Below are 54,603 nucleotides of genomic sequence, written 5' to 3'. Positions count from 1 at the left end.
CGTGCACCACCTCGTCGTGCGAAAGCGGCAGCACGAAGCGCTCGGAATATGCGTACACCATGCCGAACGTCATGTTGTGGTGGTGAAACTGGCGATACACCGGGTCTTCGTGCATGTAGTGCAGCGTGTCGTGCATCCAGCCCATGTTCCACTTGAAGTCGAAGCCGAGGCCGCCGTCCGCGAGGGGCGCGGTCACGCCCGGCCATGCGGTCGATTCCTCGGCGACCGTGATCGCGCCGGGGGCGCCCGGCACATAGCGGACCTCGTGATTCAAGCGCTTCAGGAACGCGATCGATTCGAGATTCTCGCGGCCGCCATAGATGTTCGGCACCCACTCGCCGGCCGCGCGGGAGTAGTCGCGATACAGCATCGACGCGACCGCATCGACGCGCAGGCCGTCGACGTGATAGCGCTTCAACCACGCGAGCCCCGACGCGATCAGGAACGCGCTGACCTCGTTGCGGCCGAGGTTGTAGATCATCGTGTTCCAGTCCTGGTGATAGCCTTCGCGCGGATCGGCATGCTCGTAGAGCGGCGTGCCGTCGAAATCGATCAGGCCATGCGCGTCGTTCGGGAAATGCGCGGGCACCCAGTCGAGAATCACGCCGAGCCCTGCTTCGTGCGCGCGATCGACGAAACGCGCGAACTGCTCGGGCTTGCCGAAGCGCGCGGACGGCGCGAACTGCCCGAGCGGCTGATAGCCCCACGAACCGCCGAACGGATGCTCGGCGATCGGCAGAAATTCGATGTGCGTGAAGCCCATGCTCTTCACGTAGGGAATCAGCCGCTCGGCGAGCTCTTCCCAGACGAGACCACGCTGGCCTTCCTCGGCGACGCGCAGCCACGACTCCGCGTGCACTTCGTAGATCGTGACCGGCGTGCGCGCGGTCTGCTTGTCGGCGCGCGACTGGATCCACTCGTGATCGGTCCACGGAAACTGCTCGATCTCGTCGACGTGTGCGACGATCGATGCGGTGCCCGGCGGCTTTTCCGTCTGCATCGCGCACGGGTCGGCCTTCAGCGGCAGCGGATGGCCGTCGCGCGACAGCAGCTCGTACTTGTAGCGCGTGCCGGCGCCGACGCGCGGCACGAACAGCTCCCACACGCCCGCCTGGTGACGCAGCCGCATCGGATGGCGGCGGCCGTCCCACGCATTGAAGTCGCCGACCACCGACACGCGCCGCGCATTCGGCGCCCACACCGCAAAGCGCACGCCCGGCACTCCGTCGATGTCGAGCGGCCGCGCGCCCAGACATTCGAGCACCGCGTACGGATCGCCGCGCGCGAGACGTTCGAGCGGCTCGTCGCCGAGCACCGGAGCAAACGAATAGGTATCCTCCACTTCCTGCACCACACCATGCCAGTCGATGCGCAAGCGATACGGCATCGCCGACGTGATGCGGCCCGCGAACAGGCCAGGGCGCAGCTGTTCGAGTTCGCCGAGCGTCGCGCCATCAGCGCGCGAAATCACGGTGACGTGCGCGGCGTTCGGCAGCAGCGCGCGCACGATCGGCCCCGCGTCCGTCTGATGCAGCCCGAGCTGCGAAAACGGATCGGGGTGACGCGCTTCGACGAGCGCGTCGATATCGACGGGTTGAAGGCCTGCGGCCGGATCATGCTCACTCATAGTCGCCCTCGGCCGGGTTAGGCGGTGTGGCGGCGCCAGGCGCCTGGGTTGATGGATCGTGGTGCGGCGGCCTGCCGGTGTCGCCGAGCAGCCGGCTCACGAGCGCCGCGAGGCCGCGCACCGGCAAGCCGAGCCACGCCGGTCGGTTGGCCGCTTCGTAGCGGATTTCGTAGGCGGCCTTCTCGATCAGGAACAGATCGAGCAGCGCCTCCTCGGATTCGGGCGCGACGAGCGGCGTCGGCGACTGCGCGGCGGCCGCGCGATATTCCGCAAGGAACGCGCCAGTCGCGTGCGCGCGGAAGCGCTCGAACAGCGCGCGCTTGCGATCGGCGGTCTGTTGCGGCGCGCTTTCGGTGGTCGATTGCGCGGCCGCGCTCGCATACGAGAGCGAGCGCATCAGACCGGCCACGTCACGCAATGGGCTCGATTTCTGGCGACGCTCGTCGAGCGAACGCGCGGGCTCGCCCTCGAAGTCGATCAGGTACGCGTCGCCGTGCGCGACCAGCACCTGGCCCAGGTGGAAGTCGCCGTGGATGCGGATGCGCAACGCGCCCGCGTTCCCCGGCACGAGATTGTCGACGACCTCGACGAGCGCGGCGCGGCGATCGATCAGACTTTGCGCGAGCCCCTTCGTGTCCGCGTCGCTCATGTCCGCGATGCGCGGCGCGAGCAGATCGAGCGCGGCCGCGAGCATCGTCTGCGTCGCGTCGACCCACGCCTTCACCTGGTCGGCGTTGGCCGGTTCCGGCGCGAACGCGGGGTCGTCGCTCGGCGTGGCGAGCGCGACGTGCAACTCACCGAGCCGGCGGCCGATGATGCCCGCGAGTTCGCCGTAACCGTCCAGCAGAATCGACTCGTTCGTGCGATCGGGCGCGGTCTGCGTTTCGGTGTCGATCGCGATCGCGAGTTCGTCGACCGAGCGGCGCAGATAGTCGAGCGACCAGTTCCACGCATCGCCCTGATTGTCGATAAAGCCCTGCAGGATCGCGAGCGTATGCGGCACGCCCTCGGGATCGACGCGCACCACTTCGCCATACAGCGGCGCGGTGTTCGCATAGCCGAGCTGCGTCAGATAGCGGCTGATTTCCGCTTCCGGATGGATGCCGCTGACCAGCCGCCGCACGAGCTTCAACACCGCGGCATCGGCGACGATCAGCGAGCTGTTGCTCTGTTCGGCCGCGAGCCAGCGAATCTCGGGCCGCTCGCCGAGAGCGTCGAGTTCGGCGAAGCGTTCGGTTGGCAGGAACTTGATCTCGCTCTTCTGCACGGTCGGCACGACCGCGCGCTCGCGCATCTTGCGCAGCACGTTGTGCGCGAAGATCGGCAGCGAGAACGCGTCGGTAAGATGGCCGACGTTGCGGCCCCGCCGCACGCGTGCAAGCGCCAGTTGCAGAAACAGCGGCGTGGTGGTTTCGCCGCCCCATGTGATCGCGATCGGCACCACGTAGCGCTCGGTGTGGTCGCCGACGTCCGCTTCGATTTCAGTGAAGGCAAAGCCGCCGTTCGGGATCGTGGTCAGCGCGGCGAGCCGCACCGCGTGCATCTTCTGATCTTTCGACGCGAACCAGCGGCGCCGGCTCAGCCACGACGGCAGCACCTCTGATTCCAGCAGCCGCACGTTTTCGGGTGTCGGCCCGGATTGTCCTTCGCGGATCACGATCGTGACGAACTCCGGCAGCGGCTCGGAATGCGCCTGCGCCCATGTCGGACGCCCGCCGCCTTCGCACAGCATGAACCACAGGAAGCCGTAGGGCGGGAACGTCAGCAGATAGGTCAACTGGCCGATCGCGGGGAACACCGAATCGGCGGTCATCTCGATCGGCACGAAGCCGTTGAATTCTGACAGTTCGAGCTCGACCGCCTGCGGCGCGCGCGACAGATTCGCGACGCACAGGATCGGTGCCTCGCCGGGCATCTCGCGCAGATACGCGAGAATTTTGCGGTTTTCCGGCTTCAGAAAGCGGATCGTGCCGCGTCCGAAGGTCTGCTTCGCGCGCCGCGTCGCAAGCATGCGGCGGGTCCAGTTCAGCAGCGAATGCGGGTCGCGGCTCTGCGCTTCGACGTTGACCGCGTCGAAGCCGTACAGCGTACCCATCACGGGCGGCAGCACCAGTTGCTCAGGGTCGGCGCGCGAGAAGCCGCCGTTGCGATCCGACGACCACTGCATCGGGGTGCGCACGCCGTCGCGGTCGCCGAGGTGGATGTTGTCGCCCATGCCGAGTTCGTCGCCGTAGTAGATGACCGGCGTGCCGGGCATCGACAGCAGCAGCGAGTTGATCAGCTCGATGCGGCGGCGGTCGCGCTCCATCAGCGGCGCGAGACGGCGGCGAATGCCGAGATTCAAACGTGCGCGCCGATCGCTCGCATAGGTGTTCCACAAATAGTCACGCTCGGAATCGGTGACCATTTCGAGCGTCAGCTCGTCGTGATTGCGCAGGAAGATCGCCCACTGGTTCGATTCGGGGAGTTCCGGTGTCTGCTTCATGATGTCGGTGATCGGGAAGCGATCTTCGCTCGCGATCGACATGTAGATGCGCGGCATCAGCGGGAAGTGGAATGCCATATGGCATTCGTCTTCGTTGCCGAAATACTCCTTCACGTCCTCGGGCCACTGGTTCGCCTCGGCGAGCAGCATCCGGTTCGGGTACTCGGCGTCGATGGTCGCGCGAATCCGCTTCAGGACCTCGTGCGTCTCAGGCAGGTTCTCGTTGTTGGTGCCTTCACGTTCGACGAGGTATGGCACCGCATCGAGCCGTAGCCCGTCGATGCCCATGTCGAGCCAGAAACGCATCACCTGCAGCACCTCTCTCATTACCGCCGGATTGTCGAAGTTCAGATCGGGCTGGTGCGAGTAGAAGCGGTGCCAGTAGTACGCGCCCGCAACCGGATCGTGCGTCCAGTTCGACGGCTCCGAGTCGATGAAGATGATGCGAGTCTCCGGGTACTTCTGATCGGTATCGGACCACACATAGTAGTTGCGATAGTTCGAGCCGGGCTTCGCGCGGCGCGCGCGCTGGAACCACGGGTGCTGATCCGACGTGTGGTTGATGACGAGCTCGGTGATCACGCGAATGCCGCGCGCGTGCGCTTCCTGGATGAAGCGCCGCACGTCCGCGAGCTGACCATAGTCGGGATGTACATTGCGGTAGTCGGCGATGTCGTAGCCGTCGTCGCGGCGTGGCGACGGATAGAACGGCAGCAGCCAGATCGCGTTGACGCCGAGCTCGGCGATGTAGTCGAGCTTGGCCATCAGACCGGGGAAATCGCCGACGCCGTCGTTGTTCCCATCGAAGAACGACTTGATGTGCACCTGATAGATGATCGCGTCCTTGTACCACAGCGGATCGTCGCTGAGGGCCGCGGGTTTGCCGCGGCGGCGCGTGCGTACCTTCGCCGCGGTGCCGACGGCCACGGCCGTTTGCGCCTCGTGCGCGGTTTGGGCTGGATCGTCGCGCTTCATGTTCCACCTTCCATCCAGGTTGGGTTGACAGCGTCTGCATGAGAAGCGCTGTCGAGATCGTGGTCGCTGTCCTCGGGGCGATCGGCGGGCAGGCCGCCTAGCGGCGCGATGCGCCAGATCGAGAAGGGTTGACCCGAGCCGAGCCGCACGTGTTGCCAGCGTCCGTGCCATTCGAAGCGTGCGCCGGTCATCTGGTCGATCACTTCGAGAGTGGCGTGATCGTGTAGATGCCAGCGCTGGAACGTGTCCCACGACAACTCGATGTCCGCGCCCTGCTCGTTGAACGGATCGAGATTGATCGCGACGACGATCACGTTGTCGCGCGATTCGGTCGCTTTCTCGAAGCACAGGATGTGGTCGTTGTGCGCGGCGAGGAACGTGAGACCGAGATGCGTTTGCAGCGCCGGATTCGCGCGACGGATGCGGTTCAGTGCGGTGATCTCGCCGACGATATTGCCGGGCCGGTGCCAGTCCCACGCCCGCAACTGATACTTTTCGGAGTCCAGATACTCTTCGCTGTTCGGCAGCGCGGTGGCCTCGCACAGTTCGAAGCCGCTATACACGCCCCACAGGCCGGCCAGTGTCGCGGCCAGCGCCGCGCGGATCAGAAAGCCCGTGCGCCCCTGCGATTGCAGATGGCGCGGGTTGATGTCCGGCGTATTGACGAAGAAGTTCGGCCGATAGAAATCGCGCGCGCCGGTCTGCGTGAGTTCGCCCATGTACTCGGTGAAATCGCGCTTCGACTCGCGCCACGTGAAGTACGTGTACGACTGCGAAAAGCCGATTTTGCCGAGCCGGTTCATCATGCGCGGACGCGTGAACGCTTCGGCGAGGAAGATCGCGTCGGGATGGCGCGCGCGCACGTCGGCGATCATCCATTCCCAGAACGGCAGCGGCTTGGTGTGCGGATTGTCGACGCGGAAGATGCGCACGCCCGCGTCGACCCAGAACAGGATCACGTCGCGCAACCCGAGCCACAGGCCGGGCTTGGCGTCGTGCGCGTAGAAGTCCGGGTTGACGATGTCCTGATACTTCTTCGGCGGATTTTCGGCGTAGCGCAGCGTGCCGTCGGGGCGCCACGCGAACCACGTCGGATGCTCCTTCAGCCACGGGTGATCGGGCGAGCACTGGATCGCGAAGTCGAGCGCGATCTCGAGGCCATGCGCATGCGCGGCGGCGAGCATCGCCTTGAAATCTTCGAGCGTGCCGAGCTGCGGATGGACGGCGGTGTGACCGCCCTCGGCGCCGCCGATCGCATAGGGACTGCCCACATCGCCCGGCTGCGTGGTCAGCGTGTTGTTGCGGCCCTTGCGGTTCGCGAGGCCGATCGGGTGGATCGGCGGGAAGTACAGCACGTCGAAGCCCATGTCGCGGATGCGCGGCAGCTTCGCGGTCACGTCCGCGAACGTGCCGTGGCGCGACTCGTCGTCGCTCATCGAGCGCGGGAAGATCTCGTACCAGCTCGCGAAATAGGCGGCCGTGCGTTCCGCGTCGATCTTGTAGATCACGGAGTCGCGGCTCAGAAACGGGCGATGGCGCGCGGCGGTCATCGCCTTCGCTGTGGCGGGCGCGAGAATCACTGCAAGCTTCTGTTCGGCGTCGGCCTTCTGGAAGTCGAGCACGATGTGTTCGAGCGGCTCCTTGTCGGCGCCTTCGGTCGTCTCGACTTCAGCGAGCACGAGCGCGAACAGATGCGCGGCTTCGTCGAGTTCTATCTCGACGGTCTGGTTCGCATTCAGCTTCTTCTGGATGTGCTCGACGAGCGACGCGAAGTCGTCGCGCCACGCGATCACGGTGAACTCGTAGCGGCCGATCCGCTCGAGCGGAATGCGCGCGCTCCACAAGTCGAGCCCGGCCGGCGGCGCGGGCGCCATCAATTCTTCGTGCCACGCGGTTTCGTCGGCCGCGCGCCACAGCACGGCAGCCGCGATCTTGTCGTGACCTTCGGCGAAGATCGCCGCGCGAATTTCCGCGCGCTCGCCGACGCTGCGCTTGGCCGCGAAGCGACCGTTCTCCACCGACGGCGACACGCTCTCGATCGCGACGCGCGGCGCTTCGATCGCGTCGAGCACAGTCTTGCGGCCGCTGCGCTTGCTGTTCGCCTTGTCGATGGGCGGCGCGAGGCAGATCGGCTGCTCCGCGAACGCGCGCAGCAGCCGCACCGCACCGGGCGCGAGCGCGAACGGCACGAGTGCCGCGGGTTCGGTTCGGCCGCGCGCATCGAGCGGCGCGAAGCGCGTAAAGCTGCCCGGCACGCCCGCGAGGAAGCGCGCGGGATCGACACGCACTGGCGCGCCGAGTTCGGGATTCACGACGATCAGGACTGCTTCGCTGGCGTCGCGCAGATCGGCTGCGTCGCCGCGCAGCAGAACCGCGGCCGATGCGCCGGGGCCGCTCAATGGGCGCAATTCACCGTTCGCGTGCAGCGTCGGCGTGTTGCGCGCGAAGTCGTTGGCCTGGGTGACGGCGGCGCTCAGATCGAAGCGGCGCGACTGCGCGGCGCGGGCGAACTGCGCGGCGTCGCCGCGCGTTTGCGACATCGGTTCGGCGATGCCGTATTCGAAGCCCATCGGCATCATCCAGCCGCTGCCCAATGCAACCGACGTGAACAGCGCGCGTCGATACGCCCGCTCGACGATCGCCGCATCATGCACGTCGCTCAGCTCGGCGGCGAGGCGGCTACCGTACGGCGCTTCGGGAAAGGCGATCGGCGCACCGACGCGCGCGAGCGCCGCATGCTCCTCGGCCATCCAGCTCGAACGGAAATCCCACCAGCGCACCGACGAAAACGCGCTGTCGAAGCCGGCTGCTTCGAGACCGGGCAGATCGCCGCGCGACAGGCCCGGGGTTGCCGCGAGAAAGCGCACGTGCGGATGCTTCGCGCGCACTTCATCGCCGAGGTGCCGCCATACGGCAGCCGGCGCGCGATGCGGCGAATCGAAACGGAAGCCGCCGACACCCGCCTCGGCGAGCGCGAGCAGTTGCTGGGTCCACCAGACGCTCAGCGAGGCACTCGTCGCGGGGTCGTCGAAATTCGCGTAGGCAACGTTGTCTTCGCGATGCACGTGGCGCGGATCGAGCCGTGCAAGTTCGGACTCACGCGCATGAAACCAGTCCGAATGCTCGCTGTACAGCACGCCGTCGGCGGCCATGCGGTCGATCACGAGATCGACCAGCAGCGTCAGGTTGTTGCGGCGCGCGGCATCGGCGAGCATGCGCACGGCGTTGTGCACCGAATGCTGCGCCTCGAACACCGGATGCAGCCGAGCGTGATTGCCGACCACCTGGCCATGGCCGGCCTGGCCGGGCTCGAACAGCCCGCCGATCAACGCATGATCGAAGCCGAGCCCGGCCGCGTGAGCGAACTGCGCGGGCCAGGCATCGAGGGGCCCGACGAGAAGAGAATGAAAAAAGTAAATCCGCGGCGCGTACCCGTTTGGAGATTCCATCGGTCGTTTCCAGAGTTGTCCTGCTGCGGTGTGGATGCACTTGGCATGCGATCACAGCGCTCATTGGGCTTCCCGAGCCGGATACCGCGCGATGCGTCAGCGGGGGCACGTACTGGTCAATGTAGTGCAAAGATCGTCGCGCCGCTGGCCAGTCGCGGGTGCTTTGACGCCAGACGCCGGTCTCGCGGGACTGGTCGTCACTCGTCCCGGAGAGGAGCAAACCGTGTGCCAACGCGGCGGGCAGCCGGACCCCGCGCTAGCGCGGAAACGGGGAGGTTACGGTGAGATGGCGAGTGCCGAAGGTGCGCGCGCGCACGGAGCGCGCGCAATAATGCGGGCATTGTTACGCATGCCGCGGGTGGCCGGCATGTAAAACGGGATGGCGTGGGGCCGGTTTTACACGAGCGGCCCCGCGTTGCACGGAATGCGGTTCAAGCGGACGCGTGAAGCCGGGGCGCCGCTCACGTGGCAGCCATGTGGCACGCGCGTGGCATTCGCATGAAATTCATCCGAACGCCGCGCAACGGGCGTGTTACGAACCCAGCAGCCCCGCCGCGATGTTCACGCACAGGCCGAGCACTGCGACGTTGAAGTAGAACGACAGGACCGATTGGGCGAGCGTCGCGCGGCGAATTTCGCGTGAGCGCAACACGACATCGGAGGTCTGCGACGCGACCGCGATCGTGAACGAGTAGTACAGGAAGTCCCAGTAGTTCGGCAGCAAATGGTGATCGGGAAACTTCAACGCGGTCTCTTGCGCGTCCGCGTCGTAGTAGAGGCGCGCGTAGTGCAGCGTGAAGATCGTCGGAATCAGAAACCATGCGCCGATCAGCGTCAGACCGGTCAGCAGGTAGTGCCAGACGGTCGTTGCGCCGCCCGCGCCCTTGGCCGACGCGAGTTCGAGCACGATCGCGGCGACGCTCGCGATCGTCGCGACGCAGATGACGATCAGCACGACGCCCGCGTTTTCGTCGTCGCGCATCGCGTATTCGCGCACGCGGTGCTCGTCGGCAAGAGCCATATGCACCCAGATCATCAGCAGGTAGCTCCAGATGGCCGCGTCCCAGCCGATCAGTGTGCGGGCGATCGGACTCGTATGACCGGGCACGAGGAACGCGACGACGATCCCGATCACGAGGCCGATCACCGTGCGGGGCCGATTGCGAAGAAGCTGCGGATAGTAGTTGATGGACATGGACTCGATGAACGACGAAGTGTAGGGCAGCCGGTGTCGCGGATTCTACGCGTGCAACGCGGACCGATTGTCGAATAGTGGGTCACAGGCTATAGTCTTCCGCAGCGGCCTTGCGCGCCGCTTTCAGTCGAAAGGCGATTGGTAGAAAACACCACACATGCGGCGCGCCGTGAATCACGCGCACGGATACGAGACCGCTGAAGCGGCGTAAGACCAGGTTTGGGGAAGAGCAAACGAAGCGGCACGCGAACGGCATCATGCCCTCGCCGGGCTGCTCGTCGAGAACGACTCATCATCTGGAGCCCCCATGACAGATGTTCCTGAGGATAACGATGCGCATCCCCACGTGACGCATCGGCAAGGAGCGAAGTCTTATCGCAATGCCACACGGTTCACCGGCTTGCCGCCGTCGTTTTCCGCTTCGCGCAGGGCCTGGGTGCTCGGCTCGTGCGCGACGGCCGCGGCGCTCGCGTTCGCCGGCGCGAGCCGTTCGCCGTCGTGGATCGCGCCCGCCTTCGCCGAAACGCGGCCAGCCGGGGGCGGACTCGATGCCTTCCTCGCGCTTTCGCAACACCTCACCGGTCGTAACAGTTTCGATACCGTGCTTGGCCAACGTGTCTACGATGCGCTGTCGCGTGCCGATAACCAGTTCGCGCAGAACGTCGCGGCGCTGAACACGTGGCTGCAAGGCCACGGCGGCGTGCCGTCCGATATGGTCAAGCAGGCGCTGCAGACCGACCAGCCCGCCCTCGCCAAAACGGTCGGCGCGATCATGCGCGCGTGGTATCTGGGCCTCGTCGGCGACATGCCGCACGTCCAGGTGATCGCGTATGAAAAGGCGCTGATGTTCGAGCCCGTCCAAGACGTGCTCACGATTCCCTCCTATTGCCGCGACGTGCCGTTCTACTGGACGCAGAAGCCGACGCCCGCGTGAGCCGCGCGAGCCCGCGAGCGGGCCGCGCCAGCGGCGCAACCAGCACGCCGGAGCTGCAAGCGTCGCACGAACAGAGCCCGCAACAGGCAGGGCATCGAAGAGAGAAACGATGGCAAACACACAATCCGCCGATCTCGTCGTGGTCGGCTCCGGCGTCGCCGGCAGTCTGGTTGCGCATCAGCTGGCGCTGGCGGGCGCGTCGGTGATCCTGCTCGAAGCGGGGCCGCGCATTCCGCGCTGGCAGATCGTCGAGAACTTTCGCAACTCGCCGGCCAAGTCCGACTTCGCGACGCCGTATCCGTCGACGCTTTACGCGCCGCATCCCGAGTACGCGCCCGCGAACAACTACCTGATCCAGAAGGGCGATTATCCGTACAACTCACAATACGTGCGGCTCGTCGGCGGCACGACCTGGCACTGGGCGGCCGCCGCGTGGCGGCTGCTGCCGTCGGATTTCCAGTTGCGCAAGCTATATGGTGTCGGGCGCGACTGGCCGTATCCGTACGAAACGCTCGAGCCGTGGTACGTAGCCGCCGAAGTGCAGCTCGGCGTGTCCGGTCCGGATAGTTCGATCGATCTCGGTTCGCCGCGCTCGAAGCCCTATCCGATGCAGCAGCTGCCGCTGTCGTACATGGATCAGCGTTTCAGCGACGTGCTCAACGCGCAGGGCTTCAAGGTCGTGCCCGAACCGGTCGCGCGCAACAGCCGTCCGTACGATGCGCGGCCCACCTGCTGCGGCAACAACAACTGCATGCCGATCTGCCCGATCGCCGCGATGTACAACGGTGTGATCCACGCGGAGAAGGCCGAGCAGGCCGGCGCGAAACTGATTCCCGAAGCGGTCGTGTATCGCATCGAAGCGGACGACAAAGGGCTCATCACCGCGGTCCACTACAAGGACCCGAACGGCAATAGCACACGCGTCACCGGCAAGCTGTTCGTGCTCGCGGCGAACGGCATCGAAACGCCGAAGCTGATGTTGATGTCGACCTCCGACAAATTTCCGCACGGCGTCGGCAACAGCTCCGATCAGGTGGGCCGCAACCTGATGGACCATCCCGGCACCGGCGTCACGTTTCTCGCCAACGAACCGCTGTGGCCCGGCCGTGGCCCGATGGAGATGACCTCGGTCGTCAACTTCCGCGACGGCGCGTTTCGCTCCGATTACGCGGCGAAGAAGCTGCATTTGTCGAACGGCGTGCCGACGATGGGCGTCACCGCCGACCTGCTGAAAAAAGGCCTGACCGGCGCCGAGCTCGACCGGCAGATTCGCGACCGCGCGGCGCGCACGCTGAACATCAACAGCTTTCACGAACATCTGCCGGAGCCGCAGAACCGCATCGTGCCGTCGGCAGATCACAAGGACGCGCTCGGGATTCCTCAGCCCGAGATCTACTACTCGATCAACGACTACGTGAAGAGGAGCGCCGCCAATACGCGCGAACTGTATGCGCAGATCGCGACGCTATTCGGCGGCACCGAGGTCTCGTTCGACGACAGCTTCGCGCCCAACAATCACATCATGGGTACGACGATCATGGGCAGCGATGCGGCGAGTTCGGTCGTCGACGCGGACTGTCGCACACACGATCATTCGAACCTGTTCATCGCGAGCAGCGGCGTGATGCCCACCGCCGCGTCGGTGAACTGCACGCTGACGATCGCTGCACTGTCGCTGAAACTGGGCGACAAGCTGAAGCGCGAAATCTGAGCGCCGACCGGAGAGCCACAATGACGAAGAACACCTCTCGCGTGCAGCCGGACCCTGCGCTGATGCACGTCAACCAGCGCCGCCGCTTCGGTGGCGCGGCGTTCGCGGCGGCGTTTTCGCTGTTCGCGCTGTCGATTGCGTGGCACGAGTCGCACGGCCCGGACGCACGCTCGACCGATGAGATGCCGATCACCCACGCGCACGCCGACGCCGCCGCGCAAGCGTCGGATGCTCAAGCCACGCTTGCCGGACCGGCCGCGAATGGCGACCTCGTCAAGCGCGGCCAATACCTGACCCGTGCTGCCGATTGCGCGGCCTGCCATACGGCGGACAAGTCGCGCCCATTCGCGGGCGGCCTGCCGATCAGCACACCGTTCGGCACGATCGTGACGCCGAACATCACGCCCGATCCCGACACCGGCATCGGCCAATGGAGCGACGCCGATTTCATGCGCGCGATGCACGAAGGCATCGGCAAAGGCGGCCAGCGGCTCTATCCGGCGTTCCCGTACACCGCCTATACACGCGTGACCGAACAGGACGTGCTCGCGATTCGCGCGTATCTGAACACGCTCGCGCCGATTCACTACACGCCGCCCTCGAACAGCCTCAAGTTCCCGTTCAATCAGCGCTGGCTAATGGTGTTCTGGAACATGTTCAACTTCACCGAGGGGCGCTTCGTGCCGGACCCGAAACAGAGCCCCGAATGGAACCGGGGCGCGTATCTGGTCGAAGGGCTCGCGCATTGCGAGGAATGCCATACACCACGCAATTTCATGCAGGGGCTGAAGTCGAGCGCGCGTTTCTCCGGTGCGGTGCAGGCCGGCTGGCATGCGTTCAATATCACGCCGGACAAGCTGAGCGGCGTTGGCGACTGGCGCGACGACGAACTCACGTCGTATCTGTCGACCGGCGCGGCGCCGAGCCGCGCAAACGCGGCCGGCCCGATGGGCGAAGTGGTCGCGAACAGCACGCAGTATCTGACGCCGGTGGATTTGCGCTCGATCGTCGTGTTCTTGCGCTCGGTGCCGGCCGTGAGCGGCGGCGACGCGCGTCCCCGTCATCAATGGGGCAAGCCGGCCAGCGACGTCACCGCCATGCGCGGCACCGCGATCACCGGCGTAAACGGCGCGCAACTGTTCGTCGCCAATTGCGCGACCTGTCATAGCTGGACCGGGCAGGGCGTGGGCGCGAGCGCGCCGGGCGCGTATCCGTCGCTGATCCACAATTCGACGGTCGGCGCGAACGACGCGAACAATCTCGCGTTGGTCATTCTGCACGGCGTGAATCGCACGACCGCGCACGCGGACGTGCTGATGCCCGCGTTCGGCGGCCATCTCGACGACGAGCAGATCGCGGCGATCACCAACTACGTGACGAAACAGTTCGGCAATCCGCAGGCGACGATCGCGGCCGACCAGGTGGCGAAGCTGCGCACGCTGCAATAGCGCTCGGGACGACTCGGGCGCGCGCCAGGAGTGACTCGCGCAAACGCGCATTTCCGGTAACGCATACCGCAAATGTGCCGTTTCAGCGTCATTTCTGCGTCGTGCGAGGTCTTTCTTGCTCGATGAAGCGTGCGGATACGATAGGCACCCCGCATACGCGCGCGCGTCGGCCGCATTATCATGGTGGGATGAATTCCACCCCTGCCAACTTCGTTCAGCATCACGACGCCAACGAGGCCGGCCGCGATTTCGTGGTCGGCGATCTGCACGGCTGCGTCGACGCGTTGCGCTACCTGCTGCGTCAGATCGCGTTCGATCCGACGTGCGACCGGCTGTTTTCGGTCGGCGATCTGGTCGATCGGGGCGAGCACTCGGAGCAGGCGCTCGCGCTGCTCGCGAAGCCGTGGTTCCATGCGGTGCTCGGCAATCACGAGGACGCGCTGTGCGCGGTCGCCGACGGCCGCTTGCGGCGGCAGTGGTGGTACGGCATCGGCGGCGCGTGGGCGGTCGACGTGCCCGACGAGCGTCTGCGCTATTACGCCGAGCATCTGCGCACGCTGCCGCTCGTGCGCGTGATCGGCAGCGGCAAGGCGCGCTTCAACGTTCTGCACGCCGAATTTTTCGGCTCCGACGCCGAGCTCGACGCAGGCAATTATTCGGCCGAAACGCGCCAGCAATTGCTGTGGGGTCGCGAACTCGCGCTGGGCAACGGCGATCCGCTGCGGCAGCGCGGGCTGTCGCTGACTTATTGCGGCCATACGCCGGTGCGCGACATCACGCAGATCGGCTCGCAAGTGTTCATCGATACGGGCGCGTTCGGGCCGGACGGCACGTTGACGATCGTGCAGCCGCAGGCGTTGCGTCGTTGGTCGATCTCGGTCGAGGCCGCGCGCGCGGAAGGGGCGGCGGAATTGGCCTTGCCTTGAACGGCTGAAGTCCCCGCGCTGCTTCGCCGCTCTTCTGTCACCCGACCTGATTCAACTCGAACACCATATCGACGCTCGTGCCGTTCCAGTTGTATTCGAGGTATGCCGCGTGATGGCAGTCGCGCAGCAGCATCGTGCGGAACGCCGCGAGGCATTCGCCAGCGCTGTCGCGCACCGACGGATACACGATGCCCGGCGCGCCCGCCGCGCGTACCGCGCGCCCGAGCGCCTGTCCGGGAAGGTAGTCGTCGGGCGACAGCACGGCGGGATCGAACTCGGGGTCGCGACGCAAGTCGACCACGCTGCCTTGTGCGACTACCGTGTAGAGACGCATCTGTTGACGCATCGGCGGCTCGGCGGTCGCCCGGAGAAACTGACCCGTGTGATAGCGTGTTTCGGCAATCGCAGTCGCGCGTGAACGCGCGCAATAGAACACGCCGTAGGTGCCGTCGGAAAAGCGGCTGCCGAGCGGATTCAGATGCGTGAGCGCGGCCATGATCGGCCCGTAGCCGGGCCCGAAACGGCGCTCCTCGCGCGGCACCAGATCGAGTTCGCCGATTTCGGTGCGCAGACGGTCGTTGGTCATCGCTTCGAGCGCGTACAGCGCGTCGAAATCCTCCGGCGATGCGACCCGATCGAACAGGTTGATGGCCGGAAAGCGCGTCGGAATCACGCGATACGCGGGCGACCAATCGAGCGCTGCGCTGGTCCAGCGGTCCTGCCATTGCGGTTGTGTCACGCCCAGCCGCCTCGCATTGCGTCGAGATACTGGCGCACGGCCACGAGATCACTGATGTTGCCTGCCAGCATACGGTCCAGCGCGCGTTTGCCGCCGAACGGCGGCGCGCTGTTGGGGCGTTTGACCCAGGTGTCGGCGGCGCTCGGCTGCGGAAGCAGAATCTGCAGCGCCTTGTAGATACCGAGCAGCAGCGACAGTCGCTCCAGCGTGTCGTGGCTGAGGCGCGCGGTCTCGGGCGTCGCCCTCCACTTGAAGAACGTCGAGCGCCCCGGCTTGCCGAGCAGCACGATCTGCTCGTCGGCGCTCAGGTCCCAGTCGCGCGCGATGTTGAAGAACGCACGCAGACCGGCCGCGGACATCTGCGTCAGCGTGGGTTCCGAAAGCGATTGTCGCGGCGATGCCTCGGGCGAGGAAATTCGGGCAGCGTGAGTCATTGCGGGTAAGTCCCTATGTGTACTTTTTAATGATATTAGTCCAAAAGTGGATTTTTGCAAGAGAATATAATCCCGGCTCGTTTTGGCAGTCGTCGATCAGGAGAAGCAGCAGATGCGGGTTCGAGTAGTAGCAGCGGCGCTGGCCGTATGGTGTGTGTCGGAGGTGGCGTTGGCTGCTGGTTATGCGGAAGTGTGGAATCCGCCGGAGGCGAGCGGGCATATCGCGAGCGGACACGTTACCCGGCAGGCGCACGCGCGGAAGAAACCCGAGGCGGTGAAAGTGAAGGCGGGCGCCAAGGGCGGAGTCAAGACCCAAACTGGTGCGCATGCGCGGCAGACGGCGGGCGCCCGGCACGCGGCAACCCATGTCGCGTCGGCCGGCGCGGCCCACGGCGGCAAACTCGCAGCGCATGGGAACGGCGTGAAACATCTCGTGGCGGGCGGGAACGTGAAGGACGGCGTGAAAGTCGCCGCGTCGGGCCAGAACCGCTCGCACGCCATCGTTGACGCGCAGGCCGCGAAGCCGGCTCAGGGCAAGGTGGTGCACGCCGATTTCGCGGCGGCTCACACCGCGCGTCCGCACGTGGACAAGGTCGCGGCGAAGCCCGCGATTTCCCGTGCGAATCCGATCAAACCGTCCGTGCGGACTTCGCCGGACGCGTCCGCAAACGTTAGCGACATCGCGCCGATGGGCGCCGTGCCCAATCCGGCGACCGCCAGCAGCGGTTCGCTGCCGCCAATCATCCACTGAGGCTGCTTCGAGCGGCGCGGTGTGGCATCGGTCGTGGCGTCACGCCGTGGCGAGGCCGTTTGCAAGCAGCCGCAGCGTTTCCGCCGAGCGGGCCTCGCGCACGCGCGAATGCAGCGTCACACGCGATTCCGGCAGCGCCGGCAGGCTGAGCCGCGCGCCGACGTCGATCAGACCGCGCGGCGCAACCCGACGCGCGAGCGGTGACACGGCGAGCCCAGCGGCCACAGCCGCGCCCACTGCCGCGACGCCACCACCCACAAACACCTCCTGCCAGGCGATCCCCGCCGCCGTCAGCGTGCGCAACGCGACGTCACGCACATTGCACGGCGGGCTCAATAGCGCGAGCGCCAGCGGCTCACCGACTCGCGGCAGCCATGTCGGCGTCGCGAGCCAACCGAGCGGTTCGCTGAACAGCGTCTGCGCGTCATCGCGCGGCGGTTCGTCGGCGCCGTAGCGGACGATCGCCGCATCGAGCCGGCGTTCGTCGAACTGCGCGAGCAACGCCGCCGACGTGCCCATATGCAACTCGACCACGAGGCCCGGATCGTGCGCGTTGAGCCGGCCGAGCAGGTGCGGCAGATCGGAGCCCACGACGTGCTCGCTGAGCCCGAGCACGAGCCGCCGCCGCTCCACCGACAGCGCGCCGAGCGCGCGCTCGTGCGCGTTCAGCAACTCGCGCGCGGCGTTGAGAAACGCGTGGCCGTCGGCGGACAGACGCACGACGCGCGGCGTGCGCTCCAGCAGCTGCTTGCCCAGGTGCGCCTCCAGTCGCTTCAGCTTCAGGCTGACGGCCGATTGCGTGGTGTCGAGCGCGTCCGCGGCGCGCGTGAAGCTGCGCAGATCGGCGACCAGAACAAAGGCCCGCACCGCATCGAGATCGAGGACTTTCATTTCGGATGAAAATGGATGAAATAGGCATGGATATCTGTTTATTATGATGGAGCGCGCCTAAGCTGTGTTCAACCCAACACCGCAACAAGGAGCCCATCATGCCGCTCACCCGAATCTCACTGCGCGCCGGCAAGCCGGCCGATTACCGCCAGGCGCTGACCGCCGGCATCCAGCGCTCGCTGGTTGACACGTTCAACGTGCCGAAGGACGACATGTTCATGCTGATCACCGAGCACACGCCCGACAACATGATCTATGACCGGCAGTACCAGAATATCGAGCGCGGCGACGATCTCGTCATGATCCAATTGACCGTCAGCAACACGCGCCCGGTCGAGCAGAAGAAGGCGCTGTATCGGCGCATCGTCGATGAACTCGGGAAGTCGCCGGGCGTGCGGCCCGAGGATGTGTTCATCAACCTCGTCGAGGTCGAGAAGGAGAACTGGTCGTTTGGGAATGGTCTTTGCCAGTACTGCTCTCGGTTGTAGCGACGCGGGCGGTTGTAGACGACCCGTCTCGGACGCCCAGACTCGCCGACAGCGGTCGTTCGTTTGCCAAGCGCCAAGCCCACCTGCTCGACTACTTGTCGCCATTGACAAGCGTCCCTTCGATCCATCCCAGAACCGCAGACACCCGCGCGAGGCGTCGCACGTCCGGATGGGTCAACGTCCAGATCTCACGCTCGAGAGTCGCCGGGACCGCTTGGTCGACGCGCACGATTCCGGCCGTGTGATCAGCGACGATACATGGCAACACCGATCGGCCGAGTCCGGCCTGGACGCATTGCAGAAGGGACTCGGCATCGTTGACTGCCACGGCAGCCAGGCCACCACCGCGTGTGGCTGCCTCATTTACCCATCGTGCTTGGGGCAGCGACGCCATCTCGTCTTCGTACGTCACCCACGGGAGATTCCGCGCATCATCTTTGCAGGCTTGCGATGCATATACGGCAAAACGGAGCATGCCGATTCGCCGGGCGAAAACACGGTTTCCAACTGCGTCGCCGGGTCTCGCGAGGCGTACTGCGATGTCCGCATCACGGCGACTCAGATTCAGGTCGCGCGCATCAGCTATTAGTTCAATTCGCAGGTCGGGGTATCGACCAAGCAAAGTAGGCAGTGCAGGAACCAGGGCGCGATTGACGAGCACCGGCACAGAGGTCACGCGCACCGAGCCGGTTACGGCGGCATCAATGCCTTTAACGACTTCGGTCAAACCACCGATCTGCGCCTCGACAATTTCCGCGCGCGCGATTACTGCTTCGCCAGCTTCGGTCGGACGCATCTGGCCATCCGTCGCACGTTCGAACAATGTCGCTCCAAGTGCGGACTCGATGGCACGCACCCGCCGCGCGACGGTTGTCGGATCGGCGCTTAGGCGTCGCCCGGCCGACGCGTAGCCCCCATCGCGGGCGACAGCGAGGGCGTACTGAAGATTGTTCCAGTCGAAGGCGCGCATTTTTGCAGTGATGGTCGGCATTTTTCGGTGTTGAGGCCGCAATGATGCCGCACTAAGCTAGGCGCATCCACCTCTACAGGAGATGCAGCCATGCTGTTTGCGGTTCTATTCGAGGACAACGAGAATTGCGCGGCCGATGTGCGCGGCCGGCACATGTCAGAACACCTAGACTTTTTGAGCAGGCATGCGTCAATGATCCGGGCTGCGGGACCGCTTCACCAGAACGAAGATTCAGGCGCGGGCGGGCTCTGGTTAGTGGAGGCCGATACGCCGGAGGTGGTTGATCGCCTGGTGCAGACCGACCCGTTCTGGTCCACAGGTTTGCGTCGATCGGTTCGTGTATTGGTCTGGAAGCAGGTCTTCGCAGACGGCACACGTCTTTGAACCAGGTTGTCGCTCCCACCCCATTCGACGTCGAATGACTTTTAGCGCACCGGGCCGAAGTGTTGAATGCAACAGGACGCCGGTCACGCTGCGAGCAGCCTCGCCCAGTTTATGCCCCTTGACTATCGACGATCTGGGCGACTGTGTCGGACGTCTCCAACTGGCCGTGTCCAGACGCACGCCTTTCGACGGTGCGTCGCCGCCTGTCGCGCGACTCAAGAATCTTGCCAAAGCGTTGTTTGGCTTGCCTTTGAGCAGTTTTCGCCGAATGTTATTTTTTGTATCCTTCGGCAATGGGATTGCGCAGTACGCCAGCCGTCCCGACTAGCAAAATGCGTCATCAAAGAGCGAACCACCGACCAGATTGGACCAGATTGCGACATTTCAACAAAAATTGAAATATAACGGTGAAGTGGATATAGTGTCTTTATGGACACGATCAATGCCGTACGCGCGCTGGGCGCGCTCGCTCACGAATCCCGTCTCGCGATCTTTCGCCAGCTCGTCGTTGCCGGCCCCAAAGGCATGGCGGCTGGCGAAATAGCGCAGCAGTTAGGCATTTCGCCTTCCGGCCTTTCATTCCACCTGAAAGACCTGACACACGCCGGACTGGTGAATCCGCGACAGGAAGGGCGCTTCGTCATCTACACCGCAAACTTCGACGCGATGACGTCGCTGATCGGCTTCCTCACAGAGAACTGCTGCTCCGGTGCATCGTGCGCCGCGAGCGACCTTTCCACCTGCTGCCGAGACGAAACATGAAACGCATGCACATTCACGTGGCCGTGGACAATCTTGCCGACAGCATCCGCTTCTACAGCGCGATGTTTGGCAACGTCGAGCCGACAGTCATCAAGAGCGATTACTGCAAGTGGGAGTTGAGCGACCCCGTCGTGAACTTCGCGATCTCGCAACGCGGCGCGAAACCTGGCGTCGATCACATTGGCATCCAGGTCGAAACCGATGAGGAACTGGCAGAGATGAACGCGCGCTTCGCCGCCGCTGAAGTTCCCGTGCAGCACCAGAGCGGCACGACATGCTGTTACGCGAAGTCGGACAAGGCGTGGACCGTCGATCCGCAAGGCGTGGCCTGGGAAACCTTCCTGACGCTCGAATCGGCTCCCATCTATGGGCAATCTCATACCCAGGCATTGGCAGCAAACGAATCCGCGGCAGCCTGCTGCGCTCCGTCCCCGACAGGCATTTCATTTCGGAACCGCACATGAGCGGCAAACCGTATTCCGTACTGATTCTCTGCACCGGCAACAGCGCACGCAGCATCATGGCCGAGGCGCTGTTCAACGTGCTCGGCAAAGGACAGTTTCGCGCGTACAGCGCGGGCAGCCATCCATCCGGCGCAGTCAATCCGTTCGCGATCGAGAAATGCGCGGCACTGGGCTACGACACCGCGAAGATGCGCAGTAAGAGCTGGGACGAGTTCGCAACGCCCGACGCGCCGCAGATGGACTTCGTCATTACCGTATGCGATCAGGCTGCGGGCGAGGTCTGCCCGATCTGGCCCGGCAAGCCGATCAGCGCACACTGGGGCTTTGAAGATCCCGCCGCCTGCCAGGGAACCGACGGCGAGAAGCGCGAAGTTTTCGACAAGGTCTATCGACAGATCATGAATCGCGTGAGCCAGTTCGTGAACCTGCCGCTGCACGCGCTCAACCACGACGCAATCCAGCGCGAAATGCGTGCCATTGGCGAGCGTCCGGCAGAGGAAACCAATGAGTCGCGCTGAGGCTCGCGCAGCCGCGCGCCCGGCTATCGGCTTCTTCGAGCGCTACCTGACGGTGTGGGTCGCGCTGTGCATCGTGGCAGGCGTGATACTCGGCCAGTTGTTGCCGGGCGCATTTCAGGCGCTCGGGCGCATGGAAGTCGCGCACGTCAACCTGCCCGTCGGCGTGCTGATCTGGGTGATGATCATCCCGATGCTCATCAAGATCGACTTCTCGGCGATGAAGCAGGTCGGCAGCCAATGGCGCGGCATCGGCGTGACGCTCGCGGTCAACTGGCTCGTCAAACCGTTCTCGATGGCCGTGTTGGGCTGGGTGTTCATTCGTCACGTGTTCAGGCCGTGGCTGCCCGTCGAGCAACTCGACAGCTACGTCGCGGGTCTCATCCTGCTCGCCGCCGCGCCGTGCACGGCAATGGTCTTCGTGTGGTCGCAGCTGTGCAAGGGCGACCCGTATTTCACTCTGTCGCAGGTCGCGCTGAACGACTCGATCATGGTCGTGGCGTTCGCGCCACTCGTCGCGTTGCTGCTCGGGCTGTCCGCGATCACAGTGCCTTGGGACACACTGATCGCTTCGGTTGGCCTTTACATAGTGATCCCGGTCATCCTCGCGCAACTGCTGCGCCAACGCTTTCTTCGAAAGGGCGAAGAGCATTTCCGTAGCGTCGTTGCCCGTCTCGGTCCCTGGTCCATCTGCGCCTTGCTCGTGACGCTGGTCCTGCTGTTTGCGTTTCAGGGTCAGCAGATCGTTGAGCAGCCGCTGGTGATCGCGATGCTCGCCGTGCCAATCCTCATTCAGGTGTTTCTGAACTCGGGACTGGCCTACCTGCTCAACCGCCAGTTGGGCGTCGCACATTGCGTCGCTGGCCCGTCGAGTCTGATTGGCGCAAGCAACTTCTTCGAACTCGCCGTGGCCACGGCAATCAGCCTGTTCGGCTTTCATTCGGGTGCCGCACTGGCGACGGTGGTTGGGGTTCTGATCGAGGTCCCCGTGATGCTGCTCGTCGTGGGGGTCGTGAACCGTTCGCAAGCATGGTACGAATCAGGGCAGCGGAAAGTCGCGCCCAACTTGGGGAGAAACGGATCGTGATGAGTGATCTGCCGAACGTCAGCCCTATTCACTTCGATATACCGGACGTGGACAAGCTGACACCCGTAACCACGTCAACGCATCCGCCACGCATCCTGCTGCTTTACGGGTCGCTGCGAGCAACGTCGTACAGCCGGCTGCTGACGCTCGAAGCCGAGCGCATCCTCCGGCATTTCGGAGCGCAAACGCGGGTATTCGACCCGCACGGCCTGCCGCTCGCCGATAGCGTCTCGGCAGATCATCAGAAGGTCGTCGAACTGCGCAAGCTGTCCGAGTGGTCGGAGGGGCAGGTTTGGTGCAGCCCGGAGCGCCACGGCAATCTCACGGCCGTATTCAAGAATCAGATCGACTGGCTGCCGCTCGAGAGCGCGGGAATACGGCCGACCCAAGGGCGCACGCTGGCTGTGATGCAGGTGTGCGGAGGCTCGCAATCGTTCAATGCGGTAAACGCGCTGCGCGTGCTTGGCCGCTGGATGCGGATGGTGACCATCCCCAATCAGTCGTCGGTCGCGAAGGCATACCAGGAATTCGATTCCGATGGCCGTATGAAGCCCTCGTCCTACTATGATCGCGTGGTCGACGTGATGGAAGAACTGATCAAGTTCACGCTGCTCGTGCGGGACCGTTCGGACTATCTGACCGATCGATACAGCGAGCGCAAGGAGGCCGCGCCCCTGCAAGCGAGCGTACTTGCAGGCTCGGCGATGCGACACGAAATCAACTCCAATGCGGACACCGACGACAGCGAAACCGAATGAACCCGACCACCTGCATGCCCGGCTAGAGACGTGGGTGCTGGCGTGGCTGAGCGGACTTGCTAGTCCTTACCCCACCGCCAGCGCGGCGGCTCGCCCTTCAGCCAGCACACGAGCACGAGAGCCACTGTTAATAGCGCGACCAGCAAGGCGAACGTGAGCGGATGACCCGCGGGTCGAAACCGGAAAACGACCACCCCGAGTGACACGAAATACGCGAGCAGCGTCACCCATCCTTGCCAGCGCACGGGAAGGCCCCAACCCCAGCCATAGCGTTTGGCTGGGAACCAGTATTCACGAGAGGGTGACATCGCGCGGTCTCCTGAGTCGTGCGCTTGCTCATTGTCGACGATTCACGGTCGGTAAGTGCAAGCATTGCATCTTCCGCCCTGTATCACGAGCGACTATATTTCCTGGACTGGTTTCAACCCGAGTCCATCGACAGGAAACGTTCCATGCAACCCGCAAACCAGCAAAAAACCGTGCTTCTGATCGGCGCCTCGCGCGGCCTCGGCTTCGCGATGGTCGAGGAGTATCTGAAGCGCGGCTGGCGAGTCATCGCGACCGGCAGACAAAATTCCACGACCAGGCTCCTTCAGCTTGCAAAAGCGTCACATGAAGCACTCGAAGTCGAAACGGTCGACATCACGATGCCCGAACAGGTCGCCGCGTTGCGGGGCCGCCTCGAAGGACGTCCGATCGACCTGCTGTTCGTCAACGCCGGCGTCAAGAACGACGATAGTGAAACGATCGCGGATGTATCGACCGACGAATTCGTGCGCGTGATGGTGACGAACGCGTTGAGTCCGATGCGGGTCGTCGAGGCGCTGCAGGATCTCGTTCGGCCGACTGGCACGATCGGCGTGATGTCGTCGGGGCAGGGCAGCGTCGCCAACAACGAGAACGGCAACTACGAGGTCTATCGCGGCAGCAAGGCCGCGCTCAACATGTTCATGCGCAGCTTTGCCGCACGTCATCGAAGCGATACCAGAACCCTGCTGCTGATGGCGCCCGGCTGGGTGCGAACCGACATGGGCGGGCCGGACGCGCGTCTGAGCATCGACGAAAGCATCCCGAACCTGGTCAGCACGATCGACGCATACGACGGCCGTGCCGGTTTGCATTACCTCGACTACCTCGGCAGAGTCGTGCCGTGGTGAACGGCAAGCGTAGGGGCCAGCCGTAGAAGAGCGCGTCGCTATAATGATTCGCCGCCCTGCCTCGTACCCTCAGCCACTCTCTGCCATGACCATCGACCGCCCCGATCCTCCCCGCGATGCCCTGGAACTCGGCGGCTCCGTCTGGTTTCAGGCGGGCACGCAGACGCTCGGCGGCGCGGCCCGCATCGCGCTGCTTGCGGCGATTGGCGAGACCGGCTCGATCACGAGCGCGGCGAAGGCGGTCGGCATCAGCTACAAAGGCGCGTGGGATGCCATCGACACGATGAACAACCTCGCCGGCGAACCGCTCGTCGTGCGTCTGACCGGCGGCAAGGGCGGCGGCGGCACGACGCTGACGCCGCGCGCGGTGAAGCTGATCGAGACGTTTCGCGCGGTCGAGCGCGAGCATCGGCGCTTTCTCGAACGCGCCGGCGCGGCGATCGGCGAAGGCTTCGCGACGGACTGGGACCTGATCGGCCGCATCGGCGTGAAAACAAGCGCGCGCAATCAGTTCTACGGCACGGTGTCGGCGATCGAGCGCGGCACCGTCAACGACGAAGTGTCGCTCGCGCTGCCCGGCGGCCACACGATCGTCGCCGTGCTCACGCACGAGAGCACCGAAGCCCTCGGGCTCGCGGTCGGCGTGGCGGCGTTTGCGCTGATCAAGGCGTCGTGGGTCGTTTTGCTCGTACCGGGTGATGGCGATCGCGGTGCGCCGTTGAACCTGTCGGCGCGCAATCAGTTGCGTGGCACCGTGCACAGCGTGAAGCGCGGCGCGGTGAACGCGGAAGTGTCGCTCGGGCTCGAAGGCGGCGCGGTGGTCACGGCGGTCGTCACCAATGGCAGCGTCGACATGCTCGGTTTGCAGGAAGGCGCGAGCGCGGTCGCGGTGTTCAAGGCGTCGAGCGTGATACTTGGCGTGAAGGATTGAGGTTGCCGGGGCGTAACGAAGGCGCAATGCCGCCCGCTCAACGAGGCGACGCCTCGCTGCGCGCATATCCTGCGAACGGATGATCCTCGCGCACGCGGCCGTCGCTGACCTGCACGACCTGATCGCCGAATGCGGCGACGTCGTCCGGATCGTGCGTGATCAGCACCATCGGAATATCGAGCCGCGTTTGCAGGTCCGATAGCTCGCGCCGCATGCGCTGGCGCAACTCGCTATCCAGTGCGGAAAACGGCTCGTCGAGCAGCAGCAGGCGCGGCTGTGAAACCAGCGCGCGCGCGAGCGCCACGCGCTGCTTCTGCCCGCCTGACAGCTGCGCCGGGTGATTGCCCGCCACGCCCCTCAATTCGAGCGCATCGAGCCAGTAATCGACCTGCGCATGCGCGCCGCACGCACGCGGATTGAGCCAGCCCCGGTGCAGCCCGAAGCCGATGTTCTGCCGCACGTTCAGATGCGGAAACAGCGCGTAGTCCTGAAACAGATACGCGATCTCGCGCGCCTGCGGCTTCTGATCGATGCCGACCGCGCTATCGAACAAGGTGGTGCCGTGCAGCGTGATGGTCCCTTCATCGGGCCGCAGCAAGCCGGCGATCGCCTGCAAGGTCAGGCTCTTGCCCGCGCCCGACGGCCCGAACAGCACGAGCCGCTGCGTGCTCGCGCTAAACGCGACGTCGAGCGTGAAACGCCGCTCGGCGGTCTCGAAGGTCTTGCGGATGGCGACGTTGAGCGGCATGTCAGCGGGCTCTCAGAAGCGTGTGCTGCGGCACGAGACGCCCCGCAAGCAGCAGGATCGTCACGCACGCGACCGATGTCACGAGCACGAGGAAGTTGGCGGTGCTGTCGTCGCCGGCCTGCACCGCGGAATAGACCGCGACCGACAGTGTCTGCGTGCGGCCTGGCAGATTGCCCGCGATCATCAGCGTCGCGCCGAATTCGCCGAGCGCGCGCGCGAACGCGAGCAGACCGCCCGCGAGGATGCCGCGCGCGGCGAGCGGCAGCGTCACGCGGAAAAACACCGCGGCTTCGCTGACGCCGAGCGTGCGCGCCGCGCGCTCCAACTGCGGATCGACGCCTTCAAAGGCGGCGCGCGCGGACTTCAGAACGAGCGGAAACGCGACCACCGTCGACGCGATCACCGCGCCCTGCCACGTGAAGACGAGCTGGATGTCGATGCGGTCGAACCACGCGCCGATCACGCCGCGTCGGCCGAGCAGCACGAGCAGGTAGTAGCCGAGCACGGTGGGCGGCAGCACGAGCGGCAGCATCAGCAGCGAATCGATCACGTCGCGCGCGCCGGAGCGCCAGCGCGACAGGCCAAGCGCGGCCGCGACGCCGAGCACGAGATTGAGCGCGGTGGCCCAGCCTGCGACCTTCAGCGATAGCAGCAGCGGAACCCAGGCCTGTTGCATGAGCGTGTGCACTCCCCGTGAATCAATGCGCCGGCCTGAAGCCGTACTTCGCGAGCACCGCCTGGCCGGCCGGCGACAGCACGAAGTCGATGAAGGCTTGCGCGTCGGCCGCGTGATGGCTGCCTTCGAGCTGCGCGATCGGATAGCTGATCGGCGTTTGCGTCGGCAGGTTCAGCGCGACCTTGACCTTGTCGGGCATGATCGCGGCATCGGTGCCGAACACGAAGCCGGCGTCGACTTCGCCGCGCGCGACGTAATCAAGGCTCTGACGCACGTTCGACGCGAGCACCGCCTTGGCGCTGACCGCGTCCCACACGCCGGCGGCCTGAAGCGCGTCCTGCGTGTAGCGGCCAACCGGCACCGAGGCCGGATCGCCGAACGCGACGCGCTTGACGTTCGCGGTCGTCAGCGCGTTGAGGTTGGCGGGCGCGAAATGGCTGTCGGCTGGCACGATCAACACCAGCGAGTTGGCGGCGAAGTCGCGCCGCGTCGACGGCACGATCACCTTTTCGGCGGCGGCCTTGTCCATTGCCTTCTGATCCGCGGACGCGAATACGTCGGCGGGCGCGCCTTTGACGATTTGTTGCATCAGCACGTCGGACGCGCCGAAGTTCAACAGAACCTTGGTGCCCGGATGCTGTTGCTCGAACGCGTCGCCGACCGCCTTGAACGCGTTGGTCAGGCTGGCGGCGGCCGAGACCACCAGTTCATCGGCGTGGGCATCCACGCTGATCGCGAGGGCGGCGGCTGCTGCGACGCACAGCGCGTACTGCTTCAGATGGCAAGAGGGTGTCATGAAGGACCTGGAGTCTGACGTGAACGGGAAGCGGTGGCTTAAAAACGCTATCGTAATATATGCGCGGTTATAGCGGTGCGCGAAACGGTCGATTCGGCGCAGCGCTTCACGTATGGCGTGAAGCGCGAGCAAAGTGCTACGAAACTGTAAAAGGAAGCTTGAAAACGCGGCGGAAGGGCCGGCGCAGCGTGCTCAGATGTCCAACGCGCGCATCGGCTCGAGCGTATTGCGCGTTTGCGACAGCGGCGCGGCCGACGGTCGGATGTCGCGTGGGGACCGCCATATCGCGCGAATGAACGGCCGGTCGTGGCCGGACACCTTCAATGCGATATGCGTGACCCAGCGCTGCGTGGGCACGTGCACGCCGTGCATCAGGATTGCCAGCACCATCAGGCTGACGGCGACCGGGAGCGCCGACAGCCGGCCCGGCTCCGCATTCCACGCGATGCGCACGAACACGAGCGCGGCGAGCGCGCCGACGAGGCAGCCAGTCACGGCTTCGGACGGCGAATGCGCGCTCAGCACGACGCGCGACAAGCCCACCGCCAGGCCGGCGGCAAGCCCCCCGAGCACGCCGAGCAGCCGGACGGCGCGGCGCGCGGGCAATAGCATCAAAAACAGCGCGACCGGATAGACGGCCGTGGACAGCATGGAGTGACCGCTGACGCCGGTGAAATCGAGCTCGCGCACGCCGACGCCCCAGCCGAGGAAGGCGAGCTTGGTCACGGTCACGACGCCGATCGCCGTCCCGAGCAGCGCGAGCCAGCAGGCCGCGAGCCGCCACGAGTAGCCGACCGCCAACCACAGCGCGATGGCGAGCGCGAGCGGCAGCGTCAGGCCGGCGCCGCCGAGGCTGGTGATCGAATACCACAGGTGGATTGGTAAATCGGGCATGGCGGGAGCGCGACGCGGGTCGCGTGAAATCGGGTTGGTGGAAATCGGCGCGCGGCCGGCACGAAACGCCGATGCGGCCCGGATCGACACGTCGGGAGATCAACCGCCAGTATAGTCGGGTGTCGCGCGACGGTCTTGCGGCGCACAGCGCTTTTGCACGCCGAATGTGGGTTGCCGAACGGCTGTTGACGTGGTTTGACGACAGGTCCCCGGCAAGGTTCGCGACGATCGGAATGGGCAGGAAGGGCGGCGCTGCTGTTCAGCACCGCAGGAAAAATGATGTTATTGTGCATTGCACAACTTTATCCGATCCGCAGTTTTGGGATCCGCATTTATCTCTTTTGCGAGGTTATCGCCGATGGCAAAAAGCCTGTCGAAAATCTGGCTGCGCGGTTTCAAGCGCCTGCTCGCGATCCAAACCGAACACGCGCAAAAAACCGCCAAGCGAGCGCAGGCGCGACCGGTTCGCGCCGCCACCACCAAACCGTCGAGCAAGGCTCATCCACTGAAGCCGGCTGCCGCGCTACGCATGCCGATGAAACGCGAAGCGCCGCGCGAGTCGCGCGTGCGTCCACGCGCGGCCGCGTGGGCGAGCGGCGCGTGGACGCGCTCGTTCCATTCCGCGCCGGCCGCGCCGGGCCGGCTGGTCAATCACCTGCAGTACGGGCTCTATATCCCGTCCGGACACGCGCATGAGGCGATGCCGCTGGTCGTGATGCTGCATGGCTGCACGCAGTCGATCGACGAATTCGCCGAGGGTACGCGCATGAACCTGCTCGCCGACCGCTACGGCTTCGCGGTCGTGTATCCGGAGCAATCGAAGCACGCGCACTCGCACCGCTGCTGGCATTGGTACGATGCCGGCGATAACGCCGGCGGCGCGGAAGCGCGCGCGGTCGTGTCGCTGGTGGATTCGCTGGTCGAGCAACACGGCTTTGACCGCGCGCGTGTCTACGTGGCGGGGATTTCGGCGGGCGCGGGGCTGACCGCGCTATTGGCCGTCAAGTACCCCGGGCATTTCGCAGCGGTCGCGCTGCATTCCGGCCCCGCTTTCGGCGAGGCGCGCTCCGGCATTACCGCGATGGACGTGATGCGCCGCGGCGCGCGTCGTGAGCCGGTGGAACTCGTCGACGAAACCACGAACGTCGCGCAATACCCGGGCATGCCGGCATTGATCGTCCACGGCGATGCCGACCATGTGGTGGCGCCCGTCAACGCGGACCAGTTGGCGACACAGTTCCTGCGTCTGAACCGCCTCATTGATGCAAGCGGCGCGCGCAAAACCGGCGAGACGCGCGAAGACCGCAAAAATGGCGTCGTGATGCGCGACTATCTGCGCGGCGGGCGGCGCGTGGTGCGGGTTTGTCGTGTGCAGGGGCTGGGTCACGCATGGGCTGGCGGCGACGATGCGCTGCCCTTCCATTCGTCCAAGGGCCCGGACGCGAGCGCCATGCTGTGGGAATTTTTCCGGCATCAGCGTCGCACGGACGCGGGCCGCATCGCGGAAGGATTGGCGGCATCGTCGGTCGGGCGGTGACGTCCGAGCAACACCTCGAAAATGAGCAGTGGCGTTAAATCAGGGTTTTCCCTATAATACGGGTTATCCCCTAGGCGTAAACGCCTATCCATCATTGCCGAGGTGAACCATGTATCTGATCAGCCGCCTGTTCCTGTTTCTGACCAAGTCGCCGGACCAGCTCGCGAAGGAGCGCGCTGACGCCTATCTCGCTGAAGCGACCGATCTCTACGACCTCGAATTCCGCATGCGCAAGCTCGATCAAGAGACGAACGTGCGTCAGCCGTCGTGGATGAGCCAGCACTACGGCTAAGCCGACTGCCTGGAATCGGCAACAGGCCGTCAGCAATCGGAACATCGGCGCGTGGTGAGGCGCTGGTGTTTGGGGTTGGCCATCAAGGCTATTGCCCGTATCGCGCGCTCCCTTTACTCATCGCGCGGCCTTCGCGCCCGCTTGGCAGGCTCCGCTCAAGCAGCCGGATTCAGCTGCCACAACGCATAGTTCAAAAGCGCGGCGTATGCGACCCACACGACATACGGCATGAGCAGAATGCCCGCGAGGCGATCGCGCCGCCAGAACACGTACGTCAGCATCACGATCAGCAGCAGCAGAATCAGGATGTCGATCAACGCCGTCTCCGGCCGATGCAGGCCGAAAAACAGCCACATCCACGCGGCGTTGAACACCAGTTGCACGACCCACAGTACGATCGCCGCGGTCAGGCCGTCGCGCTTCCACACGCGCCACGCGGAAAACGCCATCAGCACGTAAAGTACGGTCCAGACCGGTGGGAAAACCCAATTCGGCGGATTGAACACGGGCTTTTGCAGGCCCGTGTACCACGCGTCCGGCAGAGACAGACTCGCGGCCCAGCCGGCCGCCAGCGTCAGGATCAAAAACACGAGCAGCGACGGCAGACGGCGCATCTTCACCCCCTTCAGACCTTCTTATTCAGTAATGTGAGCAGGCACTCACTTTCCGTATCAGACCAGTGTGCGCTCGCGGGCCTGTGCGTGGTCGACGATCCGTTCGGGATGATTCCCCCCAGTACCATGCACCGAATACCGCGAGCCGCTCCGCGCCGGCCAGCCACAGCGCGGGAATCCATTTTGCCGGCAACTTCGCGAGCTGCGGTAGATATCGTTTGATAAAGCGACCGTCGGGGTCGAATTTTTCGGATCGTGTGACCGGATTGAAAATACGGAAGTGAAGTTGCGCGCCGCAGCCGGTCGAGGCGGCCCACTGCCAGCCGCCGTTGTTCGCCGGGAAATCGAAGTCGTTCAGCAAATCGGCGAAGTATCGCTCGCCGAGCCGCCAGTCGATGCCGAGATCCTTCGCGAGGAAGCTTGCCGTGACCATCCGCAGACGGTTGTGCTTATAGCCGGTCTGGTTCAACTGCAGCATCGCGGCATCGACGAGCGGATAGCCGGTGCGGCCGTCGCACCAGGCGGCGAACGCTGCGTCGGCCGAGCGACCTTTTTCCCAGCCCCAACTGCTCGTATTCCCGCTTGAACGGCGCGCCTTTCGCGAGGAGCGGGTGGCGCCCGCACCCTGCACGATAGGGCCGGGCGCGGCACCGGGTAATGCGCCGTGAGCGGTTCTTCTTGAGCATTGCTGATCGGCGCAACGGCCGACCTGACCTCAAGCGACGTGCAGACGAACCGCGACGTTGTTACGCGTAGCGTTCGAGTACGGGCAGACCTGGTGCGCTGCATCCACCAGTTCCCTGGCAGCGTCCGCAGCCAGACCCGGCAAAGTGATGCGCAGGTCGATGTCGAGCGCGAAGCCGCCCGTGTCGTTCGGACCGATGCCGACGTCGGCGGAAACCTGCGTATCGGCCGGCAGGGCCTGTTTGCGCTGGCCGGCGACAAACTTCATGGCGCTCAGGAAACAGGCCGAGTAGCCGGCTGCAAAGAGCTGTTCGGGATTCGTGCCTGCTGCGCCATTTCCGCCGAGTTCACGCGGTGCCGCCAGCTTCACGTCCAATGCATTGTCCGACGATACGGCGCGGCCGTCGCGGCCGCCGGTGCTCGTTGCGCTTGCCTTGTAGAGGATGTTCATGATGCAGCTCCTAGTCTGGGGTGTCAGGGTTGGCATGTTTGCCGCTGGCTGGCGGTTCGCCGGTCTGGCGAAGCGCTAGCGAAGCGGCATGTGACCACGATAGTACGCAAATTATTTGTGTGCAAATGAATTTTGCGATGGAACCGGAACTAGTCCTTTTCAGTTATCGCACTACTGGTCCATGAAGTCGTTGAGCGTCGTGCGCAGGCGTGTGAGGTCGTCGCGCAGACGCAGCAGGAAGTCCGCCGTCTGCTGCGTCGCGCAGAAGATTTCGCCGGGCACGTCGCGCGCCTGACGCTTGAGCGCCTTGCCCGCGCCCGTCAGGCGAATGTAGACGAGGCGCTCATCGTCGGTGCCGCGCGCGCGCCCGACGAGTCCCTGCGCTTCGAGGCGCTTGAGCAGCGGCGTGACCGTCGCCGGATCGAGATTCAGGCGCGCGGCCATGTCCTTGACGGTGACGTCGTCGGTTTCCCACAGCACGAGCATCGCCAGATACTGTGGATACGTGAGTCCGAGCTTTTCGAGCAGCGGCTTGTACGCTTTCGTCATCGCGAGCGAGGTCGAGTAGAGCGCGAAGCATAGTTGCTCGTCGAGCGTAAAGGGGAGAGCGGGGCGCTGGGTCATGATTCATCTCGGCGAAAAGAGCGTGCAAATGGATTGCACGCAAACCATTGTGCCGCAAGTCGATTCAGGATGCCGTGCGTCGGGAACAGGTGTGTCGACAGAGACGTCGGGAAGGTCCGCGCGGAACACGCGGCGCGCGCGGGCGCCAGAACGGCTCCCGCGCGGGAACGACAGATCAGGCCGCCGGCGTGGTCGGCAGATCCGGCGTTTGCGGCGTCTGCACGCCGAAGCAGCCGCGATAGGTCGCGTAGAACGAGCAGTACAGCATGGTCGTGACGATCATCGTCGCGGGCATCAGGATCGCGAACGCGAAGTCGGCCGCGCCGAGCGCCTGCATCAGCGCGGACAGGCCGATCGACACGACTGTTGCGACTGCGAACCACAGCGCGGCGAATACGACGAAAGCGCCGCGATTGCGCCAGCAACTGACGACGCTGAAGAACATCGCCTTGACAGGCGGCACGTCGTGCCAGGCGGCGAGGATGGGCGAGAACCAGAACAGCATCGCGACCGGTATGTAGAACGCGAGCGCGGTGATCACCGCGAGCGGGATATTGCTGTTGGCGATCGTGTTCTCATCCATCGACGCGCTGCCGAGCATTACCTTCAGTAGCATGCCGCCGTCGGCGAGCGCCGAGCCGGCCAGCACGAGCGCCATGGCGATGACATACAGCACGCCGAGCACGAGCAGCCGCCGCGCGACCACCGGGCCATACGAGTGAAAGCCGTCGACAAGGATGGTCGGAAACACCGGTTTGCCCGCGATCGTGTTGCGGCATGCGGCCATGAAGCCGACCGCGACACCGGGAATGAACAATAGCGGCAACACGCCGCCGACCACCGGAATCTGCGACACGAGCGTCATCACGAGCAAATACGTGAAGAACAGCGTCAGAAAGGCGAGCGGATTCTTGCGGAACAGCCAGATACCCTGGCGGAACCACACATAGCCGGTTTTCGCGGGGACTTCGATCAGTTGCATGAGGTATGGATGCCTGGATTCGCGACGCCCTGCAGGCGCTCGCGCAGAATGCGTTCGAAATGACCGGGGTCGTGCGGCTTCAGCAGTTCGGCCGCGCGCGGCAAATGAAAATCATACAGGCGCGAGACCCAGAATCGGTATGCGCCCGCACGCAGCATGTCGCCCCAGTGATGGTTTTCCTCGACGGTGAACGGCCGCACCGTCTGATATGCGCGCAACAGCGCCTCGGTGCGCTCGGCGTCGAGCTTGCCGGTCGCGAGGTCGACGCACCAGTCGTTGACCGTCACCGCGACGTCGAACAGCCACTTGTCGCAGCCGGCGAAATAGAAATCGAAGAAACCACCGAGCCGCACTTCGTGGCCGGTGTCGGGTGCAGCGTGAGCGAACATCGCGTTGTCGCGGAACAGGTCGGCGTGGCATGGGCCAGCGGGCATTGCCGCGTAATCGGCGGAGGCGAAGAACGCTTCCTGATGCGCAAGCTCGGACGCCAGCAGATCGCGCTGCTCGCCTTCCAGATACGGCAAAATCGTCGGCACGGTTTGGCGCCACCAAGGCAGGCTGCGCAGGTTCGGCTGATAGCGCGGATAGTCGCGGCCCGCGAGGTGCAGGCGCGCGAGCATCTGGCCGACCTCGACGCAATGCTCGACGCCCGGCGAGAGTTCGGGTGCGCCTTCGAGCTTCGTCACGATGGTCGCGGGTTTGCCGAGCAGCATGCCGAACAGCGCGCCGTCGAGACGCGGCATCGGATCCGGTACCGGCACGCGATGCGCGGCAAGATGCCGCATCAGGTCCAGATAGAACGGCAGTTGTTCAGCTGTCAGCTTTTCGAAAATGGTCAGCACGTATTCGCCGCGCGTCGTCGTCAGAAAGAAGTTGCTGTTTTCAATGCCGGACGAAATGCCGCGAAACTCGACGACATCGCCGAGATCGTAGTGACTCATCCATTCTGCGAGTTGGGATTCGTTGACAGCGGTGAAGACGGCCATGCGGAAACGTCGGATCAGGTTGTTCGGGCTGGCGCGGTGCGGCCAGTGCGAGGTGAGACAAACGAATGTGGCGGAGCGGGCGACGAATGCGGAACGGCGAAGTGTAAGCGTCGCCGCATTCAGCGCGGGTTCATCGCGCAGCGGCCGCCGTTGCCGGCGTGCCGCTTTCGTACCGATCAATAGTGGAGATTCACCGATGGCAAGCGCGTACTGGGCTTGCCGCTGTCGTGGACGGTGGGCGACGTGTCGGGCGACGCGCTCATCTGGTAGCGGGTGCCGAAATTCGATTGCACGTTGATTTCGACCGGCTTGCCCTTGTCGCGGAATTCAGTGATTTCGGTGCCGTTCGGGCTGACTTCGTGAAAGCTCGGCGTGCGCGGAACGTTGATGTCGACCTTCGAGCTGACCTCTGCGCCCGGACGATTGATCTTGTCCAGGTCCGGCAGACCGGCCCGTTCATCGGCGGACTGGGGCACGCCGGCGGCCGGCGGTTCGTCGACGGGCTGGGCAGCCATCGCGGCGTTGCCGAAGGCAAGAGCCAGCGCAACAGCGATGGGAAGGAGCAGCTTCATGGTGATTCTCCGATTGGGAGCCGAGATTCTAGCAAATCCGGCCTGACGTACGGGCGCGAAGCCTTATTTTGCGCCGCTTTCGCGCAACCTGCGTGCGTTCTCGCGGGCGCTGTTGCAAGCGTCGCAGCCGACATTTGGCAACAGCGGGTTCCGTGGTAATGTCGTCTCATCAAAAGGGAGAACGATGATGATCAACAACGATATCAATCAGCGCACGGTGCAGACTCCCGCCAACAGCTTCCCAACCGAAGGCTTCGACGACGCGGCCGAGGCCGTCACCCGCCTCGCCGCGATCTACGAGGCAAACACGTCGTTCCTGCGCGATGCGTTCGCGCGCTATCGCCGCAACGAGCAGTTCGACCATCGCGTGCGCGCCTGCTATCCGTTCGTGCAAGTGCGTACCGAGGTCAACACGCACGTCGATTCACGCCGCTCGTACGGCTTCGTCGCGGGGCCGGGCGTGTTCGAGACGACCGTCACGCGGCCAGATCTGTTCGGCAACTACTATCGCGAGCAACTGCGGCTGCTGGCGAAGAATCATCATGTGCAGATCGAGGTCGGTGTGTCGGACCAGCCGATTCCGATTCATTTCGCGTTCGCCGAGGGCATCCACCTCGAAGGCGATCTGGACCGCGAGCGCCTGTTCCTGATGCGCGACATCTTCGATACACCGGACCTCGCGCTGCTCGACGACCGCATCGTCAACGGCACGTACGAGCCGCTGCCGGGCGAGCCGCATCCGCTCGCGTTGTTCACGGCGGCGCGCGTCGATTTTTCACTGCATCGGCTGAAGCACTACACGGCGACCTCGCCGACGCATGTGCAGAACTACGTGCTGTACACCAACTACCAGTTCTATATCGACGAATTCGTCAAGCTCGGCCGAGGCATGATGGCCCGTACCGACGACGAGGAATTGCGCGCCTATCGCAGCGAATACACATCATTCGTGGAGCCCGGCGACGTCATCACCTACAACGAGAATCTCGGCGAGCAGGCGCAGGAGGGCACGCCGCCGCCACGTCTGCCGCAGATGCCCGCCTATCACCTGAAACGCGCGGACGGCAGCGGCATCACGATGGTCAACATTGGGGTCGGGCCGTCGAATGCGAAGACCATCACCGATCACATCGGGGTGCTGCGTCCGCATGCGTGGATCATGCTCGGCCACTGCGCGGGACTGCGCAACACGCAGCGTCTCGGCGACTACGTGCTCGCGCACGGCTATGTGCGCGAAGATCATGTGCTCGATGCCGATCTGCCGCTGTGGGTGCCGATCCCGGCGCTCGCCGAAGTGCAGGTCGCGCTCGAGCGCGCGGTCGCGCAGGTCACGCAGCTCGACGGCGTCGAGCTGAAGCGCGTGATGCGCACGGGCACGGTGGCGAGCGTCGACAATCGCAACTGGGAGCTGCGCGATCATCGCGAGCCGGTGCAGCGGCTGTCGCAAAGCCGTGCAATCGCGCTCGATATGGAAAGCGCGACGATCGCCGCGAACGGCTTCCGCTTCCGCGTGCCTTACGGCACGTTGCTGTGCGTGTCGGACAAGCCGCTGCATGGCGAGCTGAAGCTGCCGGGCATGGCCGATCAGTTCTATCGCGCGCAGGTCGATCAGCATCTGCAGATCGGCGTGAAGGCGATGGAATTGCTCAGGATGAATGGGCTGCATCGATTGCATAGCCGCAAGCTGCGCAGTTTCGCCGAGGTGGCGTTTCAGTAGGAAAGCCTTGCGCGGCAGGGCTTTCAGCCGGTTCTAAAATTGCCGATTGTCTAACTTGACCGGGGGTGTCTAACTTGCGCGCTTGAGTGGCACAGGTTGAACCCGTTCCACCTCGCGCGCTTTGGTGTAGTGCGCGGTCATCTGCGCGGTCGTATGGCCCGCGAGTGCCTGGGCGGCGTCGGCACCTTCTTGTCGGCGCTTGTCAGTTAGAGCTTTGGCGCGCAGGTCATGAAAGTGCATCCCGTTCAGGAACATCGGATCGGCGGCCCTGGGTGGCGTCGCGTTGGCGCACTCTTCCTCATACCACTTTCTCGCCCGCTCGATCGCGCGCCGCCACGCAGACTGCGCGCCGATGTACGTGTACCGGCCGCCGGCGTGCGTGCAGATAACAGGGCCGATTGCCTTGATCTTGCCGGCCTTGGCCGCGTCGAGGGTGGCGCGCAGGTCGGGTGTCATCTCGATCAGCAGGCGCACGCCGCTGCTGTTGACTGTCTTGCTCGGGTGGAAGTAGACGCCTTCCTCCGATACGTTCTGCCAGTTCAGCGCCAGCAGGTCGCCGAAGCGCTGGGCAGTCTGGTAGGCGAGGTCGATCAGGCAGACAAGCGTGCGTCCGGACGCCGCAGGGCGACGGTGATTGTCAACGAGCGCGGCCGCGCGAATTGCATCGAGCTCGTCATCGGTGATGTACCGGTCGCGCTTTTTCTCCTTCGCGCCTTCTACCTCGCGCGCCGGGTTCCGGTCCCGCAGGCCTTTGCGCACTGCATGCACGAACAGGAGTGACATCAACGCCTTGTATTTGTTCGCTGTGTTCGGCTTGGTGGCGAAGTGCTTGTCGAGAAACCGCGCGATATCGGCCGGTCGCACGTCCTCGATGAGCCATTGGGGACCAAATTCCGACTTGATGAAGTGAGCCATACGCTGGTACTGGCCGCGCGTCTTGGCCGAATAGCCCGACAGTTTGACCGCCATCCAGTCGTCGACGAGTGCTGGCATCGTATTCAACGCCCGGCTGCTGCTGTCGGATTCGCGAGTGAACGCGGCGAGCCTCTCGTATAGGCGCACGATGCCGTCAGTCACCCGGCAGAGCCGATGCCATTTCCGGTTGGTATCGACGAACCACCACGAGCCGTGTTTTTCGTACACGCGTGCGGGAAGCGGGGATGGTTTTTTGCGTCTGCCGATCATGTCAGGTCGTTTTCATATCAGAGGTTAATTGAGGGTGCTCCTTGGCTGGTCTCGGTTTGGCAGCAGGAACACCGGTGATGTGGTGTCGCCAGACCCGCACGCTGCCGTCGGGACGCTGGTCGGCCGGGATACCTGCACGCTTGAGCGCGGTGAGCTGGCGGCATCGCTGGCGGTAGCCAGTTGCCTCGACAATCTCTTCTTCGGTCAGTGTTAGGGACTGCACGGCTGCATCTCCGTTTTCAAGGCAATTTCAATTGTTCGAGCGGTGCGGCGTCGATCTGGTCACGCTTGATGCCGCCCGCATCGCGATACGCGTTCCACACGTCGAAGTGGCGCGGGCAGTAATGGACGTCGGGTGCGATCTCGCGCGCGTGCGCGGCGCACAGGTGCCGGTCGCAGGTTTTGCCGCGGCTAACCGGAAAGTCGCACTGGTATCCGCTCGGCGCACGGCAGCTATCGACCGAGCAGCGTCGCTCCGTACGCCGGTCGCGCGTGCAGACGATTCCCGATGTGCCGTCGGGCAGGCGGAAGGGAATGCACGGCATCAGATAGCCCCCAACTCGTGCATCTGCCGCAGTTGCGCGGCGACGTCGGGCGGCACGTCGAAAAAATTCAGCGCGCCTTTGCATTCCACGAACGGTAACGGCTTCGCGTCGGCCAGATGGAAACCGAAAGCGCCGTCGACGTGCCAACGCGACGTGCGATCGGCGGGATGGATGCACTCATCGATCGTCACGACGCCGACTATCCCACCGCGTTGGAGCTGGTCAAACGGCGGCAGTTCGATCGACGGTCCCCCGACGGACCATAGGGGATCCTGCGCTGCTTCGTACTCGGCACGAGTCATGCCCCTCGACGCGTGAATCAGCACGCGCCCACGGACCTTCGTCGGCCAACCGCGGTTTTCGATGTCCTTCAGGATGCCGGCGGCGATCGCGGTCGCGCGAGCAGGGCCCGTTAGATCGGGGCGCACGATGAGCCATGCCCAGGGCTGGCGGATGGACAGCGCCTTCATGCCGCACCTCCGGGGAATTCGTCATGCGTGCAGCCGTCGAGCTCGCGGCCCGCAGCTTTCTTGCCGACGCGGGCACTGATAGCATCGTCTGACCAAACGCTGACCGGCCAGTCTCCCCCGATGCACGTGTCCGCATCGGCCCATTCCCCCCATTGCTTAAACAAGAACGGCACGCCGGCCGTCGCGCATTGGTCGCGCAGCGAGCGAGCCCAATCGGGATGCATCGGGCGCGCGCCATTGCCGCTTTCGCCGCCGCAAATCACCCAATCCACGCGCGCCCCAATGTTTCGCGGTCGGATCGCAACATGCTGCGGCGTGTAGACAATCTGGCCGCGCAAAGCGTCAAGATCAGACTCGTCTCCGTGTGCAAGCCTGTCCAGGCTGACCGGTCCAAGCATCGGCTCCATGCTCAGGAAGCGCACACGCGCCGGTACCTCGAGCAGCTTCGGAATGTCCCGGTCAGCTTCGGACTGGTTGACGATCGTCGCGCCGAGCCAGACGTTGTCGCGCCCTGCAAGCCAGTCATGCGAGCGTGCGCGCGCGACCATCTCGAACACATTGCCGATGCGCTTCGTGAGGAGCAACCAGTTCAGGTTAGGTGTGAGTTCGATGAGGTCGAACAGATCGCGGCGCCATGCCGGATCGACCGCGTTGTCGAATACATCGGCGAGCGAGGCGCAGAAAACGCGCTGACGCCGCCCGTGCGCGGCGAAGAACTCGCGGTGCGCGGCGTTCCACGCGAGCGGCTTTCGCCAGTTCGCCGCCGACGTACGGCGGCGCGGTGCGCCCGGGCCCCAGTTGATCGCGGTGCCACCTCCGAAGCGCGCATTGCGCGTCTCCGCATAGCAGTGGTCGCAGCCGGGTCCGACCTTCTGGCAGCCTTCCCACGGATTAAACGTGTGATCCGTCCACTCGATTCTGCTGTTCTCGCTCACAGCGCACCCCCTAATACCGGCGACACGGCGGCGGCGCGCTGAAATGCTGCGAGCGTTTCGGCGCCGTTGAACCGTACGTACTGCTTGACCGGGGACTGGCCCGCGATGCACCAGAGCTGATCCATCCGATTGCGAACGCTCATGGTGCGGTACCGTTCCACGACGCCCTCTGCGAGTAGACAGTCGAGGGCGTGGGCAACTGAATCCTGGCCGACAGAAAGCGTGTTGATAATGGAGCGCTTGCCCATCGCGCCTTCGCGGGTAAGCAATGCGACGATATCGGCGCGCAGGGCGATCGGATTCCGCATGCGTTGCGTGCGGCCGTTCGCCGTCACGAAAATGTACTTCTCGGCGGTCATTCCACGGCCTCCGTGTGAGGCGCATACCATGCGATATCGCCTGCGACGGCAAGCAGCGGCGAGTCGCTGGATGCGTGTCCCAGTAACTCGTCGACGGACGATGCAAACTTCGGATGGTCGTGGTTCAGCCCGAGCCGAGCGAATGCACGCTCGATGATCTGTTCCGCCTGATCTCGCGCCATGTCCACGAATACGCGTTGCCCTTCGTGCGGCTGGTAGCGCTTGGATACCTCGTCGCGCTCGAATTCGACATGCGCGAGGCTCGTGCGGCCACACGACGGACAAGGCACCATGTACGGGACGACATCGTCGCGGCTGTTCCAGATGCGCTCGCGGTGGCCGCAAGCACACGCGTACCACATAAGGGCATAGCCGTCGGCATGAAGCCGCGACACGGCTGCTGCTGCCTGTGCCTGGCTCTTACCGGCGCGCGCCAGCGCCTTCGCGTGTATGCGTTTTGCGGCGCGGCGTTCGAGCCGATTGCGCGGTACGCGCAATTTCTTGTAGGGATGCATTCGTTTCACTCTTGCAAAAAGCCGGGCGCCGTAAGGGCCGCCCGCAAATTCCGAGGGATATTTGCCGGCTTTCGAGGCGTTATATGTCTCTGCGGCAGCCGGCCGCCGCCGGTTGCTTATTTCGCGAACGGATCGCCGAAGAAGAACGGATTGCCAGTCTGGTCACGAATCGTCGCAATCATCCCGGTCGCAGCGGCTTCGAGCACCTTGTCGAAGCGAATCAGCTCATAGAAGAAGGTCAGTTTTGCGTCGCGAACGCGATAGCGCAGCCGCGCGTCGATCCGGTACGCGTCGCCATTGCGGAACACAGGAATGCCCAGCGCGAAGCGTTCGAACAGTTTCATCTTCTGCAGCGTCTGGTCGTCGTCGTCCTGGACGAACGACAGGTTCTGGCCGCCATTCTGGAGGCGGACGGCGCTCTTGAAACGGAAGTCCTGCGTGGCTTCGAACGCTAATGCCATTTCAAGCATCTCTGCGCCGGTCGGCAGGTTCTCGCCCGTGGTCGGTCCGGTGATGTCCTTCAGGTTTTCTTCGATGAACGCTGCGAAGTCACCCTGAGTCAGCGCCTGCTTGTTGTTGCCGATCCAGCGCTTCCATTCCTCGCTGAATTCCGGCTGAAAGCGCGCGAGATGGTCACGCCATGCCGCCTTTGCTTCGTCTTCACCGTGATCGTTCAGGATGGCCGTGAACGCTACCTGGCCGCGCGGATAATCGGCTTCGCACCAGATGGACGAATCCGTCAGCGAGCCGTGCCGCTTGGTGTACTCGATAAAGTCCTCGGGCGCACGCAGCCGGACGGTCGCGCTTTTTCGAAGGGGAGCAACGCGATACTTCGAGTCGTCGTACTCCTTCAGCGTCCAGTCGGGCGGAAGCGCGATACGACGTACCGCCGCGTCCGTATTCGAGCCGATTTCAACGGGCGCTTTCATTTCGCGCGCGAGCGTTTCGGCGATATTGCTTTGCAGATCATCCATAGCGGGAAATACTCCAGTGGGGAAGGTTAGGCCGTCTTCAATTCGGACGGCGGGGTGTCAGCGGTATCGACGCGCTTCAGGTCGAGCTTCTGCTGACGAGGATCGTCGGCGACGAGATTGCCTTCGGGAGTGGCGAACAGCATGGCTTCCATCGGCTCGTCGGCGGGCTTTTTCAACGTCGACTTGCCGGTGACGAGCATCGCGCCGCCGCGACTCGCCTTCTTCACGTTCAGTTCGAGCGTGATTTTTCCGGTGCCGCCGTTTGTGTCGATGGCGCGGACCAGCTCCGCGAACTGGTCGCTCGCGTGATCGAGCAACATACCGCCCGCGATGTGCCGCAGTACGTCGGTTATGGGTCTGGCAGACATTTGGACTCCTATGCGCTTGGCGCAGTGTTGCGAATAAAAATGGCCTACTTACCGGGAGGGTGGCTTTCAGCCAGCGGGGACTATGCGAAGTGCTTCGCGTGCAACTCGTCCAGTCGTTCGACCTGCTTGTCGCTCAGGCTCGTGACACGGCCGGCGCTTCGGATTGCATCGAGCTGGCGCACGAATCCCTGTTCCCAGTCGGTCAGGTCATTCGTGCCGAGCAGGCCGGACAGGCGCTCAATCATGGTGGCTGTGCTGACGTGTTTCACGCATCCACCTCCATCACAGCGAGGATGTGCTGCACGAGCGCGTTGCAGATACGGGGAAAATCATCCTCGTAGTAGAGCTTCGCTGCCTTGTCCGTCGCGGCGTGCGGAATGCCCAGGGTCGCCAGACCATCGGCAGTCAGGGAAACGGGAGCCAGCCTTTCATTGATCTGACCCAGGCGCAGCGTTGGCGCGCTGTTGGGCGGCCGCTTGGAGACGATCGATAGTGCACCCTGAATAACCGCTGCGGTATTGGTGGCCGCCGGAGCGACTGACGCGGCTTCGGTTTGCGCTGCTGCTTGCCTCGTCGCTTGTGCGGCTGCCCGCACCGCCGCCTCTGCTGCCTCGCGCGCGCGGTGGTCCTCGGCCAGCTTGTGCTGTTCAATGCGCGTTGTCACGACCAGCTTAAAGTCGTCGGACGGCTTTTGAATCAACTGCTGCAAATCGCGAAAAAGGAAACCGTACGCCTCGTCATGCGGGCGATACCAGTCGAGCTTGCCGCGCAGGTCGCGCGCGGCGGCATCGGCGGCGATCTTGCCGTTGGCGAGCGCCGTGTCGAGTTTGTCGTTGGCGCTAGCGATGGTCTTCAGGCCTTTGATAGCGCCCGCGAAGTCCGGAGTCGCGACTACGATGCTCACATCGCCCAGCGCGTTGTTCAGCGCTTCGACGTGGGCGGCGTATTTTTGTCGACGCTCGGCGATGGCGCTTTCCTTGATCTGCTTCTTACGCAACTCGATCTGGCTGCTCAGCGCGAGGCGCTTTGCACGCAATTGCTCGCTGACATGCTTGCCAGTGCGCATCAGTTCGTCGATGCTGGACATCTGCGCGATAGCCGCATCCATTGCGATCGCGATCTCCTTCTCCTTTGCCTCGCAAAATTTAACCGTCGCGTCAGCATTCACAAAGTCCTCATCTGTTTTGAGGTCCATCTTGATGCTGGCAATGAATTGCTCGGCGGCTGATTTGAACGCCGGCAGATTGCTCGCGACGACTTCGCCGCGGATCTGGACGGCGAGCGCCGGCAGAGCCATGATTGCTTCGGCTTGCGGCTTTTCAGCGAGCTCCTTTGGCTCGTACTCGGCGAGGTCTTTCTCGAACTGCGCCCAACCGGCGTGCAGGCGTGCGAACCACGCAGCATCAGGGAGTACTTCAAGCCAGACGAATTTCTCGCGAGTGCCGTCCGAGCAGGCGAATATCAGGCGCTCCGCGCCAGTCACCATAAGCACCTGCTGCGCCTGGGGCATGTGTTCCTCGGGCAGCACGCCGTCAGTGATCGAGGCGGCAAGAGCGTCGTTCCACTGCTTATGTTCGAAGCTGGTGTCGACGCCCATCGTCAGCCCGTCGCTGGATGCCGACATACGGCCCAACGAATACGTGACTGGATAGAGGTCGTCGCCGATGATGTCTTCGACGATCGGGCGCGCGAGCGCCTCGACCTCATGCCCGTAGTCGAGGATGTTTTTCTGGACCCAATCGCTGAATTCCTTGGGGTTCCCGGTGTGCTTGGCGTGCAGCAGTTCAGTGCGCTTTACCTTCGACGAGAGGCCGAGCATTGCCGCTGCCTCGCTCGCGCCGAAATGGTTCAGGCGAAACGCCATCCACTCGTCGCTTCCCTGGACGAGGTTGTGCATTACACGTTCAGTCATTCTCGTGACTCCATTCGTCGATCTGCTTCTTTTGTTCTTCGGAGAGCTTCGTACGCGTCTCGATCATCGCGACCAGCTCGTCGACTGTCTTTTTCTTTTCGATGATCTGTTTGCGCCAGCCGGGAGACTTCTTCTCGAATTCTTCTGACGAGCAGAGCGGAGGCGTCTTGCTAGTGGGCTCGGTGCGATCGTTCCCTGTCGGGCCGGGACGACTGTCGTCGATCTCGAACCACTCGGACGCCTCGCTCATCTCGTCGCGCAGCGACGCATAGATGCGCTTCAGGCTGACAACCTGGGCGGCCGTGATCGCTTCGAGCCTGCGCTGGATCCGCTTTTCGATGTGCTCTTTGGTAACGCCGAACTGTGCGAATGCTTCGACCATCTTCGCCATTGCTTCAGGGCTCGTGTCGGCCTTGCTTTTGAGAGTCGCGTCGGCCTGCGCCATTGCGGCATCAACCACGTCGCCAGGGATGACGGCCTCGAGACAGGCGCGTACGCGGCGCTGCGCCTGATTTGCACACAACTCGTAGATGTCCCGTTCGTCCTTTAGGACGTAGCCGCCTTTCTTCGTGTCACGCCAGTGCGGCACGATGAAGGCGATACGCTTGCGCGTGCGGCTCTGAAGATCGACGGCCACGGCTTCCACTTCCGAGAACGGAATGCCGTTCGGCCCGACCCCGCGTGAGCGCTCGCGCCATGCCGAATCGACGTTGCACCACTCGGCGGCGATTGCTTCCATAGCCCTGATCGACGGACCGCGAATGTCGGTCCCGCCGCGCGAGAACTGATACTGCGACTTTTCCGCGAGCGTGGTGCGTGTGAACGCATTCAGGATACGGTCCATCGCCTTGACCTGATCGCGCGGGAACTGCTGCGCCATCAGATACGTGACCTGCATTTCTGCAAGTTCGCGGCTCTGGTCCTGTCGTGCGCCAGCAGTGTCGGTGACGGCGTTGCTGCGGTCCGCAAACGGAGAGGCGACAAGATCATTCATGTGCGGTCTCCTTGTGTGCGGCCGGCTTCGACTCAATGCGCGTGTAGGGGAAGCGTTCGGCGAACGGTTTGATGTGCTTGTAGAAATGCGAACCGATCGATTCAGCATTTTTGAACGCGGCGAAGTTGGCTGGCGTCACGTTCGCGTAGTGGTAGAGCGACGTCGGTTCGCCGGTCTTGCCCTTGAATCGCACGGCAAGCGTGTTCGTTGCAGAGTCGTATCCGATGCTGTGGATCTGCGACGACTTGACGGCGCTCAGTGCAATAACGGGGGCGGGTTTGGTGTTCATGCAGAACCTCGTGCGGTGATGTCATTGGTGAGTTGCGGTGCCACATCGGTGTTGATGTAGACCAAAGCGAGAGCAGCGGAGACGAGCAGCAAGATCATCGCGAGCCATGTCCAGACCGGATGGCTGCGCTCGAGCATGTCGAGTCGCCGTACTGCGCGATCGCTGCGGACGAAGGCCCACAAGCCGCTGCAGACGAGGGCGATCAGTGTCCACACGCCAAGAAAGGTGAAGGTCGAGTTCATGCGCTGCCACCAGCGCGCAGCGCGACGAGCAGATACCAGGACGCACCGACGGCGGCGAAGAGTGCGATCGCGGCGGGAATGCGCCACGGGGCACGTTTCGGGCAGTGGCGCAGGAGGGCGTTATCCCCGACGGGGCGGGAAAGGGCTTCTATCCGGCAGAGTGCTCGCAACGCTTGCGTTCCACGAGCAAAGCGCCAATCAGCGCCGCGACGTACGCCTCCCTGTTCTCGGCAGACTTCACCACGTAGTATTGGAAAAGGTCCACTTCGGGGCGTGGCGACGATCGTAGTATCGTCTCGATTTCTTTTGAAAAAGGAGCAAGAGTGGTCATGGGTGCCATCCATCATGGTGAATGCCCGCATTGCGGGAAACAGAATGTCCAGTTTTCGGGCGACGCCTGCACACCGTCGAAAGCCCAGCCAACGCTTGCAGGTCGTCGCACCTGGAATCTCCATATGACGTGCAATAGCTGCTGGGGGCCGATTGCACTGCTGGTAGAAACTGATGCGGGGATGCCCTATAGCGGGGATGCGAGAGAAAGCGTCGTCATCCCCGAATTGGGCGCCGATCCGTATTTCGAGATCCGGACCCTGGCCATGTATCCAGAGCCGACCGTGCCGACTGCACCTCCCGACACTCCGGATGAGATCGCCGAACCGTTCATCGAGGCCCAGGACAATCTCAAGCGCAATAAGCGGGAGACGTGCGAAATGCTGTGTCGCAAGGTGCTTGACATTGCAACGAGGCGGCTCAAACCCGACATCAACAACTTCAACGCGCGAATCAATGCGCTGCGAGAAGACGGCACGATTACCCCAGCTATGGCCGACTGGGCTCACATCGTTCGCATGGATGGGAACGGCTCGACGCACAGCGAGGAGAAAACCACTCCGGAACGGGCACGCGAACTGGTCGGTTTCACCGAGATGTTTCTGATCTACGCTTTCGCGCTGCCAGCTATGGTCGAGGCGCGACGCTACGCGAAGTAGGTCGTTGTCGCGGCCAGCGCGGGAAAGGGCGGGATAGGAGGTGGTCACTTGGCACCTCGCAAACCAACCTGTTCGCCGAGTGTGGGCGGGTCTTCCGGCACAACGAGAAGCCAGAACAGAAACACGACTAGCCATTCAAGCAAGGTCGTGATGACCGGGTGGCGGTGGTAGAGAGCGAGGACTGTTCTCATGCGGCACCTCGCGAAATGAGGGCGCGCGCGATTTCGCGCATCAGGTGTTCGGTCAGTGCGCCGCGCGGGCCGCTGTCCGACTTCGGCAGCGCGCGCAGTACAAGCAAGTCCTTTGCGAGCACGGACATTACTGCACCCCCGCGATAACGAAGATGCGATGCGGCTGCTTCAGATCCTCGTGCACGTCGTCGCGCTCGATCATCTGGACGGCCTTTTCGGCCTCGTCGAAACACTCGCGCGCCAGCAGTTCGAAGAAGCGACCGGCGATCAGCGTGCGCAACGCGGAGCCACTTTCGAGGAACGCTGCACACACAACCTCACCTTCGAGCATGTCGAACGATTGCATGGCCGCGATCACGTCGATCGGTTGCAGGTTCGCGATCTTCGCGTCGAACTTCTCCTGAGCGATCCGGTTCACGAGTTCGGCGCGCGCGAGAATGTCCTGTGTCTCGCGCGTCGAGTCTTCGAGCTCGACGTCGAGCAGGTAGTCACCGAGGCCGGTGACGCGCGCCAGGGGCGCAGATGGTCGTGTGTGTTGCATCGTTCATCCATCGAAAGCGTTGCGATGGAGTGAGTATCACGTCTGTGTTTATTGCTTGTCAACACGTGTGTGATTGTTTTCGACGCTGAGCGGGATGGGTGGCTTAAAGTAGCCGTGAAAAATAGGCGATGGCGTCGGAAAGGGCTCGAATGGCTCGAACTGGCGAAGCGAGATACAAACCTTCTGCTTCGACTCGGTCCGTGCCGTCTTCCTGCGGACGAATGACAATTTCGTCGACGTCTTCAGGCGATGGTGGATCACGCGACTCTGCTGGGCAGCATGGCATGCCCGCCGCTTGCCGACGGCGTTCGAGATACGGCCCGAATTGAATGACGCTCACGCCAGCACGCGGCCGATTGTTACGACGTCGGCCGTGGATACTGATGTGACGCGAAAGCCGATCTGAGCATAGAAAGACCTTGCCCATGTATAGAGTGAACCCTCTTCGGGGGTGGGCGTTTTTTCATATCTTGTGTCGCAGAAGCAGTAAGGTGTACTTACAGCAGAGTCTGTGTCAAGAACGCATCACACTCGGTTACAGAATTTGATTCAATTAATTGTGAACCGCGGAATATGCGATTTACATTTTCGTTGGGAAAGTCGATTGCACTTGAACGGCATCGCTTTTTCAGCCGCGCGGATGCTGGAATGTCGACCGGATTTCTTACCGTTGAATTGCATGCTTTCCCTAATGCCTGCCGTTTGGGTCGTTTGATTCCGCGGCGGCAGCACCATCCAGATAGGCCCGATATTCGATTTCGTCTCGAGCGCATTGCCTGTCACCATCACAGTTTTCAACTGCTGTTGCCCACGAACGCGCCTCGTTTCGTTCGCGCATCAGGGTACCAATGAACCATGTGACAACGAACATGGCGACGACGAATGCGAGGCTTTTCCAATCGATGTTGAGCGTGCGTGGTGATCGCTGTACACGGGGAACGCTCCACGCTGGATCGCCTGCTAGTCTCCGAGCCTCGGCGGCTTCGCGCTGCGTTAGATGGTGCAAGAGAAAATCACGACTCCTACCAGCGCTTTCAACTATGTGTTTCGCATGAAGATCGCCCGCATTAGCTAGCGCTGCGTAGCGCCCTAACATTCGCGAAAACGCTTGCTCAATTTCATCGCGCGTTGCATTGCTTGTTACGCCCAAAAAGAGAGCATGGCTTGGTGAATTGATATCTGGCTCTATCATCGCAATATAAGACGTATCTTAAAAATGCCGTTTGATTGTTAAAAACTATCGATATAGCGCAAAAATAGCCGCTCGCGCGGCGTTGAAGTCAGGAATTCTTGCGTCGCTTTGCGGTTCGTGGTTTACCGACGGAAAACATAACGCCGTCGGTATCGCGTGCGATCCCTTTTGTCGGTTCACCCACGGTAATGCTTATGCGTTTCGGGTGAGCCTCGGGCTTTCGCTTTCCTGCGCGCAGCAATGCCTCAAGCGCATCAGCGATTTCGGAAATCTCTTTCTCGCTGCGGCCGACAAGCGTCCGCAGTACGCGCTCGGTTGCATCGCTCTGATTCGTTGAAGAGTGGTTTTCGCGCGTCGACGCATGGCTGCTTGTGTCGACAGGGGTGTCGCCGGTCAACTCGGCGGGCGGCGTGCCTTTTCCCTCGGCAAGCCAAAGTGCGTCGACATCGAGCAGAGATGCGATCACAGGCATCTTGAGACTAGCGAAGCGAATACCGGACTCAAGATTTCCAATCGCAGCTTGGCTCACTCCTGCGAGGTCAGCGAGCTTTTGTTGCGAATACTTCTTCCTCTTGCGAGCCCACGCAAGGCGTTCTGCCAGTGTTTTCAGCGTCTTCATATCACAAATGTAATAGAAAGGTCCATCACGAGGGTGTTGATGAGCAAACACAATTGTGATAGTTTGCCGACATGAATACGCAAACCATTGTCCTTGAGCTTCTTAAAAGCGGTCTGACGCAGACGGAACTTGCGAAGTTAGCGGGGTGCGCGCAGCCAACTATTTCCGCCTTCCGTCTCGGCGTGCGTGGAAAGCGCGTCTCTAAAGAGATCGGTGATCGACTCTTCGCACTGCACGCGGAGCGTTGTAGAGAGGCCTCGGGTTCGCCGCCAGTCTCGACCGCCGCATCGGAGGTCGCGTGATGCGTATCCCGAAGCTTCCAGGCTCAACCGGCATTCGGCCAGGCGATCCCGAGCGCGAGGTTCGTTCATGGGACGCGGCCGGGCGACTCATACCGCGCGGCAGCTACATCGCCCCGTGGCAATTCACCTATATCGGCCCTTGGGTCGGATGCTGGCAGAACGACGCCATCGCGCGCGGCGACGAGCTTCGCAAGCGCATCCATATCGCGGCCAAGCTGAACAACCGACGCGTGGTCGAGTCTAGGCTTCCCCGCAAGATGCGCGCACTCGCTGATGTAGGTCATGTAGACCTCGATCGGAAAGATCGGAAGCGATTCTCGCGCCCCGCGCTTGATGTCGCCTTCGCGCATCCGAAGCGCCAATTCCATGATCTTGAGCGTAAGCGCAGTGTGATGCTCGCGCCGCTTGGCGATGATCTGCACGACCACGGAGGCGGTAGCGGCAACAACTGCGACAGCGATCGCAGCCGTCGCCGCAATCCATTCTGGAGAAAGGTGGTTCATTGGTTGAAGAAGGTAAGTCCGGTGTGGGTCGAGATATCGATCGAGAAAAAGGGCGATTCGCCGCCAGTCCCGACCGCCGCTTCGGAGGTCGCATGAGCCTCATTAACCGAATCATCAAGAATTTAGGCCATTACGATGCCGCAGCGCTGGACCGTCTGGCTCGCGAAATCGACGGCGAGCAGGCCCGCAGAGCGGCAATCAGTCGGCCAACTCCGGCTTCGAGCCTCATTCCCGAATCAGCGCTTCGAGAGTTGCTGCTGACCTGGTTAGTCGAGCAGGGAGTTGATCGGGAATCGGTAGAAAAAGCATGGAGTCGTCGAGAGTCTGGATTCGCTCCCGGAAAGCCGCGATGAACGCCGAGCGCTGCTCTGCCGAAAGCACGTTGACCAGCGCGGCAATGGCTATCCGTGTGGTGAGGATGTCATCGGCGTGTTTGGCGACTTGCTCAGCGAGATTTTTTTTTCAGTCATACGCACCCCTGTTGTTGGAGGTTGAAGAAGTGGAGAGCTTTGATTTTTACATGGCAGTGGGTGCGTACCCGCTTTGGTTGCCGACCGCCGCATCGGAGGTCGCGTGATATGCCGAACGACCAGACCTACCACATTGGCGACGAGGAACACGCGGACGACGCTGCGCTGTTCGCGCGTTCGGGCACGTCGCACCCGCTCGGCAAGCTGACCTTCCTCGCCAAAACCGTCATTCCAGAATCGGTCGGCGACGTGTTGGCTGAACGCGCACGCGCCGCGGGGATGGGTGTCACCGAACTGCACCGCGAAATTCTGTGCCGTTGGGCATGCGGTGAAGAGATCGACAGGTTAATCGAGCGCCGGCGCCGCGTCGCGTCGATGAATGGGTCCAATTCAGGACCTGAAAGGGCCGGGCAAACATGAGGCGCGACACCTTCACGATTGCGCTCGACCTCGGCGCCGAACTGATCGTCGACAACTTCGCCGGCGGCGGCGGCGCGAGCACCGGCATCGAGCGCGCGTTCGGCCGCCCGGTCGACATCGCGATCAACCACGACGGGGAAGCGCTCGCGATGCACGCGGCGAATCATCCGCAGACTGCGCACTACACCGAAGACGTGTTTGCCGTGCATCCCGGCTTCATCACGCGACAGCAGCCGATCGGGCTTGCGTGGTTCAGCCCCGACTGTAAACACCACTCGAAAGCGAAGGGTGGCAAGCCGCGCGAGCAGAAGATTCGCGGCCTCGCATGGGTCACGCTGAAGTGGGCCGTGCTCCAGTCGCCGCGCGGCATCGGGCTCGAGAACGTCGAAGAATTTCAGGATTGGGGCCCGCTGGACGACGACGGGCGTCCGATCAAAGCGGAGAAGGGGCGCACATTCCGCGCATTCGTGTCCGCGCTCTCGACCGGCCTCGCCGAAGGGCACCCCGACGAGCAGGAGATTTTTGAAACCCTCGGCGCGGACTTTCCGCTCGCGCGGCTACGCGCCGGGCTCGGCTATCGCGTCGAGTGGCGCGTGCTGCGCGCGTGCGACTTCGGCGCGCCGACGATCCGCAAGCGTTTGTATCTGTTTGCGCGTCGCGACGGTCTGCCGATCGTCTGGCCGACGGCGACGCATGGCGACCCGAAAAGCGACGCGGTACGCGCGGGCAAGCTGGCGCCGTGGCGCACGGCTGCGGAGTGCATCGACTGGAGCATTCCGTGTCCGTCGATCTTCGAACGCAAGCGGCCACTGAAAGACGCGACGCTACGGCGCATCGCGCGCGGCATCATGAAATTCGTCGTGAACAGCCCGGCGCCGTTCATTGTCTCGACCGCGCATAGCACGACGACGGGCAGAGGGCCGAACGTTTGGGGTATCGACGAGCCGTTGCGCACCGTTACCAGTTCGAACGACAAGTACGTCGTCGCGCCGACGCTCATGCACGTGACGCACCAAGGCGGCGATCGCGCGGCGCACGTCGACATGCCGCTCGCGACCGTGACCGGTGCGCACCGCGGCGAGCAGGCACTGATCGGCGCGACGCTGATCCAGATGGGTTACGGCGAGCGCGAAGGGCAGGCTCCGCGCGTGCCGGGCCTCGACAAGCCGCTCGGCACTGTCGTCGCGGGCGGCGGCAAGCACGCGCTCGTCGCGGCGTTCCTCGCGAAGCATTTCACCGGCGTGACGGGCACGCGCATCGACGTTCCCGCCGGCACGGTGACGACGAGCGATCACCACTCGCTCGTGACTGCGCAGCTCGTCGGTTGCGGCGGCCGTGCAGGCCAGTCGCGCCCGCGCGACGTGAGCGAGCCCGCGGCGACGATCACGGCGAAGGCCGACACGGCGCTCGCGGTATCGCACCTGGTGAAGCTGCGCAACAACCAGTTCGGGCAGGACGTTCGCGATCCGGCGCCGACCATTACCGCCGGCGGCGGCCACATCGGCGAGGTCCGCGCGTTCCTGATCGCGTATTACGGCAATGAGAAGGACGGCGTGGATCTGCGAGACCCGATGCGCACGGTGCCGACGCACGACCGCTTCGGGCTCGTGACGGTCAACGGCGAAGACTACGTGATCGCCGATATTGGCATGCGGATGTTGACACCGCGAGAGTTGGCACGGGCTCAGGGCTTTCCCGATTCGTACGTGCTCGATCCGGTGACGAACGGCAAACCACTATCGAAATCGGCACAGGTCCGCATGATCGGCAACAGCGTTTGTCCGGACGTCGCCGCGGCGTTGATCGAGGCGAACTTTGAGCACGAACGCGCATTGCAACAGGCTTCTGCATGACCGAGAGTCCACGCCCCACACCCTATCCACCCGACACCCGCGCGAAAGGCTGGCGATTTGAACTCGACTACGAGCGAATCCGTCAGTCCGACACTTGGGCGCTTGCCACGTCTGAGGTTCGACCGTGGCTGCTGATGCTATGGATGACCGCGTGGGAGCAAACCCCGTGCGGCAGCTTGCCGGCGGACGACGAGCTGATCGCAGCGCGTATCGGGATGCCACTAGATCAGTTCGAGTCGATCAAGAAGCGCCTGATGCGTGGATGGTGGCTCGCTGATGACGGCCGCCTTTATCACAGCACGCTAACGGAGCGCGTGCTCGAGATGATTGCCCATCGCGACGGCGAGCGGCTGCGCAAGGCTGCGCAACGTGCGGCGAAGGAAAGCGCACAGGAGGCTGCTGGCGAACCGGCTCGCGGTAAACGTACGCCCGCGAAGAAGTCCCCTGATAAGCCTCCGCCGTCTCATGTGAATGGCGATGGAGTCCCAAATGTGTCCCACGGGACAGACGCGGGACTCCATCGGGAATCCGACACCGGAACCGGAACCGGTAGTAAACCTAAGGGTACTAACGACGACGGTAGAGACTTGATACGTGGTGGGGCTGTGGATAACTCGAATGGCGTCGCACGTTCACCGCCGCATTCGTCGTCGTCGTTGAGTGCGAAAGAGATCGCCGAATTGCTGAAGCAGTGGGAGTGCGAGCGCGGCAAGAACCCGCGATTCGCACCTGACGCACAGCAGATCGTCGTGTGGGCAATGCGCGGCATCACTGCCGAGCAGCTGCGCATCGCGTACGACGCAGCCGTCGCGCAACGTGACCACGACCGCGACGTGACAGCGGTGAACGCCGGTTTCCTCGATGCGTTCGTCGCGAAGGCGCTCGCGCCACCGAAGCCTGTCCCGCTGCGGACGATGACCGATGCCCAACTCTGCGACGAGGCGAAGCGGCTGACGATCAGCATTCACGGACTGGACCGCGCGGCGAGCATCGCGAAGCTCGAGCAGGTGCGTACACAACAACGGGGAGGGCATGCGGCATGAAATACGCCAACGGAGTGCTGCTGGACATGCCGTGCCATCTCGCGCTGTGCGTCGATGAGCGCGCGTACCGCCGCGAGATGCGACGCCTGAAAATCGACGAGCATCCGCCGTTCACGATCAACGGCAAACCGGCGACTGCGCACTGGTTCAATCACCAGCAAGGCGGCCAAAACCTTGCAATCGTGTGCGTCGATCGCGAAACGCTGGCGGATCGAACAGGCACGCAGATCGCCGCGCTGCTCGTGCACGAGGCGGTGCACGTCTTTCAGAACATCTGCGAGCACTTGGGCGAGGAGTCGCCGAGCCGCGAATTCGAGGCTTATTCGATCCAGCGGATCGCGCAGAACCTGATGCACATGTACGCGGAACTAAGCGAGGGAGGCACGAAATGAAAACGCAGGCCGAGAAATTCTGGATCGTGTGGTGCCCGACTGGCGCGAAGCCGCCGAGCTATCGGCACACGAACTTCGGGAGTGCCGCTATGGAAGCGGAGCGGCTCGCGCAGGCCAACCCGGGGCGCGAGTTTTTCGTGCTCGGCGCTGAAATGTCGTACTGCGCGATCGCGATGCAGCGCGTCGAGTACTTCGACGGGATTCCGTTCTGACCATGACGGCCGATCCGAAAGCATGGGCACGCAAGCTCGTCGACGAGTACGAGGCAGGGCGACCACCGAAGCCGACGAACGTCTATCGCGTCGCCTACGCCGCATTGGGCCTGACGTTTCCAGAGGGTGCACACCCGATACATGCGGCGAATGTTCAGAAATGTTCAGGTGCGTCGCAATCGGTGACAAATGCGGCGCGATCGGTAACGGCGCGTCCGGTGCCTGTGCCTAAGCGTGCGCCGGTCGAGGATCCGTGGTGGGACAGCGAGTCGCCCGCGTCGGATAGCAATTGATAGCGGTTTTTAACGATTGGAGTGGTGATTGAGCAATTCGAGAGGTGAATGGCGCGTGGTGCGCATCAAGGGCGAATGTCACGTGATCCCGTGCAACGACCTGCGCGAGCACGCGCCGCACGGCTGTGCGTGCAATCCGGT

The 54,603-nt window shown here is 63.6% G+C and carries 62 protein-coding genes and 1 pseudogene (1 of these 63 only partly in view); 25 read left to right on the top strand and 38 right to left on the bottom strand.

What is annotated here, in order from left to right:
- The 4 genes from glgB to HDG39_RS06765 all read right to left on the bottom strand — a co-directional run.
- On the bottom strand, positions 1 to 1,627 hold the 5' portion of the coding sequence (gene glgB, locus HDG39_RS06780) for a 1,4-alpha-glucan branching protein GlgB (RefSeq protein ID WP_184004312.1). 584 nt of this gene lie to the left of the window's left edge; the window shows 1,627 of its 2,211 coding nt (coding positions 1-1,627); the start codon lies at positions 1,625 to 1,627; its stop codon lies off the left edge, out of view.
- A complete protein-coding gene (gene treS / locus HDG39_RS06775; protein ID WP_184004310.1) occupies positions 1,620 to 5,087 on the bottom strand; it encodes a maltose alpha-D-glucosyltransferase in 3,468 nt (1,155 codons plus the stop codon). The genes glgB and treS overlap by 8 nt, the downstream gene beginning before the upstream one ends.
- A complete protein-coding gene (locus HDG39_RS06770) occupies positions 5,084 to 8,536 on the bottom strand; it encodes a maltotransferase domain-containing protein (protein WP_184004308.1) in 3,453 nt (1,150 codons plus the stop codon). The genes treS and HDG39_RS06770 overlap by 4 nt, the downstream gene beginning before the upstream one ends.
- A 532-nt stretch (positions 8,537 to 9,068) precedes the next feature.
- Entirely contained in the window at positions 9,069 to 9,731 is a 663-nt protein-coding gene (locus HDG39_RS06765) for a DUF1345 domain-containing protein (RefSeq protein WP_184004306.1), read from the bottom strand.
- A 307-nt stretch (positions 9,732 to 10,038) separates the two neighbouring features.
- On the opposite strand from HDG39_RS06765, the gene HDG39_RS06760 reads away from it, so the two are divergent.
- From HDG39_RS06760 to HDG39_RS06745, 4 genes are all read left to right on the top strand, one after another.
- On the top strand, positions 10,039 to 10,665 hold the full coding sequence (locus HDG39_RS06760) for a sugar dehydrogenase complex small subunit (protein ID WP_184004304.1): 627 nt from the start codon (positions 10,039 to 10,041) through the stop codon (positions 10,663 to 10,665).
- Positions 10,666 to 10,774: 109 nt separating this feature from the next.
- Entirely contained in the window at positions 10,775 to 12,376 is a 1,602-nt protein-coding gene (locus tag HDG39_RS06755; protein ID WP_184004302.1) for a GMC family oxidoreductase, read from the top strand.
- A gap of 20 nt (positions 12,377 to 12,396) precedes the next feature.
- On the top strand, positions 12,397 to 13,824 hold the full coding sequence (locus HDG39_RS06750) for a cytochrome c (protein ID WP_184004301.1): 1,428 nt from the start codon (positions 12,397 to 12,399) through the stop codon (positions 13,822 to 13,824).
- 188 nt (positions 13,825 to 14,012) lie between these two features.
- Positions 14,013 to 14,750 (top strand): metallophosphoesterase, encoded by a 738-nt coding sequence (locus HDG39_RS06745; protein ID WP_260327562.1) that lies wholly within the window; start codon positions 14,013 to 14,015, stop codon positions 14,748 to 14,750.
- Positions 14,751 to 14,787: 37 nt separating this feature from the next.
- On the opposite strand, the gene HDG39_RS06740 is transcribed toward HDG39_RS06745, so the two are convergent.
- On the bottom strand, positions 14,788 to 15,489 hold the full coding sequence (locus tag HDG39_RS06740) for an RES family NAD+ phosphorylase (RefSeq protein WP_184004297.1): 702 nt from the start codon (positions 15,487 to 15,489) through the stop codon (positions 14,788 to 14,790).
- A complete protein-coding gene (locus HDG39_RS06735) occupies positions 15,486 to 15,848 on the bottom strand; it encodes an MbcA/ParS/Xre antitoxin family protein (RefSeq protein WP_018424156.1) in 363 nt (120 codons plus the stop codon). Before HDG39_RS06735 ends, HDG39_RS06740 begins: the two co-directional genes overlap by 4 nt.
- Positions 15,849 to 16,035: 187 nt before the next feature.
- On the opposite strand from HDG39_RS06735, the gene HDG39_RS06730 reads away from it, so the two are divergent.
- A complete protein-coding gene (locus HDG39_RS06730; RefSeq protein ID WP_184004295.1) occupies positions 16,036 to 16,674 on the top strand; it encodes a hypothetical protein in 639 nt (212 codons plus the stop codon).
- A 39-nt stretch (positions 16,675 to 16,713) separates the two neighbouring features.
- On the opposite strand, the gene HDG39_RS06725 is transcribed toward HDG39_RS06730, so the two are convergent.
- Positions 16,714 to 17,565: a LysR family transcriptional regulator gene (locus tag HDG39_RS06725; RefSeq protein WP_184004294.1), complete on the bottom strand. Its 852-nt coding sequence runs from the start codon at positions 17,563 to 17,565 to the stop codon at positions 16,714 to 16,716.
- 98 nt (positions 17,566 to 17,663) lie between these two features.
- Here HDG39_RS06725 and HDG39_RS06720 point away from each other — a divergent pair, with 98 nt between their 5' ends.
- Positions 17,664 to 18,053: a tautomerase family protein gene (locus tag HDG39_RS06720; RefSeq protein WP_184004292.1), complete on the top strand. Its 390-nt coding sequence runs from the start codon at positions 17,664 to 17,666 to the stop codon at positions 18,051 to 18,053.
- A gap of 91 nt (positions 18,054 to 18,144) precedes the next feature.
- On the opposite strand, the gene HDG39_RS06715 is transcribed toward HDG39_RS06720, so the two are convergent.
- On the bottom strand, positions 18,145 to 19,044 hold the full coding sequence (locus HDG39_RS06715; RefSeq protein ID WP_184004290.1) for a LysR family transcriptional regulator: 900 nt from the start codon (positions 19,042 to 19,044) through the stop codon (positions 18,145 to 18,147).
- 69 nt (positions 19,045 to 19,113) lie between these two features.
- Between HDG39_RS06715 and HDG39_RS06710 the strand changes: the two genes are divergently transcribed.
- From HDG39_RS06710 to arsH, 6 genes are all read left to right on the top strand, one after another.
- The gene (locus tag HDG39_RS06710; protein WP_184004288.1) at positions 19,114 to 19,407 is read left to right on the top strand and encodes a YciI family protein; all 294 of its coding nucleotides are present in this window, start codon (positions 19,114 to 19,116) and stop codon (positions 19,405 to 19,407) included.
- Between the two features lie 429 nt (positions 19,408 to 19,836).
- Positions 19,837 to 20,169, top strand: a complete 333-nt coding sequence (locus HDG39_RS06705; RefSeq protein WP_184004286.1) for an ArsR/SmtB family transcription factor — start codon at positions 19,837 to 19,839, stop codon at positions 20,167 to 20,169.
- Positions 20,166 to 20,633: an ArsI/CadI family heavy metal resistance metalloenzyme gene (locus HDG39_RS06700; protein WP_184004284.1), complete on the top strand. Its 468-nt coding sequence runs from the start codon at positions 20,166 to 20,168 to the stop codon at positions 20,631 to 20,633. Before HDG39_RS06705 ends, HDG39_RS06700 begins: the two co-directional genes overlap by 4 nt.
- On the top strand, positions 20,630 to 21,151 hold the full coding sequence (locus HDG39_RS06695) for an arsenate reductase ArsC (protein WP_184004281.1): 522 nt from the start codon (positions 20,630 to 20,632) through the stop codon (positions 21,149 to 21,151). The genes HDG39_RS06700 and HDG39_RS06695 overlap by 4 nt, the downstream gene beginning before the upstream one ends.
- Positions 21,138 to 22,235, top strand: a complete 1,098-nt coding sequence (gene arsB, locus HDG39_RS06690; RefSeq protein WP_184004280.1) for an ACR3 family arsenite efflux transporter — start codon at positions 21,138 to 21,140, stop codon at positions 22,233 to 22,235. Before HDG39_RS06695 ends, arsB begins: the two co-directional genes overlap by 14 nt.
- Positions 22,232 to 22,993 carry an arsenical resistance protein ArsH gene (arsH, locus tag HDG39_RS06685; protein WP_184004278.1) on the top strand — a complete coding sequence of 254 codons (762 nt, stop codon included), beginning with the start codon at positions 22,232 to 22,234 and terminating at the stop codon, positions 22,991 to 22,993. The genes arsB and arsH overlap by 4 nt, the downstream gene beginning before the upstream one ends.
- Positions 22,994 to 23,052: 59 nt before the next feature.
- On the opposite strand, the gene HDG39_RS06680 is transcribed toward arsH, so the two are convergent.
- Positions 23,053 to 23,301, bottom strand: a complete 249-nt coding sequence (locus HDG39_RS06680) for a hypothetical protein (RefSeq protein ID WP_184004276.1) — start codon at positions 23,299 to 23,301, stop codon at positions 23,053 to 23,055.
- Between the two features lie 144 nt (positions 23,302 to 23,445).
- Between HDG39_RS06680 and HDG39_RS06675 the strand changes: the two genes are divergently transcribed.
- Entirely contained in the window at positions 23,446 to 24,150 is a 705-nt protein-coding gene (locus tag HDG39_RS06675; RefSeq protein WP_018424166.1) for an SDR family NAD(P)-dependent oxidoreductase, read from the top strand.
- Between the two features lie 85 nt (positions 24,151 to 24,235).
- Positions 24,236 to 25,081: a TOBE domain-containing protein gene (locus tag HDG39_RS06670; protein WP_184004274.1), complete on the top strand. Its 846-nt coding sequence runs from the start codon at positions 24,236 to 24,238 to the stop codon at positions 25,079 to 25,081.
- 37 nt (positions 25,082 to 25,118) lie between these two features.
- Here HDG39_RS06670 and HDG39_RS06665 read toward each other — a convergent pair whose 3' ends face one another.
- From HDG39_RS06665 to HDG39_RS06650, 4 genes are all read right to left on the bottom strand, one after another.
- Positions 25,119 to 25,829, bottom strand: a complete 711-nt coding sequence (locus tag HDG39_RS06665) for a sulfate/molybdate ABC transporter ATP-binding protein (protein WP_184004272.1) — start codon at positions 25,827 to 25,829, stop codon at positions 25,119 to 25,121.
- Position 25,830: 1 nt separating this feature from the next.
- Positions 25,831 to 26,505, bottom strand: a complete 675-nt coding sequence (gene modB, locus HDG39_RS06660; RefSeq protein WP_184004270.1) for a molybdate ABC transporter permease subunit — start codon at positions 26,503 to 26,505, stop codon at positions 25,831 to 25,833.
- A gap of 22 nt (positions 26,506 to 26,527) precedes the next feature.
- Complete coding sequence (modA, locus tag HDG39_RS06655) at positions 26,528 to 27,301, bottom strand: molybdate ABC transporter substrate-binding protein (RefSeq protein WP_184004268.1); 774 nt, start codon at positions 27,299 to 27,301, stop codon at positions 26,528 to 26,530.
- 192 nt (positions 27,302 to 27,493) lie between these two features.
- Positions 27,494 to 28,195 (bottom strand): phosphatase PAP2 family protein, encoded by a 702-nt coding sequence (locus HDG39_RS06650; protein ID WP_026226472.1) that lies wholly within the window; start codon positions 28,193 to 28,195, stop codon positions 27,494 to 27,496.
- Between the two features lie 358 nt (positions 28,196 to 28,553).
- Here HDG39_RS06650 and HDG39_RS06645 point away from each other — a divergent pair, with 358 nt between their 5' ends.
- Positions 28,554 to 29,732: an extracellular catalytic domain type 1 short-chain-length polyhydroxyalkanoate depolymerase gene (locus HDG39_RS06645; RefSeq protein ID WP_184004266.1), complete on the top strand. Its 1,179-nt coding sequence runs from the start codon at positions 28,554 to 28,556 to the stop codon at positions 29,730 to 29,732.
- 109 nt (positions 29,733 to 29,841) lie between these two features.
- A complete protein-coding gene (locus tag HDG39_RS06640) occupies positions 29,842 to 30,024 on the top strand; it encodes a DUF3563 family protein (RefSeq protein ID WP_018424173.1) in 183 nt (60 codons plus the stop codon).
- A 155-nt stretch (positions 30,025 to 30,179) separates the two neighbouring features.
- On the opposite strand, the gene HDG39_RS06635 is transcribed toward HDG39_RS06640, so the two are convergent.
- The 7 genes and pseudogenes from HDG39_RS06635 to HDG39_RS06605 all read right to left on the bottom strand — a co-directional run bounded on the left by HDG39_RS06635 (position 30,180) and on the right by HDG39_RS06605 (position 34,937).
- Positions 30,180 to 30,638, bottom strand: a complete 459-nt coding sequence (locus HDG39_RS06635) for a TspO/MBR family protein (RefSeq protein WP_184005196.1) — start codon at positions 30,636 to 30,638, stop codon at positions 30,180 to 30,182.
- A gap of 57 nt (positions 30,639 to 30,695) precedes the next feature.
- A pseudogene (locus tag HDG39_RS06630) lies at positions 30,696 to 31,252 on the bottom strand (FAD-binding domain-containing protein); the annotation flags it as partial.
- Positions 31,253 to 31,353: 101 nt separating this feature from the next.
- Positions 31,354 to 31,773 carry an organic hydroperoxide resistance protein gene (locus HDG39_RS06625; protein WP_184005195.1) on the bottom strand — a complete coding sequence of 140 codons (420 nt, stop codon included), beginning with the start codon at positions 31,771 to 31,773 and terminating at the stop codon, positions 31,354 to 31,356.
- 171 nt (positions 31,774 to 31,944) lie between these two features.
- Entirely contained in the window at positions 31,945 to 32,397 is a 453-nt protein-coding gene (locus HDG39_RS06620; protein WP_018424177.1) for a MarR family winged helix-turn-helix transcriptional regulator, read from the bottom strand.
- A 175-nt stretch (positions 32,398 to 32,572) separates the two neighbouring features.
- Entirely contained in the window at positions 32,573 to 33,379 is an 807-nt protein-coding gene (locus HDG39_RS06615) for a BPSS1780 family membrane protein (RefSeq protein WP_018424178.1), read from the bottom strand.
- Positions 33,370 to 34,365 (bottom strand): homoserine kinase, encoded by a 996-nt coding sequence (locus tag HDG39_RS06610; RefSeq protein WP_184004264.1) that lies wholly within the window; start codon positions 34,363 to 34,365, stop codon positions 33,370 to 33,372. Before HDG39_RS06610 ends, HDG39_RS06615 begins: the two co-directional genes overlap by 10 nt.
- A gap of 176 nt (positions 34,366 to 34,541) precedes the next feature.
- Complete coding sequence (locus tag HDG39_RS06605) at positions 34,542 to 34,937, bottom strand: hypothetical protein (RefSeq protein ID WP_184004262.1); 396 nt, start codon at positions 34,935 to 34,937, stop codon at positions 34,542 to 34,544.
- 190 nt (positions 34,938 to 35,127) lie between these two features.
- On the opposite strand from HDG39_RS06605, the gene HDG39_RS06600 reads away from it, so the two are divergent.
- Positions 35,128 to 36,654 (top strand): AMP nucleosidase, encoded by a 1,527-nt coding sequence (locus HDG39_RS06600; RefSeq protein WP_409259161.1) that lies wholly within the window; start codon positions 35,128 to 35,130, stop codon positions 36,652 to 36,654.
- A gap of 69 nt (positions 36,655 to 36,723) precedes the next feature.
- Here the strand turns inward: HDG39_RS06600 and HDG39_RS34905 are convergent, their stop codons facing one another.
- The 15 genes from HDG39_RS34905 to HDG39_RS06525 form a co-directional block, all read right to left on the bottom strand.
- Complete coding sequence (locus HDG39_RS34905) at positions 36,724 to 37,839, bottom strand: tyrosine-type recombinase/integrase (RefSeq protein WP_260327561.1); 1,116 nt, start codon at positions 37,837 to 37,839, stop codon at positions 36,724 to 36,726.
- Position 37,840: 1 nt separating this feature from the next.
- A complete protein-coding gene (locus HDG39_RS06590; RefSeq protein ID WP_184004260.1) occupies positions 37,841 to 38,062 on the bottom strand; it encodes a DUF4224 domain-containing protein in 222 nt (73 codons plus the stop codon).
- Between the two features lie 16 nt (positions 38,063 to 38,078).
- Complete coding sequence (locus HDG39_RS06585) at positions 38,079 to 38,384, bottom strand: hypothetical protein (RefSeq protein WP_184004258.1); 306 nt, start codon at positions 38,382 to 38,384, stop codon at positions 38,079 to 38,081.
- Entirely contained in the window at positions 38,384 to 38,854 is a 471-nt protein-coding gene (locus HDG39_RS06580) for an ASCH domain-containing protein (protein ID WP_184004256.1), read from the bottom strand. Before HDG39_RS06580 ends, HDG39_RS06585 begins: the two co-directional genes overlap by 1 nt.
- A complete protein-coding gene (locus HDG39_RS06575) occupies positions 38,851 to 39,789 on the bottom strand; it encodes a phage Gp37/Gp68 family protein (RefSeq protein WP_184004254.1) in 939 nt (312 codons plus the stop codon). Before HDG39_RS06575 ends, HDG39_RS06580 begins: the two co-directional genes overlap by 4 nt.
- The gene (locus HDG39_RS34900) at positions 39,786 to 40,148 is read right to left on the bottom strand and encodes a hypothetical protein (RefSeq protein WP_184004252.1); all 363 of its coding nucleotides are present in this window, start codon (positions 40,146 to 40,148) and stop codon (positions 39,786 to 39,788) included. Before HDG39_RS34900 ends, HDG39_RS06575 begins: the two co-directional genes overlap by 4 nt.
- Positions 40,145 to 40,663, bottom strand: coding sequence for a hypothetical protein (locus tag HDG39_RS06565; RefSeq protein WP_184004250.1), 519 nt, complete (start codon positions 40,661 to 40,663; stop codon positions 40,145 to 40,147). The genes HDG39_RS34900 and HDG39_RS06565 overlap by 4 nt, the downstream gene beginning before the upstream one ends.
- Before the next feature lie 116 nt (positions 40,664 to 40,779).
- Positions 40,780 to 41,637 carry a DUF2303 family protein gene (locus HDG39_RS06560; protein WP_184004248.1) on the bottom strand — a complete coding sequence of 286 codons (858 nt, stop codon included), beginning with the start codon at positions 41,635 to 41,637 and terminating at the stop codon, positions 40,780 to 40,782.
- Between the two features lie 26 nt (positions 41,638 to 41,663).
- Positions 41,664 to 42,005: a YfdP family phage-associated protein gene (locus tag HDG39_RS06555; protein WP_184004246.1), complete on the bottom strand. Its 342-nt coding sequence runs from the start codon at positions 42,003 to 42,005 to the stop codon at positions 41,664 to 41,666.
- An 80-nt stretch (positions 42,006 to 42,085) separates the two neighbouring features.
- The gene (locus tag HDG39_RS06550) at positions 42,086 to 42,274 is read right to left on the bottom strand and encodes a hypothetical protein (protein ID WP_184004244.1); all 189 of its coding nucleotides are present in this window, start codon (positions 42,272 to 42,274) and stop codon (positions 42,086 to 42,088) included.
- Entirely contained in the window at positions 42,271 to 43,917 is a 1,647-nt protein-coding gene (locus HDG39_RS06545) for a YqaJ viral recombinase family protein (protein WP_184004242.1), read from the bottom strand. Before HDG39_RS06545 ends, HDG39_RS06550 begins: the two co-directional genes overlap by 4 nt.
- Positions 43,910 to 44,911 carry a hypothetical protein gene (locus HDG39_RS06540; protein ID WP_260327559.1) on the bottom strand — a complete coding sequence of 334 codons (1,002 nt, stop codon included), beginning with the start codon at positions 44,909 to 44,911 and terminating at the stop codon, positions 43,910 to 43,912. Before HDG39_RS06540 ends, HDG39_RS06545 begins: the two co-directional genes overlap by 8 nt.
- The gene (locus HDG39_RS06535) at positions 44,904 to 45,200 is read right to left on the bottom strand and encodes a KTSC domain-containing protein (RefSeq protein ID WP_184004240.1); all 297 of its coding nucleotides are present in this window, start codon (positions 45,198 to 45,200) and stop codon (positions 44,904 to 44,906) included. Before HDG39_RS06535 ends, HDG39_RS06540 begins: the two co-directional genes overlap by 8 nt.
- On the bottom strand, positions 45,197 to 45,442 hold the full coding sequence (locus HDG39_RS06530) for a hypothetical protein (RefSeq protein WP_184004238.1): 246 nt from the start codon (positions 45,440 to 45,442) through the stop codon (positions 45,197 to 45,199). Before HDG39_RS06530 ends, HDG39_RS06535 begins: the two co-directional genes overlap by 4 nt.
- Positions 45,443 to 45,590: 148 nt before the next feature.
- Positions 45,591 to 45,773, bottom strand: a complete 183-nt coding sequence (locus HDG39_RS06525) for a hypothetical protein (protein WP_184004236.1) — start codon at positions 45,771 to 45,773, stop codon at positions 45,591 to 45,593.
- On the opposite strand from HDG39_RS06525, the gene HDG39_RS06520 reads away from it, so the two are divergent.
- Entirely contained in the window at positions 45,772 to 46,431 is a 660-nt protein-coding gene (locus tag HDG39_RS06520; protein WP_184004234.1) for a DUF4145 domain-containing protein, read from the top strand. The genes HDG39_RS06525 and HDG39_RS06520 overlap by 2 nt on opposite strands.
- Positions 46,432 to 46,749: 318 nt before the next feature.
- Here HDG39_RS06520 and HDG39_RS06515 read toward each other — a convergent pair whose 3' ends face one another.
- The 3 genes from HDG39_RS06515 to HDG39_RS06505 form a co-directional block, all read right to left on the bottom strand.
- A complete protein-coding gene (locus tag HDG39_RS06515; protein ID WP_184004232.1) occupies positions 46,750 to 47,163 on the bottom strand; it encodes a hypothetical protein in 414 nt (137 codons plus the stop codon).
- 688 nt (positions 47,164 to 47,851) lie between these two features.
- Positions 47,852 to 48,355, bottom strand: a complete 504-nt coding sequence (locus HDG39_RS06510; RefSeq protein WP_184004230.1) for a hypothetical protein — start codon at positions 48,353 to 48,355, stop codon at positions 47,852 to 47,854.
- 88 nt (positions 48,356 to 48,443) lie between these two features.
- Positions 48,444 to 48,974, bottom strand: coding sequence for a helix-turn-helix domain-containing protein (locus tag HDG39_RS06505; RefSeq protein ID WP_184004228.1), 531 nt, complete (start codon positions 48,972 to 48,974; stop codon positions 48,444 to 48,446).
- A gap of 301 nt (positions 48,975 to 49,275) precedes the next feature.
- Here HDG39_RS06505 and HDG39_RS06500 point away from each other — a divergent pair, with 301 nt between their 5' ends.
- The 7 genes from HDG39_RS06500 (at position 49,276) to HDG39_RS06470 (ending at position 54,169) form a co-directional block, all read left to right on the top strand.
- On the top strand, positions 49,276 to 49,875 hold the full coding sequence (locus tag HDG39_RS06500) for a hypothetical protein (protein WP_184004226.1): 600 nt from the start codon (positions 49,276 to 49,278) through the stop codon (positions 49,873 to 49,875).
- Positions 49,872 to 50,132, top strand: a complete 261-nt coding sequence (locus HDG39_RS06495; protein ID WP_184004224.1) for a hypothetical protein — start codon at positions 49,872 to 49,874, stop codon at positions 50,130 to 50,132. Before HDG39_RS06500 ends, HDG39_RS06495 begins: the two co-directional genes overlap by 4 nt.
- 225 nt (positions 50,133 to 50,357) lie before the next feature.
- On the top strand, positions 50,358 to 50,669 hold the full coding sequence (locus tag HDG39_RS06490) for a hypothetical protein (RefSeq protein WP_184004222.1): 312 nt from the start codon (positions 50,358 to 50,360) through the stop codon (positions 50,667 to 50,669).
- Complete coding sequence (locus tag HDG39_RS06485) at positions 50,666 to 52,522, top strand: DNA cytosine methyltransferase (RefSeq protein ID WP_184004220.1); 1,857 nt, start codon at positions 50,666 to 50,668, stop codon at positions 52,520 to 52,522. Before HDG39_RS06490 ends, HDG39_RS06485 begins: the two co-directional genes overlap by 4 nt.
- A 143-nt stretch (positions 52,523 to 52,665) precedes the next feature.
- Complete coding sequence (locus HDG39_RS06480) at positions 52,666 to 53,565, top strand: hypothetical protein (RefSeq protein ID WP_184004218.1); 900 nt, start codon at positions 52,666 to 52,668, stop codon at positions 53,563 to 53,565.
- A complete protein-coding gene (locus tag HDG39_RS06475; protein ID WP_184004216.1) occupies positions 53,562 to 53,957 on the top strand; it encodes a hypothetical protein in 396 nt (131 codons plus the stop codon). The genes HDG39_RS06480 and HDG39_RS06475 overlap by 4 nt, the downstream gene beginning before the upstream one ends.
- On the top strand, positions 53,954 to 54,169 hold the full coding sequence (locus HDG39_RS06470) for a hypothetical protein (protein ID WP_184004214.1): 216 nt from the start codon (positions 53,954 to 53,956) through the stop codon (positions 54,167 to 54,169). Before HDG39_RS06475 ends, HDG39_RS06470 begins: the two co-directional genes overlap by 4 nt.
- The last annotated feature ends 434 nt before the right edge of the window (positions 54,170 to 54,603 follow it).

It is taken from the genome of Paraburkholderia lebeckiae (genome assembly GCF_014201005.1).
Lineage (GTDB): Bacteria > Pseudomonadota > Gammaproteobacteria > Burkholderiales > Burkholderiaceae > Paraburkholderia > Paraburkholderia tuberum.
The sequence above is the reverse complement of the archived record's forward strand: the minus strand, read 5'-3'. Positions and strand labels throughout refer to the sequence as shown.

Coding starts and splice junctions, on each gene's coding strand:
- HDG39_RS34905 (WP_260327561.1), bottom strand. CDS start 37,839: ATGATCGGCAGACGCAAAAAACCATCCCCGCTTCCCGCACGCGTGTAC.
- HDG39_RS06620 (WP_018424177.1), bottom strand. CDS start 32,397: ATGACCCAGCGCCCCGCTCTCCCCTTTACGCTCGACGAGCAACTATGC.
- HDG39_RS06730 (WP_184004295.1), top strand. CDS start 16,036: ATGCGGGTTCGAGTAGTAGCAGCGGCGCTGGCCGTATGGTGTGTGTCG.
- HDG39_RS06720 (WP_184004292.1), top strand. CDS start 17,664: ATGCCGCTCACCCGAATCTCACTGCGCGCCGGCAAGCCGGCCGATTAC.
- HDG39_RS06725 (WP_184004294.1), bottom strand. CDS start 17,565: ATGAAAGTCCTCGATCTCGATGCGGTGCGGGCCTTTGTTCTGGTCGCC.
- HDG39_RS06510 (WP_184004230.1), bottom strand. CDS start 48,355: ATGATAGAGCCAGATATCAATTCACCAAGCCATGCTCTCTTTTTGGGC.
- HDG39_RS06675 (WP_018424166.1), top strand. CDS start 23,446: ATGCAACCCGCAAACCAGCAAAAAACCGTGCTTCTGATCGGCGCCTCG.
- HDG39_RS06770 (WP_184004308.1), bottom strand. CDS start 8,536: ATGGAATCTCCAAACGGGTACGCGCCGCGGATTTACTTTTTTCATTCT.
- HDG39_RS06505 (WP_184004228.1), bottom strand. CDS start 48,974: ATGAAGACGCTGAAAACACTGGCAGAACGCCTTGCGTGGGCTCGCAAG.
- HDG39_RS06760 (WP_184004304.1), top strand. CDS start 10,039: ATGACAGATGTTCCTGAGGATAACGATGCGCATCCCCACGTGACGCAT.
- HDG39_RS06545 (WP_184004242.1), bottom strand. CDS start 43,917: ATGACTGAACGTGTAATGCACAACCTCGTCCAGGGAAGCGACGAGTGG.
- HDG39_RS06475 (WP_184004216.1), top strand. CDS start 53,562: ATGAAATACGCCAACGGAGTGCTGCTGGACATGCCGTGCCATCTCGCG.
- HDG39_RS06520 (WP_184004234.1), top strand. CDS start 45,772: ATGGGTGCCATCCATCATGGTGAATGCCCGCATTGCGGGAAACAGAAT.
- HDG39_RS06535 (WP_184004240.1), bottom strand. CDS start 45,200: ATGAACACCAAACCCGCCCCCGTTATTGCACTGAGCGCCGTCAAGTCG.
- modB (WP_184004270.1), bottom strand. CDS start 26,505: ATGCAACAGGCCTGGGTTCCGCTGCTGCTATCGCTGAAGGTCGCAGGC.
- HDG39_RS06525 (WP_184004236.1), bottom strand. CDS start 45,773: ATGACCACTCTTGCTCCTTTTTCAAAAGAAATCGAGACGATACTACGA.
- HDG39_RS06735 (WP_018424156.1), bottom strand. CDS start 15,848: ATGTCCGCGGCCGGTCTGCGTGCGTTCTTCAACATCGCGCGCGACTGG.
- HDG39_RS06565 (WP_184004250.1), bottom strand. CDS start 40,663: ATGCATCCCTACAAGAAATTGCGCGTACCGCGCAATCGGCTCGAACGC.
- HDG39_RS06645 (WP_184004266.1), top strand. CDS start 28,554: ATGGCAAAAAGCCTGTCGAAAATCTGGCTGCGCGGTTTCAAGCGCCTG.
- HDG39_RS06615 (WP_018424178.1), bottom strand. CDS start 33,379: ATGCAACTGATCGAAGTCCCCGCGAAAACCGGCTATGTGTGGTTCCGC.
- HDG39_RS06765 (WP_184004306.1), bottom strand. CDS start 9,731: ATGTCCATCAACTACTATCCGCAGCTTCTTCGCAATCGGCCCCGCACG.
- HDG39_RS06585 (WP_184004258.1), bottom strand. CDS start 38,384: ATGCCGTGCATTCCCTTCCGCCTGCCCGACGGCACATCGGGAATCGTC.
- HDG39_RS06540 (WP_260327559.1), bottom strand. CDS start 44,911: ATGAATGATCTTGTCGCCTCTCCGTTTGCGGACCGCAGCAACGCCGTC.
- treS (WP_184004310.1), bottom strand. CDS start 5,087: ATGAAGCGCGACGATCCAGCCCAAACCGCGCACGAGGCGCAAACGGCC.
- HDG39_RS06480 (WP_184004218.1), top strand. CDS start 52,666: ATGACCGCGTGGGAGCAAACCCCGTGCGGCAGCTTGCCGGCGGACGAC.
- HDG39_RS06635 (WP_184005196.1), bottom strand. CDS start 30,638: ATGCGCCGTCTGCCGTCGCTGCTCGTGTTTTTGATCCTGACGCTGGCG.
- HDG39_RS06705 (WP_184004286.1), top strand. CDS start 19,837: ATGGACACGATCAATGCCGTACGCGCGCTGGGCGCGCTCGCTCACGAA.
- HDG39_RS06495 (WP_184004224.1), top strand. CDS start 49,872: ATGAGCCTCATTAACCGAATCATCAAGAATTTAGGCCATTACGATGCC.
- HDG39_RS06530 (WP_184004238.1), bottom strand. CDS start 45,442: ATGAACTCGACCTTCACCTTTCTTGGCGTGTGGACACTGATCGCCCTC.
- HDG39_RS06625 (WP_184005195.1), bottom strand. CDS start 31,773: ATGAACATCCTCTACAAGGCAAGCGCAACGAGCACCGGCGGCCGCGAC.
- HDG39_RS06745 (WP_260327562.1), top strand. CDS start 14,013: ATGAATTCCACCCCTGCCAACTTCGTTCAGCATCACGACGCCAACGAG.
- modA (WP_184004268.1), bottom strand. CDS start 27,301: ATGACACCCTCTTGCCATCTGAAGCAGTACGCGCTGTGCGTCGCAGCA.
- HDG39_RS06555 (WP_184004246.1), bottom strand. CDS start 42,005: ATGTCTGCCAGACCCATAACCGACGTACTGCGGCACATCGCGGGCGGT.
- HDG39_RS06670 (WP_184004274.1), top strand. CDS start 24,236: ATGACCATCGACCGCCCCGATCCTCCCCGCGATGCCCTGGAACTCGGC.
- HDG39_RS06605 (WP_184004262.1), bottom strand. CDS start 34,937: ATGAAGCTGCTCCTTCCCATCGCTGTTGCGCTGGCTCTTGCCTTCGGC.
- HDG39_RS34900 (WP_184004252.1), bottom strand. CDS start 40,148: ATGACCGCCGAGAAGTACATTTTCGTGACGGCGAACGGCCGCACGCAA.
- HDG39_RS06560 (WP_184004248.1), bottom strand. CDS start 41,637: ATGGATGATCTGCAAAGCAATATCGCCGAAACGCTCGCGCGCGAAATG.
- HDG39_RS06515 (WP_184004232.1), bottom strand. CDS start 47,163: ATGCAACACACACGACCATCTGCGCCCCTGGCGCGCGTCACCGGCCTC.
- HDG39_RS06500 (WP_184004226.1), top strand. CDS start 49,276: ATGCGTATCCCGAAGCTTCCAGGCTCAACCGGCATTCGGCCAGGCGAT.
- arsB (WP_184004280.1), top strand. CDS start 21,138: ATGAGTCGCGCTGAGGCTCGCGCAGCCGCGCGCCCGGCTATCGGCTTC.
- HDG39_RS06750 (WP_184004301.1), top strand. CDS start 12,397: ATGACGAAGAACACCTCTCGCGTGCAGCCGGACCCTGCGCTGATGCAC.
- HDG39_RS06665 (WP_184004272.1), bottom strand. CDS start 25,829: ATGCCGCTCAACGTCGCCATCCGCAAGACCTTCGAGACCGCCGAGCGG.
- HDG39_RS06700 (WP_184004284.1), top strand. CDS start 20,166: ATGAAACGCATGCACATTCACGTGGCCGTGGACAATCTTGCCGACAGC.
- HDG39_RS06610 (WP_184004264.1), bottom strand. CDS start 34,365: ATGGCCGTCTTCACCGCTGTCAACGAATCCCAACTCGCAGAATGGATG.
- HDG39_RS06490 (WP_184004222.1), top strand. CDS start 50,358: ATGCCGAACGACCAGACCTACCACATTGGCGACGAGGAACACGCGGAC.
- HDG39_RS06485 (WP_184004220.1), top strand. CDS start 50,666: ATGAGGCGCGACACCTTCACGATTGCGCTCGACCTCGGCGCCGAACTG.
- HDG39_RS06580 (WP_184004256.1), bottom strand. CDS start 38,854: ATGAAGGCGCTGTCCATCCGCCAGCCCTGGGCATGGCTCATCGTGCGC.
- HDG39_RS06710 (WP_184004288.1), top strand. CDS start 19,114: ATGCTGTTTGCGGTTCTATTCGAGGACAACGAGAATTGCGCGGCCGAT.
- HDG39_RS06695 (WP_184004281.1), top strand. CDS start 20,630: ATGAGCGGCAAACCGTATTCCGTACTGATTCTCTGCACCGGCAACAGC.
- HDG39_RS06715 (WP_184004290.1), bottom strand. CDS start 19,044: ATGCCGACCATCACTGCAAAAATGCGCGCCTTCGACTGGAACAATCTT.
- HDG39_RS06755 (WP_184004302.1), top strand. CDS start 10,775: ATGGCAAACACACAATCCGCCGATCTCGTCGTGGTCGGCTCCGGCGTC.
- HDG39_RS06680 (WP_184004276.1), bottom strand. CDS start 23,301: ATGTCACCCTCTCGTGAATACTGGTTCCCAGCCAAACGCTATGGCTGG.
- HDG39_RS06470 (WP_184004214.1), top strand. CDS start 53,954: ATGAAAACGCAGGCCGAGAAATTCTGGATCGTGTGGTGCCCGACTGGC.
- HDG39_RS06640 (WP_018424173.1), top strand. CDS start 29,842: ATGTATCTGATCAGCCGCCTGTTCCTGTTTCTGACCAAGTCGCCGGAC.
- HDG39_RS06650 (WP_026226472.1), bottom strand. CDS start 28,195: ATGCCCGATTTACCAATCCACCTGTGGTATTCGATCACCAGCCTCGGC.